The sequence below is a fragment of the Nostoc flagelliforme FACHB-838 genome (genome assembly GCF_014698065.1).
Taxonomy (GTDB): domain Bacteria; phylum Cyanobacteriota; class Cyanobacteriia; order Cyanobacteriales; family Nostocaceae; genus Nostoc; species Nostoc flagelliforme_B.
On record NZ_JACJSI010000010.1, the window covers coordinates 114736 to 156901 of the forward strand.

A 42166-nucleotide genomic window follows, 5' to 3' on the forward strand; every position below is an offset into this window, starting at 1 on the left:
AGCTAGAGTTGTATATCGCTCCGATTGCAAAATTGCAGTACGACTAAAAAATTGATAAACATGGGGAAGCTTGACGTTATATTCCTAAACTTCATTATTGTGTTTATTTCTGCCGACTTATTATTAGTTTCAAATCTTAGGTGAACTGACAATTTGGAAATGTAGCAGTAAATACGGCATTTTAATTTAAGAAAATTCTATTTTATTGTATGTTTAATTGTGTCTACCTACTTAAATTCTAAGTTACGATGCAATCTGAAGATTAAATAACTCTTAAATCGTGTAAAAGGGTACTCTTGCATCTTGCTTAAATCTGATATCTTCTTGGAACAGCTTTGTTATTTTCAGGTAGATTGATGAGTCGAGTTAATGGATTTTTAGGGCGACGTGATTTATTAAAATTTGCCAGTGTAGTAGGTATTGCAGCTACTGTTTTTGGTGATAGCTTTTGGAATACAGAGCAAACTGCTGTTGCTGATATTCATCCAGACAACCCGAATCCAGTTAGTTCTAATGAAGCTATCAGACGCTTGCTGGATGGTAATCAAAGATTTATCGATCAGAAACGTAAATATCCCGATCAATCACTAGAACGTTTACGATTAGTTGCTAAAGCTCAGTATCCTTTTGCCGCTATATTAGGTTGTGCAGATTCTAGAGTACCTGCGGAAATCGTCTTCGATCAAGGACTTGGAGATTTATTTGTCGTGCGAGTTGCTGGTAATGTTGTCAGTGACACGGTTATAGGTAGTCTGGAATATTCTACGGCAGTATTAGGTTCGCAGCTGATTATGGTTTTGGGTCATAGAAGATGCGGTGCAGTAGCAGAAGCAATCAAAAACGAACCACTTCCTGGCAGAATTGGTTTAATTGTTGAGGGTATTAAACCATCTGTCGAAAACGTAAAGTTTAGAACAGATGATAATATACAAGATGCAGTTATTGCGAACATTCAGTATCAGACTGAGAAATTGCAAGAAAGCTCAACTATTTTAGCTAAATTGTTGCGTGAAGGTAAACTAAAAATTGTTGGTGCTTGTTACGATATTGACACTGGTAAAATCAACATTATTGATTGAATATCTCACACATTTTAGACGTATAATTATTAGTTTAATGATGTTAAAAAAATAATTATTTATAAAAAAGATTAATTAAATTCATTGCTCTACTTAGAAAAATCTTCCTTATAGCGCTTTACAAAATATCAGTTGCATATATCTTAGACATCTGGTGAAATTAAATATGTGTTATCCAGAACCCTTCTAGAGATGTAGCAGTGCTAGGTCTATACATTGTGGGGTCGTACAGATGTTACTCCTACAGCCGATTCATTTATTGCAAAGATTTTTAAAAATGGTATTGGCGATGCTTAGGTTGGGCTACGCCAATTTAATCTCACGAAAATTCAGCAAAACCTAAAAACAAAGCACAGTTAAAGCTTGTAACAAATAAACCCAGCAGGGGCCATATAACAAGGCTGCCTGCCAGGAAGGTATAGTTTATTCTGGCCATGTTTGATTAGGTTAGCGCTTATTCGTAAAAATAATTGCGTATCCCTAGATACAATAACTAAATACTTTGGAAAACACAGTTAAGAAAAGTTACTAAATAGGTTAATTTCCAATTAAAACCAACAATTTCCTGAATTGAGGGATAAAGGACAAGCAGAATAACCATGTCCAATGACCAATGCCCCATACCCAATGCCCCATAATATAAGAAAGCGCTTCACACTTCTTAAATAATCAGCTTTATTAGAACAATGGCGAGAGACTTGCGGGGATTCATTAAAATTTTGGAAGAAAGAGGACAATTACGGCGAATTTCAGCTTTAGTTGACCCAGATTTAGAAATTGCTGAGATTTCCAACCGGATGCTGCAAAAAGGTGGGCCAGGGTTGTTGTTTGAAAACGTCAAAGGTGCTTCCTTCCCGGTGGCGGTGAATTTGATGGGAACCGTGGAAAGGATTTGTTGGGCGATGAATATGCAGCATCCAGAGGAGTTGGAAACTCTGGGGAAAAAACTGAGTATGCTGCAACAGCCAAAACCGCCGAAGAAGATTTCCCAGGCGATAGATTTTGGGAAAGTGCTGTTTGATGTGGTGAAGGCGAAACCAGGACGGGACTTTTTCCCCGCTTGCCAGCAAGTTGTACTTAAAGGTAATGATTTAGATTTACATAAGTTGCCGTTGATACGTCCTTATATTGGTGATGCTGGCAAGATTATTACGCTGGGACTGGTAATTACCAAAGATTGTGAGACGGGTACAGCAAATGTAGGTGTGTATCGCTTGCAACTACAATCTAAAAATACGATGACAGTTCACTGGTTATCAGTGCGGGGTGGGGCGAGGCATTTGCGAAAAGCGGCCGAACGTGGGAAAAAATTAGAAGTTGCGATCGCACTTGGTGTAGATCCTCTAATTATTATGGCAGCTGCCACACCCATCCCTGTAGATTTATCAGAATGGCTGTTTGCTGGACTCTATGGCGGTTCAGGTGTGCAGTTAGCGAAGTGTAAAACTGTCGATTTGGAAGTTCCCGCAGATTCAGAATTTGTTTTGGAAGGCACGATTACACCAGGGGAAGTTTTACCAGATGGGCCTTTTGGCGACCACATGGGTTATTACGGCGGTGTAGAAGATTCGCCCTTGGTACGCTTTGAGTGTATGACGCACCGGAAAAATCCGATTTACTTAACAACATTTAGCGGACGTCCACCGAAAGAAGAAGCGATGATGGCGATCGCACTAAATCGCATTTATACTCCCATACTGCGGCAACAAGTATCAGAAATTGTCGATTTCTTCCTACCAATGGAAGCTTTGAGTTACAAAGCGGCGATTATTTCCATTGATAAAGCATATCCGGGACAAGCGCGACGGGCAGCTTTAGCATTTTGGAGTGCCTTACCACAATTTACATACACAAAATTTGTAATTGTGGTAGACAAAGACATAAATATTCGCGATCCGCGTCAAGTTGTGTGGGCGATTAGTTCCAAAGTTGACCCCGTGCGGGATGTCTTTATTTTGCCAAATACACCTTTTGATACGTTGGATTTTGCCAGTGAAAAGATTGGCTTAGGTGGACGCATGGGAATTGATGCAACTACAAAGATTCCGCCGGAAACAGACCATGAATGGGGTTCGCCTTTAGAGTCTGACCCAGATGTGGCGGCAATGGTAGAAAGGCGATGGGCGGAGTATGGTTTAGCAGAGTTGCAGTTAGGAGAAGTAGACCCGAATTTGTTTGGCTATGATATGAGGTAACGCGTTAAAGAATATTTGGGCGACTAGAAGTCAATACGTTTAGGTTAAGCATTTCTTTCTTCTCTTTGCGTCCTTCTCTAACGAACCGCAAAGGACGCAAAGGACGCAAAGAATGCGTTCACGCAGCGTATCGCAGAGAAGTTAAGAGTTAGAGAATAGAAATTTAAAGGTGATTTACCCATCATAATTTAATGCGATAGACCACTAGCTCAATGAAGAGACAGGGAAATGGGTCATTTTCCCCTGCTCCCTGCCCCTTTTCCTATTTTTCAATTCTATTTTTCTGAAAAACTCTGCGTCTGCGCCCATTTTCAATCATAGGTTTTCGCAACGGTACTACCTCAGCTTCGCTACTCTCGCGTGCTACTCGAATCAGCAACCCAGCAGCGATTAAGCTAGCAATCATGGAATTACCACCATAACTAAACATAGGCAAAGGTAAGCCTGTAGTTGGTAAAGAACCCGTAGCAACACCGATGTGGAGCAACGATTGTCCTACCATCAAAGTCGTCACGCCGATCGCTACTAATCGCTGTACTATATTTTTAGCCTTCAGCGCCACAATTAATCCGAGAGTAGCAAATGTACCTAAAAGTACTAACAACACCATACTGCCAACAAAGCCAAACTCTTCAGCGAACACCGCAAAAATAAAATCGGTGTCCTGAATTGGTAAATAAAATAGCTTTTGCTGAGAAAGCCCAAATCCAGCTCCCCAAGTTTTGCCAGAACCCACAGCTAGTAGGCTTTGCACCAACTGGTAGCCATCTCCTGTCGGATCCGCCCAGGGATTGAAGAATGACATCACCCGCTTACGCTGATACTCTTTGATGCTAATACTGAGTACTGCCAACATCACTCCACCAATTGCTGTTCCTCCCAGATACTTGTAAGGTAAACCAGCTGCGAGAGCAATTAGCCAAATAGTCATGCCGCAAAGTCCTGTTGTACTCAAGTTAGGTTGGGCAAGAATTCCTAAAAGTACCAAACCGAAAATACCCAACCAAGACAAGCGAATCCGCCAACTGATTCGTTCCCACTGACCAAAAAGCCGCGCACTTTGCAGCACTAAAAAGGGTTTAATTAATTCTGAAGGTTGAATCGGAATTGGCCCGATCGCAATCCAACGCGCTGCATCAAAAGCCTTTTTTCCCAATCCTGGGATCAGTGTGACAAAAATTAACGCCAAAAATAGCAACAAAAACCAATGGGCTAGTCCCAAAATTTTCTGCAATGGTAAATTAACAATAATATTGAATCCGATTAAGGAAACTAAGACCCAAAGCAGTTGACGCTTAAAGTAGTACAACCCATCATTATGACGGCCATCAGCGACGGGATAGGATGCTGAAAATAGCATGATCAAGCCGACGAACAGCCAAATCAACGTTAACCAGCGCAACAACCGCGCTTCTAAGGCCCAGTTGGAGACTGAACTATCAAAAATTGGAATCAGGCGGCGTAGATTCACGATCAGTACAGGTAAAAAGTTAGAAATTAGGAGTTAGAAATAAAGCTCATAAATCATAACTTATAACTGATAAGCAGGCTTTACAACCATAAATTTTAAAGTTGTCAACTTCAATACACTGCTCGATCAATATTTGCGATCGCTGCATGGAAAGTTACAAGCATAATTTGATACATTAATAAGTAATTTAAAGAATAATTTAGAGTTCTCCTGAATCTAAGGCTTTTTTAGTTCAGAAGTTCGGAGAGTCAAAATCATCAAGTGGTGAGTCTTACTCCCCCATTGCAAGCATTGCTGAGTTGTGACAATTCATAAAACTCAAGGATTTAATGCCATTAACTGTTTGTCTGTCTATAGACAGGGGAATTTTAATCCAGAACTCAGTTCCTTGTCCAGGTTGTGATACACATCTCAGTGTTCCCCCATGTTTTTCAACTATAATTTGATAGCTAATTGATAAACCTAATCTTGTACCCTTACCTACAGGCTTAGTTGTAAAAAATGGATTAAACAGTCGTTCCTTAACTGCTTCTGTCATTCCTGAACCATTATCAGCAATTCGTACTCAACTTATCTGTCAGAGTTGCGCTGAGAGTAATTACGGTGTTATTTATTGAATACTCAATTACCAGATTTTTTCTAGTATCAATTCTTAAATAAAAAAGAGGTCTTTCTTGACCTCTTAGCAATTCTCTAAAATAATGTTTTATCTACAGCAATTACGACAACCCAGTATTAGCACCTTGCTTACCAGTTGCTAGTTCCACCTTGATGATTGTGCCGCCTGCTTTTTGAATGCGTTGCTGTTCACGGAACCAGTTCTCATAGGGAACTAACTTAGTAAAGTAAGTATTTTGGAGTTCGCGTTGGGTACGAATTCGGGTTTGGCTAGGAACTAGAGCAGTAATTTTAAACAAACGGGACATAATTTTGAAAATCTCCTGTATACCTTGTGAAAACTTTTTTATCTCAAAATCTTGAGTGCATATCTTTTAATCATTCAAAGGCTGGAAATCAAACATCAATACTAGACCACCAAACACTCATCACTGATAATTAACCAAAGATAAGCAATATAACGTTCTAGCACTCACGGCTGATTTCCAGACCTTAATAAAGCCGCACTTAAATTCTTAAGCGCAAACTAGTTCTTAGCTTAAGCCAGAGGAGATATAGTCTAAGTAAACGCCCATTTCCTTACCAGCATCAGAACCTACCAAACTGGCGGTTACTTCCTTGATGGCTTGGATAGCTTGCACGGTAGCACCAACGGGAACTCCTAAAGAGTTGTAGGTTTCCTTCAAGCCATTTAGTACACGCTCATCCAGAATGGAAGGATCGCCAGCCAACATTGCATAGGTGGCATAGCGGAGGTAGTAGTCCAAATCACGGATGCAAGCAGCATAGCGGCGGGTGGTGTACATATTACCACCGGGACGGGTGATGTCAGAGTACAGCAAAGATTTTGCTACAGCTTCTTTGACGATCGCAGCAGCGTTAGCGCTGATGGTGCTAGCAGCACGTACCCGCAGTTCGCCAGTAGCAAAGTAGCCTTTTAGCTTTTCTAAAGCAGAAGAGTCTAGGTATTTACCTTGAACATCTGCGGAGTTAATGACAGCGGTAATTGCGTCTTGAGCCATGTTGTTAATTCCTTATTTCCAACCGTATTGCAATACTTCTGTTTCAGTAGGTAAACAGCTTTACCCTATCCTAGAAGAGCGCCAACTAGGTAGTCGAAGTAGCCACCAGCTTCACTAGCGTCATCACCAGAGAGCAATGTTGCAGCTCCATTCTTCATTCCACGGATACCTTCAGCAACACCATCGATAGGAGTTCCTAAGGACTTGTACATTTCACGGACACCGATAACACCAATTTCTTCGATGGGGGTTACATCACCAGCAACGATACCGTAGGTAACGAGGCGGAGGTAGTAATCTAGGTCACGCAGACAAGTAGCAGTCAATTCTTGACCGTAAGCGTTTCCACCAGGAGACACAACATCAGGACGCTTTTGGAACAGTTGATCGCCAGCTTGCTTAACAAGCCGTTCGCGATTTTCTGTCAAAACTTGAGCAATCCGCAGACGGCGCTCACCACTTCCAACAAAGGATTTGATCCGATCTAACTCACCAGGGCTGAGATAGCGGGCTTCTGCATCAGCATTCACGATAGCTTTCGTGACAATACTCATTAATGGATTCCTCCAATACGAATGAAACCAGGATTTGATTAAACTGGTGCGACTTTAAATTTGGTTTACTGAGTTTGTTTTCTCGTTCTTTTAGACACAACAGTTTAATAACTGCTACGGCTAATAAATTACGAGTTTGCTTGAGCCAATATTAAGTACGCAAGCTTTGAAACTCAGTTACCTTCCGCAAAACATTTTCCGGCATTCTGTTGAGCATTTATGACTGCTCTTAATACTTTGTAATATTGCTTTTCAGAATTTACTGTTTTGGCAGCAATCTGAGAGCGTATTACGAAGGGTTGCGAAGGGCATGGGGACTGGGGATTAAGGACTAGGGAGTAGAAATAATCTATTCCCTATTCCCTATTCCCTACTGCTTACTTCCTAATCAACCGCTACACTGCCGAGCTAGTTACCTGCTGGCAGAGACGGGAAGCGGTTGTAAGGCACAACATCTTCACCGAAGTAACGGCTATATTCTGGGCTATCGACTATTGCTTCTACAGCAGCCGACAAACCACTATCAGCTAGCAGCTTGTTATACTGGCGAATTTCTTCTTGATCTGCGGGTGTACGCCCCAATAGGTGACGGAAGAGGAACTCAACGACCTTGGCATCAGGATAACGTGACAAGAAGCGTTGGCGATAGATTTGGGAACTGGCTAGTTCACGCACAAACTCCCGCACGGAAATTTCACCGTTCTGGAGCTTGCCCTCTAGGTCAGTACGGCGGAAATTATCAGGCACTTCACCGCTAAATACATCCAACACTTGACAGTAAATGGCGTTGATTGCTTGTTCTTTTTCGGCTTGGCTGATGCTTTCCGTTAGACGGTAAATGCGTGCATATTTACGCACACCCTGTTCCACGGTTTGTCCGCTACCATCGTTGTAGGAACGACCCAGTTCAGCAAATGAGAGCTTACCGTTTGTTTGTGCTGCAATATCTGCGATCGCTTGGGTCAAAAGCGGAGTATCGTTGCTAACTCCTACACGCGGTTGCACTGGCTTAAAGCTCGGTACAACTACGTCATCGTTTTGCTTGGTAAGCTGGTTGTACAACTTCTCTGTATTCGGGAAGTTTGCCGCAGGTAGGGTTGGGAAACGACGGTAAGGCACCGTATCTTCACCAAATACCTTGTTATATTCCACACTATTTACCAAAGCAGCAATAAAGGCACGAATACCTTGAGTAGCCAAAATCTGGTTATACTTGCGGATTTCTGACTGGTCTAGTGGCGCACGTCCCAAGAAGTGTTTGGTTCCCAACTCAATCACCTTGGTGTTGGGGTAAGGTGTGTAGAACTCTTTCAGGTAGAGGTTAGAGTAACCCAAACCTTCAATAAATTCCTTCACACTAATTTCGCCATTCCCCAGCTTGCTTTCCCATTTTGTAAATTCGTTTTTGGCGATGTAGGGTGCAATATCCCGCTCAAAAATTTGACGATATGCAGCACTAATCAACGTTTGCACTGCAACTTTGTCGCTGGTATTCGCTACCAACTTAAAGATTTTGGTTTGTTCGCGTTGCTTGCTGACACCTTGGTTAACGCGGAACTGAACATCTGGTTCTGACCGTTTTTCTGTGACTGTACCCAGTGTCACAAAGCTTGGCGTTACTTCCTTCTGAACTTTCGCCGCAACATCTTCACGAATGCTACCAACGCGCAATTGCCGCCCTGAGACACCACCAGGAGTCAGATACCGTTCGTAAGGAATTGTATCTTCACCAAATGCTTCAGTGTATTCTACGCTGTCAATAATGGCATCAACCACCGCGTAAAAGCCTTTTTTGGCAGCGATGTCAAAGTACTTGTTGAGTTCTTGACGACCATAAGTCGGACGACCCAACAAGCGGCGGTGAATATACTCGATCGCTTTACAAACATAGAGCGATGTCCAGTACAGATTGCGGAATATATCCGACTTAGCCAAAGCACGGATAAACTCCCGTACAGAGATGTCGCCGTTTTCCAGCTTTATTTCCAATACCTTTGGGCGCTGACCTTCGTAAAGATCGCGACCGAAAACTTGCAGGTAAGCTGCTTTAATCAGTGCTTGCGTGGAGCTTTCAGAAAATCTGACGCTAGAATTTTTGGCAGCCTTTTTACCTCTAGTACCAGGCAGTTGATCTAACTTGAACACCTTAGGCCCAAGAGTACCAGGAGCTTCACCCCGCGCCTTGGGATTGCTATTTTGGTTATTAATCCCTGCCCCTTGGTGAATTAGGATGCGCTTGGTATCCTTGCCAAAAGGAGCCGGACTGGTGCTGGGGTTGCGAGTTTCTTTCGGGAAAATCGCTCCAAACTGAATTTCCAAGGGGTCATTACCAGAACCATAAGGATGTTGGTCTGGTAGCGGTTGCTCGTAAGCCGCAAATGTCGTGATGAACTGAGGTATCTTGCGGAAAGGCGCACTGTAGTTCAACAGGTCTTGCTGCGGCCCCCAGTTGCGACATTCTTGGGCTTCTTGACCCAGACCCCGCAGGTAGGGTACTGTTTCTTCACCAAAATAATCGCTGTATTCAGCAGAATCTACTAAGGCATCTACTATCGCTGGTAAACCACCGTCAGAAATAATTGAGAAGTATTTTTGTACTTCTTCACGGCTACTTGGGCCCCGTCCCAAAATGTGACGGAAAGCTAGTTCAATGACTCGGCTGTTAATAAAAGGCTGGTAAAACTGTTTTTGGTAAAGGGGAGATTTAGCAAGACGACGAACAAACTCCTTCACGGAGATGTCGCCATTTTTCACCTTGGATTCTAGGTCAGATATTGACAAGCTATAAGCACGGGTAATATCGCGCTCAAAAATTTGCCGATATGCAGCCTTGATTACCTCATTTTTTTCGGTAGCTGACAACCCAGTTTTCATCACAAACTTGGGACGCCGTTCTGCCGCATTAAAGTAAATTTGCGGCAGTTGCAACCCTTGCTGGTCGCTAGAGGGACGTTGGCGAACTTTATTTGAAGGTGTGGCTGCTTTGAATTCTGCTAGCAAAACATCCATGTACTGAGACACAATTTCTGTAGCCTCAGCATCTTTGCGGAAAAAGGAAAGTGACGCAGCTTTGATTTCTTGCAAAGCTACTAGCGTTGCTTCACCAGAGCAGGCATTTTCAATTATTTCCCGCAAACCCCGTGTATTCACCGCTATGATGTTGGGGTCGCCAGCAACGATCGCATAAGTAGCGTAGCGCAAGAACCAGGATAAATCCCGCAAGCTCTTGGCCATGTTGCTTGGGCCATATCGAGCAATGTTAATTGGTCTGAAACCCGGAGGTGTCGGGCCACTGGGGGATGAGTTAAATATTGATCGTAAATTTTCTAAGAACCCACCACGACTTTCAACGTAGGTTACAGTTCCCAGTTGCATCCCTTGCTGAACATTAGCACCAGCACTAACAGGTACTACTTCTACTTCTCTAGGCTTTTCTAAAAAAGCCATTGGTGAACCACCGACAAAAATCCGGTTGGCAGCGCGAGATACAATAATCTCGGCATTATCCGTCAGCGTCTGAGAAATTTCTAGACGCTTTGCACCAGACGCAAAATAGCTTGCCAGTTCATTTAATTCACCACTTCCCAAAAAGCGGTCTTGCTGCTCGGCTTGGGTAATTGTCGCTACAGCTAGGGTTTGATATAGTTGCGGATGCGCAACTGAGCTTCCACCACTTGCCTTAACACTCATCGGATTTGTAAAACTCCCATCATAATCATTTATGTGTTAAGTCTGGGTCGCTTTGAGGCTTGACACATCGGTGCGTCTGTGCTTTATAAGCTTGAGAGTAGTGCCTGCAAAACTACCAGTAAATTAACCCGGTTAGCTTTTAGATTAGAACGTTTTGCGTTCTCAAAGCTGGTTTATTAAGAACTGTGTAGAACCGTAGCTTAGATACATCCAGTCTTAAGAGTACATACTCTTGTTTGGCTGAGACAAAATCTAAGTTTTGTAACCAGGTAATAGGTTAGGTATGGTCTACTGATACCGCAAACCTCTATTTTGAAGTTTGTAGCTGTGTCCACCCTATGATTATTACAACTTATACAAAATTTTAGTTGAAATCAAATTGCCTACGGTAATGTCGGTGGACAGTAACCATCAGTCGATGTTAAGTTGTTTTTGCTACTAGCAGCTAAATATTCCTAAATAACGTCGACGGAAAATAATTCTTAAATTCCGTTGAATTAAGCTTTAGCTATCAACATTTTATCTAGGGAAAATACCATGACCAAAAGTTATAAATTTAACTATTTATTCAATGCTACACTGTCTGCGATCGCAGTTATTTTGGCTGTCACTCCTGCAAATGCGCTTCCAGAGCAAAATATCAACACTGTTGTTAAGTGGGCAAAGACTAGACCTTTACTACCAACCTTGAGATACAACAGCGAAGCCCACGGCTACGAGGGTACAAAGGGAAATTTATACTTTTATACTGATGTCACTTCTCAAAATGGGACAGTGACTAAAGAAGGCATAACCGTTAGTGGTGATAAACGCCTCAAATTCACCACAAAAAATGCCAATGCAGTGAAATTGTTACAAAATATTTATAATTCTAATATTGCCAATGACTTCCAGAAGTCCCGATATATCAGCAAAGTTGGACGCGACCAGTTTTATCGCGGACAAAAGTTTGCTTACATCACTGCTGAGGTGCAGGGTGGGTCATCATTGCAGATAATTCCCTTGAGTAAATTGCAAGAATTTATAGATAATGCCAAATATTGCCAAACCAATCAGTGCGACGTTTAACTAATTCGTAATTCGTAATACTCGCCAAAGGCGAGAAGCAAGCTACGTAATTGGTAATTTTTGAGTTTGATTAAGCCTGTGGCGTATAATTTACATAAGCATTATCAGTAAATAAAGGTACGCAATCACTTACATTATAAGCGGCGGACAGTTCAACATCTGATTCAAAACCTTTTTCTATCAACTCTTTACCCGAACTGCATTTTTTTAAGTACACCAATAAGTCTTGCTGGAAAGCCTGAAATGTTGTTACAGCAACTTCGGCTTCTGGTGATAGACTGCCATCTAAATAACTGAGAATTGCCCCAGCACCAATTAAATCTTCAAATGCAGGGCGGAGGCTACCATCTTCTTTCCACCTTTCACCGGCAGGAATCACAGCGATTTTATCACCATACTTTTGAGCAAATTGGGCTACAGCTTGGCAATTTCGCAAGCAACCAGCCAAAGTTGGGGTATTTCCTGTATGTAAAGTCAGAAAAGAACCATTAGGTGAAGGTAAAACTAGTCTAGTTCCAGCAGAAATCTGAGTCACCGATTTTGGTGAGAGAGAATATCCAGTTGTAGTCCAACGTTGTCTATGACTTGCTAACTCTGCTTGTACTGATTTGGCATAATCTATGGCTGATTCATCTTTATATGCGTAGGGAAAAATTATCGCGCCGTTGTTGGTGGCAATTTCCACGCAAGTAGAAAAAGAGAGAATGTCAACTATTACAATTACATCACTGATGGGAACGAGTTGAGCAACTCCTTGTGTCCCCCATTCACAGCGTAAATTAAACTCTGATTGGTTGTAAATCATTGGAGCGATCGCTTCCAGCTTGGAAATATTATGAATTTAACTGTAAAAACTTATCCTAACAATACTGTACCCAAGTTAAATTATGATGTGCTGATTCAAAATCAACCAGATGGCGGAGTTAGTGCTACAGTACTAGGCTTGCCAGATTTTAAAGGCTCTGGTGTAACTAAACAAGAAGCACTAGAGAAACTAATTCAACTTTTACAAGAGCGAAAACCAGAAATAGTAACTCTGGCAATTGAACCTCCCTAAACCGAACATTTACTCCAGATTCTTTAAAATAATATTAAATTAAACTTTTGATATTTAATTCTTTAAGTCAGGACATTGTTTTATGGAAGGAATAAATTACTCTCAAATAATTCAAACGATTTTAAGTAACCATTCCGCTAATGACGTGGCTAATGGCACAGAGTTCAACTGTTGTTTGATGCAGAACGCCATCATTATCAAGTCTTAAATATTGGCTGGAAAGAACAACGGAGAATTTATGGAGTCATTATTCATGTTGATATCAAAGACAAAAGAATTTGGATACAAAGAGATGGTACGGAAATCGGTATTGCTAATGAATTAATAGCTGTTGGAGTACCTAAAGAAGATATTGTATTAGGATTTCATGCTCCTTATAAACGCGAATTTACTGATTTTGCTGTTGGATAATTAGTAGGAAATAAGTAATAGTAATCTTTGCCCTAATGATCCACTATCCGCTAAACTCAGAAATGCTGCGTTATTCCTCATCATGTCCGATTCCCAAACTGTTAGTGCTGCTGTTGCCAAACTCTACAATACTTACCCCTTTCCGCCGGAAGCCCTGTTGGATGAACCACCCCCAGGCTACAACTGGCGCTGGAATTGGCTAGCTGCTCATAACTTCTGCACAGGTCAAAAACCCCAAAGGCAAGATATTCGGATTTTAGATGCAGGTTGTGGCACTGGTGTGGGTACAGAGTACTTGGTTCACCTCAATCCTCAAGCTTCGGTTATAGGAATTGACCTCAGTACTGGTGCTTTAGCTGTAGCAAAAGAACGTTGTCAGCGTTCTGGGGCTACCCGCGTTGAATTTCATCACCTCAGCTTGTTTGATGTGGAACAGTTATCGGGTGAGTTTGATTTAATCAACTGTGTTGGTGTTTTGCATCATACCTCCGATCCCATTCGTGGTATTCAAGCTTTGGCGAAAAAGTTAGCTCCAGGTGGTTTGATGCACATTTTTGTGTATGGGGAATTGGGACGCTGGGAAATTCAACTTATGCAAAAAGCGATCGCACTTCTTCAAGGTGGCAAAAAAGGCGACTACCGCGATGGTGTCCAAGTCGGACGACAAATATTTGCTTCGTTACCAGAAAATAACCGAATTGTCAAATACGATAAGCAGCGTTGGTCATTAGAAAACCACAAAGATGAAAACTTTGCGGATATGTACGTACATCCCCAGGAAATTGACTACAACATTGAGACGCTGTTTGAATTAATAGATGCTTCGGGATTGGAGTTTATTGGTTTCTCGAATCCGAGTTTCTGGAATTTGGAGAGACTTTTAGGCAAAGCACCAGAGTTAGTAGAACGGGCAAAAGATTTGAGCGATCGCCAGGTTTACCGCCTGATAGAATTACTAGATCCAGAAGTAACTCATTACGAATTTTTCCTCGGTCGTCCTCCCTTAATTAAGTCCGACTGGTCAGACGATAACGCCCTACTGGCAGCGATTCCCGAACTTAATCCTTGTATTGAAGGATTTCCCAGCCAATGTTTCTTTAATTACGATTACCAGATTGTTAATTTATCTGTAGCAGAGTTTGAATTTATGCAAAAGTGTGATGCTAATTCAACAGTGGCAGAGATTTTAGCAGGTAGGCAACTGGGATTGGATGGGGTAAGAACGCTTCTTCAGCAGCAGTTGATTTTATTGACACCTGTTTAATTTTAGACTGCTCTTGATACTGAAATTACAAAAGACAATTTATACTCGTTATGAGGAGCGATCGCTCTTCACCACTTTTGGCAAATTAATGTAAATTAGGAAAGTGCCTAAGAAACTAGGGTATTGTACATCCCAAAAGTTGGAGCTTTCTGGAATTCAGCAGTGGTGCGATCTTTAATGACTTGCCGCTACCCTACAATTTCTCATTTGCGGTACGTTCATACGCTCCTCAAGCACCAGTTGATTTTATTGACACCAACTTACTTCAAACCTTGGAGGATAATTATTCACTCAAAAAACTGAAATTGGAAGAATTTTTGAATTTTCAGGCAACATTTATTGATTATTCACCCACACGCTCCCTCACACGATCAGCCCCTCTCTCGCTTCTGTGAGCGCAATTTTACTGACTGCCTGATGTTGACAAGAAGTTAATTGTTTTTTCCTAAAGTATTGTTACCGGATCGTGATATGATTCAGCTGACTGAATGTGCAGTCATCATATTTAACTGTACTGGTTTCAAGTCCCGTGAGCTTGTCAGACGAATCAATTGCGCCCACTCCGACAACGCAACAAGATGCTAAAACTGGTTCTGGAGACACAGAATCAGGTAACTCCATGCAAGAGTTCCATCAACTCTTCCAGCGATTATTGGTAATCACGCTTGTCTTGACGGGGGTTATTTTTATCTCTGTGTGGATTTTTTATTCCTTAAACATTGCCCTAAATTATTTAATTGGGGCGTGTACAGGTGTGGTTTACTTAAAAATGTTGGCTAGAGACGTTGAGCAGCTTGGTAGTGAAAAAACCAGTCTGAGCAAAACTCGTTTTGCTCTGTTTATTGGAGTGATGATCGTGGCAAGTCAATGGCGTGAGCTACAGATTCTGCCCATTTTTTTGGGATTTCTAACTTACAAAGCCACGCTCCTCGTCTATATGGTGCAAATTGCGTTCATTCCTGATTCTTAAAAAGTCAGGCTCACTAAAGATAGTAATCCCATCCTCGCTCGTTGGGGAAAAAGCTTGAAGAATGCAAATGCTTAGTGTCTTAAACGCCTTTAATTCTTTTCCCCTCGCCGCATTAGAAGTAGGTCATCATTTCTATTGGCAGTTGGGCAATCTTAAAATTCATGGGCAAGTTTTTCTTACCTCATGGTTTGTGATTAGTATTCTAGTAGTGGCTTCAATAGCTGCTACTCGGAACGCACAAAGAATTCCCAAAGGCATCCAGAACTTGATGGAATATGCCTTAGAATTTATTCGTGATTTGGCAAAAAACCAACTTGGTGAGAAAGAGTACCGCCCTTGGGTGCCATTTATTGGCACATTGTTCTTGTTTATTTTCGTATCGAACTGGTCAGGCGCACTAATTCCCTGGAAGCTCATCAGGCTACCTTCGGGCGAATTGGCAGCTCCTACCAATGACATCAATACGACTGTTGCATTGGCATTGCTGACCTCTTTAGCGTACTTTTACGCAGGTTTTAGCAAACGGGGTTTAGGCTACTTTAAGAAATATATAGAGCCAACACCTGTTTTGTTGCCGATCGCAATTCTAGAAGATTTCACCAAGCCACTCTCCCTAAGCTTCCGTCTATTTGGTAATATTTTGGCGGATGAATTGGTAGTAGCGGTTTTGGTGCTGCTAGTTCCTCTATTTGTACCTCTGCCTGTAATGGCCTTGGGTTTATTTACCAGTGCCATTCAAGCCCTGGTTTTTGCCACCCTAGCCGGAGCATACATTCATGAGGCAATGGAGGGGCATGGCGGAGATGAACATGAGGAGCATTAAACTTCTCAGTTGATAGCACAGTTCCAAGAGCATATTCGCTCAAAACATCGCAAAGCGCGATCAAAGAACTCATGTGCAGCGTGAAAACCACGTTTCTAATCGTTAACGTACTTTTGTTAGTTTTGTAATCAAAGCAAGGAAAATCAACATGGATCCATTAGTTCAGGCTGCTTCAGTTCTCGCTGCTGCTTTAGCGATTGGTTTAGCTGCAATTGGCCCTGGTATTGGTCAAGGAAACGCTGCTGGACAAGCAGTAGAAGGTATTGCTCGTCAACCTGAAGCAGAAGGAAAAATTCGCGGTACTCTGCTATTAACCTTGGCATTCATGGAATCCTTGACTATCTATGGTCTAGTAATTGCCCTGGTATTGCTATTTGCTAATCCTTTCGGCTAATACCTGAAAATTTTTGCGAGTGTGGAGACGTGAATCATCACGCCTCTACAATCGAAATGTTTTGGGTATCTCAATAGTTATAATGTTCAGTTGACCCTTGTTGGCTATGGGTCTCTAAAATACGAAAGGTTGGATGATGTTGCTAGCCATGAAAACTGCTACTCCAGCCAAAGAGGAGACAAATGTTTGATTTCGATGCTACCTTGCCCTTCATGGCATTGCAATTCCTGCTATTGGCAGCTTTGTTGAATGCAATTTTCTATAAGCCACTGACCAAGGTACTAGACGATCGCGATAGTTATATCCGAACGAATACCCTTGAAGCGCGGGAGAGCTTGGCTAAAGCCGAGCGCTTGGCTACCGAATATGAGCAACAACTCGCAGACGCTCGCAGACAATCGCAGGCTACCGTAGAAGCAGCTCAACTTGAAGCTAAGAAAATTACTGCCGAGAAAATCGCCGAAGCCCAAAAGGAAGCTCAGTCTCAACGAGAACAAGCTTCTGTTGAAATAGAACAACAAAAGCAAGAAGCTTTTCGCACCTTAGAGCAACAAGTTGATGCTCTAAGCAGGCAGATTCTAGAAAAACTATTGGGGCCAACTCCAGTTAGATAAACTAACTAGACTGGTTCTGTGAAAGCATACGCGCAACTGGGCCCTAGTCCAGAGCGCAAAATTTAAGTGTCAAAAAAGGCACTTTTCCCCTTCTAAGGAAAGATACTTAATCTCCTTACAGGGAAAAGATACTTAATTCCCCTACGGGAAAATACAACGTATTAGCAAGCGAGCAGCGCACTTGTAAATGGGTATCATGGGGACATTCTTATTACTTGCCGCAGAAGCGAACGCTGTTCACTCTGAATTGGCAGAAGGCGCAGGAGAAGGTGGTTTCGGTCTAAATCTAGACATTTTTGAAACCAATCTGATCAATCTAGCGATTCTGGTTGGCATACTATTCTACTTCGGACGTAAAGTTTTAAGCAATATCCTGAACGAGCGACAATCCAATATTGCCACTGCAATTCAGGAAGCAGAAGGGCGCTTAAAAGAGGCAAAGACTGCCCTTTCCCAAGCGCAAGAGCAGTTGAAGCAATCTCAGGCAGAGGCAGAACGCATCCGCCAATCTGCCCAAGAAAACGCCCAAAAGACGAAAGAAGCCTTGTTAGCGAAGGCAGCGCAAGACGTAGAACGCTTGAAACAAACAGCAGCAGCAGATTTAAACAGCGAAACTGATCGAGCGATCGCTCAACTACGGCAACGAGTTGCTGCACTAGCATTGCAAAAAGTCGAATCGCAACTCAAAGGTGGGATTGCCGACGATGCTCAACAAAGTTTAATTGACCGCAGCATCGCACAACTGGGAGGCAATGTATGACAAGTCAGGTAGCGGCAGCCGAAGTAGCCCAACCTTACGCACAGGCACTTTTGTCAATAGCGCAATCGAAAAATTTGACAGAAGAGTTCGGGGAAGATGCGCGGACTTTCCTAGGACTGCTCAGAGCAGACAAACAGCTACACAACTTCTTCAGCAACCCGTTTATTCAGGCTGAGAACAAAAAAGCTCTCATCAAACAAATACTCGGTGAAAGCTCTAACCCCTACTTACGCAACTTTTTGTTGGTACTAGTAGACAAACGCCGCATCGCATTCTTGGAATCTATTTTTCAACAATATCTGGCGCTGTTGCGGCAGCTGAATCAAACCGTATTAGCGGAAGTAATTTCAGCCGTTCCCCTCACAGAAGCTCAACAGCAGGCAATCACAGAAAAGGTTATTGCCATCAGTAATGCTCGCCAGGTAGAACTAGAAACCAAGGTAGACAGTGAGTTAATTGGTGGTGTAATCATTAAAGTAGGTTCGCAGGTAATTGATGCCAGTATCCGGGGTCAATTGCGTCGCCTTTCATTGCGCTTAACTAATAGCTAGAAAGTTAGGAGTTAGAAGTTAGGAGTTAAGAGTTAGAAGTTAGGAGTTAAGAGTTAAGTAAACAATAATTTATTTTGACTTTTAACTTTTAACCTTTGCTTTTTTAACTCATCGCTCTTAACTCATCACTCTTAACTCATCACTCCTAACTATTGAATTTTCCCCTCTCGAAAGCAAATAAGATAGACACATGAGCATATCAATTAGACCTGACGAAATTAGCAGCATTATCCAACAACAAATCGAGCAATACGACCAAGAGGTCAAAGTTGCTAACGTTGGTACCGTCCTACAAGTAGGTGACGGTATTGCCCGGATTTATGGTCTGGAAAAGGCTATGTCTGGGGAACTTTTGGAATTTGAAGATGGTACAATTGGCATCGCCCAAAACTTAGAAGAAGACAACGTGGGCGCGGTGCTGATGGGTGAAGGGCTGGAAATTCAAGAAGGTAGTTCTGTAACTGCTACTGGTAAAATTGCCCAAGTACCTGTAGGAGAAGCTTTAATTGGACGAGTTGTAGACGCATTGGGTCGTCCCATTGATGGTAAGGGAGACATTAAGACTTCAGACAGTCGTTTGATTGAATCTCCAGCACCCGGTATCATTGCTCGTCGGTCAGTACACGAACCTATGCAAACGGGTATCACAGCTATTGACTCAATGATTCCCATCGGTCGTGGTCAACGGGAATTGATCATTGGCGATCGCCAAACCGGTAAAACTGCGATCGCGATCGACACAATCATCAACCAAAAAGAAGAAGATGTAATTTGTGTCTACGTCGCGATCGGTCAAAAAGCTTCCACAGTTGCTAACGTGGTGCAGACATTGCAAGAAAAAGGCGCGATGGATTACACCGTCGTCGTCGCAGCTAGTGCCAGTGAACCAGCAACCCTGCAATACCTAGCTCCCTACACAGGCGCAACTATTGCTGAGTACTTTATGTACAAAGGCAAAGCCACCCTGGTAATTTACGACGATCTTTCCAAGCAAGCCCAAGCTTATCGCCAAATGTCACTACTGCTGCGTCGTCCACCCGGACGCGAAGCGTACCCTGGAGATGTATTCTACATCCACTCTCGCTTGCTAGAAAGAGCAGCAAAGCTGAGTGACGAATTAGGTAAAGGCAGTATGACCGCCCTACCAATTATCGAAACCCAAGCCGGTGACGTATCAGCATACATCCCCACCAACGTAATTTCTATTACCGATGGTCAGATATTCCTATCTTCTGACTTGTTCAACGCTGGTATCCGTCCCGCTGTGAACCCCGGTATTTCAGTATCCCGCGTGGGTTCTGCGGCTCAAACCAAGGCAATGAAAAAAGTTGCCGGTAAGATTAAATTGGAACTAGCCCAATTTGACGACCTGCAAGCCTTCGCTCAATTTGCTTCCGACTTAGATAAAGCCACCCAAGATCAGTTGGCACGGGGTCAACGGTTGCGTGAACTTCTGAAGCAGCCACAAAATTCCCCACTGTCAGTATACGAGCAAGTAGCAATTTTGTATGCTGGTATCAATGGGTATTTAGATGATGTGCCTGTAAATCAAGTAACCACCTTCACCAAAGGTCTGCGGGACTACTTAAAGACTGGTAAAACCCAGTATGCCGAAGGAGTAAAAAGCTCCAAAGCACTAGGTGACGCAGAAGAAGCTGCCTTGAAAGAAGCACTCACCGAATATAAGAAGACCTTCAAAGCAGCAGCGTAATTAGTCATCAGTCATTGATCATTAGTCATTGGTAAAAAACTAATGACTAGTGACAAAGCGCAAGGTCTGAGCGGAGGTTTCCTCCGTTCTCCGAAGGGGTTGCCGCAGGCATCAGAACTTTGTAAGAGAGGACAAATGACAAATGACTAAGGACTAAGGACAAAAATATGGCCAATCTAAAAGCAATACGCGATCGCATTCAGTCGGTCAAAAACACCAAAAAAATCACAGAAGCCATGCGTCTCGTAGCTGCGGCTAGAGTGCGCCGGGCGCAAGAACAAGTGCTAGCAACTCGCCCCTTTGCTGATCGCTTGGCACAAGTATTGTATGGTTTGCAAAGCCGTCTACGGTTTGAAGAAGCAAACCTACCACTGCTGAGAAAAAGAGAAGTTAAGTCAGTCGGGTTATTGGTAATTTCAGGCGATCGCGGTCTATGCGGCGGCTACAATAATAACGTTATCCGTCGCGCAGAAAACCGCGCCAAAGAAATCAAGGCAGAAGGTTTAAACTATCAATTTGTACTCGTCGGACGCAAAGCTACTCAGTACTTTCAACGCCGCGATCAGCCAATTGATGCCACTTACAGCGGCTTAGAGCAAATTCCCACCGCAGCGGAAGCCAATCAGATTGCCGATCAACTACTTTCCTTGTTCCTTTCGGAAGAAGTTGACCGCATCGAATTAATCTATACTAGATTCCTTTCCTTAGTTAGCTCCCGTCCTGTGATTCAAACCCTACTGCCCCTCGATCCGCAAGGTCTAGAAGTAGGCGATGATGAAATCTTCCGCTTGACAACCCGTGGCGGTAAATTTGAAGTCGAACGGGAAAAAGTGGCTAGCCAAGTTCGCCCGTTGGCTCCTGACATGATTTTTGAGCAAGATCCAGTGCAGATTCTTGATTCTTTGTTGCCCCTCTATCTAAGTAACCAGTTATTGCGGGCATTGCAAGAATCGGCAGCTAGTGAACTAGCAGCGCGAATGACAGCCATGAGTAATGCCAGTGAAAATGCCGGTGAATTGATTAACACCCTTACACTGTCTTACAACAAAGCCCGACAAGCTGCAATTACCCAAGAACTCCTTGAGGTTGTTGGTGGTGCTGAAGCACTAACTTAGAAAAATACTTGTTGTATGATGATGGCAATAGCCAATTGCTAATGGTTTTAAAATTAGCGATTGGCTATTTTGAGTAATTAGAGCTATACATCCTAACTTGATTATTAATTACGAATTACGAATTACGAATTCAAGAATTGCGTACTATAATTGAAATATGAAGCGCATGGGTCCGTCACGGTTTCGACAGGTTGGCGAACGCTGCTCTGTGATTCAGGTCGAGAGTGAGTCTCCTCTCGGAAATCAAAGGCTCAAACAAAAAGTAAATGCGAATAACATCGTTAGCTTTGCTCGTAAGCCTGCCTTAGCAGTTGCCTAAAAACCTCTTATAGGTTCGAGCGTCTTTAGTTTGACTCCGTTAAGGACTGAAGACCAACCCCCAACGGATGCTCTAGTAAGCGTTCTCTGGTTGGCTTACTAGCTAAGATTAAATCAGAGCATCCTACGTTCGGGATAATGAACGATCCCCGCCTTGAGGGTCAGAAAGGCTAAACCTGTGAATGAGCGGGGGGTCAATACCCAATTTGGACAGCAGTTCGACTCTGCTCGGATCCACTAAAAATAAGTAACAAATCCACCAAACAGTAAAATGTTTGGTGGATTTTGTTTTATCTAAGAGACTTCCAGTAAAAAAAATATCCCATCCCTGCGGCAATACGCATGGGTTAGCGTCAACAATCTTAACCTGTGTAGGTTGGGGAGCCACTGCGCCATTGCAGTTTCCCGACTTGTTCGCGTAGCGTCTCCCCTTGGGAGAAGCAAGTGGCGTTTGAGGAACGAAACCCAAGATTTCCTGTGCTTTGTTGGGTTGCGCTTTGCTTAACCCAACCTACAATAATTTTTCTTAACTGAACTGTATTGCTCCCCACGGGTTTTGCATTTTTAACTCGGAATCGGTTTTGGGGTAAGGGTTAAAGGGTAAGGGTTAAAGGTTTTTTCCCCTTTCCCTTTCCCCAAAACCCGAGAAGTATTGCTTGCGCCCCTACAAATCTAGAATCTTCTTTAATACTTTTCAATCAGCTAATTATCTGTTCTTGGGGTTGCTTACGTGCGCTTCCAAACCTCCTTCCCCTTTTTTTTAGTACCCGTCTTAATCGATCTGCACTCAAGTTAACTTGACGCTCAGATGCCAGTTTTTTTGCTAATTGTTTAGAGTTATAAGTCTGTGGCTCTTGAGCTAAACAATTTTCTAGATAAACTAAATCTGATTCCGAATATCGGGGTTTTCCTCCTCGACCAGGAGCATCCCACAAACCTACTAAACCCACCTTTTCCCAGCGATGAAGGGTTTGACGTACTGTTGAAATTGCCCAGTTCAAACCTTGAGCAATTTGCTCATTTTTTAAGCCGCGATTATTCAGCAGTAAAACTTGAGCGCGATCCTTAGTACGTTGAGGAACATCCTTGGCTTTTCTTAACTCTTCTAGAGTCAGCTTTTCTTCTTCTGTGAGAAAGACTTTTAATCGGCATCCCATAAATAATAACCTTTTATACAGTCAGTCCCTTCTCTGCGAGACGCTACGCAAACGGGGAACTCAAAACTACACCATTAGCTTGTTGGACAAATTCATTAGATAGCCAGCAAGTTTTGCTTATAGCTATGACAACGATAATTTGTTGGCGTTGTCCTGATTAATATCTGAAGTCGATAATAAAGGACTGTATCATTAAAATTCTTAGATTATTCGTAGGCTTACGGAGATTTATCGAAACTTTAAAAACGATTTTTACTCTATCTTGCACTTGTATGAGCAGAAAAAGATATACAAGCCTAGTTCTTTTTATCAAAACCATCTCAGAAAATCTGATTTGATTATCTCCAAAAAAGTATCTATTTTTTCAACTTTACATAAACTTTATATTTAACCTAACAATATCCTTGGTTGAGACAAAAATATATTTAATACCCATTAGAAAAATAATATCGACAGCATACTTGATGACTCTTAAAAAGTAAGGAAAACTTTTCCTACCTTTCCTACTTTTCCTACCTTTCCTACTTATTTGTAATAGTACACCTAGATAAAACTAATTTTTTCTACTTGATATCTAGATACATTGGTTGCTGTTAAAATTTATTCTATGACTAGAGAGATTAACACAAATAATTTATGATTACTATATTAAATAACAATAAATTATTGATTAAATCATGTTTATTTGATAAAAATTATGATGGTAATGATATTTTTGAATTAAGATAAAATAAGATATATAGCCAAATTAAATACTCAGTAAAGTTTTCAGAATAAATTAATATTGAGTAGATTTTATGAGACATATTTTTTGCTAAAAAACAGCAATAATTGATACAAGTTAAATTTTGCAAAAACTGATATTCATTACAACTTCAACAATAAATAATAGAGACAATGGGGGCAGAAGAAAAACCTGTTAATTTGCGCTCGGAGACGAATAATGGTAGCGATGTCTACGACCGGCAATGCCCACACAGAGAACGTTCAGCATCGGTTAACTATACAAACTGTAGAAATTGCCCCTAATACAACAGCGATTCGCTCTCTTGATTGGGATCGCGATCGCTTCGATATCGAATTCGGACTGCAAAACGGCACAACCTACAATTCCTATCTAATTAGGGGTGAACAAACAGTTTTGATTGATACTTCTCACCAGAAGTTTCGCGATCTGTATTTAGAGACTCTAAAAGGTCTTGTTAACCCCAAAACAATTGATTACATAATTGTCAGCCACACAGAGCCAGACCATAGCGGCTTGGTGGAAGATGTTCTTCAGTTAGCTCCTAGAGCTACCGTTTTAGCATCAAAAGTTGCGCTTCAGTTTTTAGAAGGTTTGGTACACGATCCATTTTCTAAGCGAGTTGTCAAAACCGGCGATCGCATAGATATCGGCAAAGGACACGAAATGGAATTCGTGAGTGCGCCTAACCTGCACTGGCCAGATACAATCTTTAGCTTTGACCGCAAAACCCAAATTCTCTACACCTGTGATGCTTTTGGGATGCATTTTTGTGACGATCGCACCTTCGACGAAGATTTAGAAGCGATCGAAGCTGACTTTAGATTTTACTACGACTGCTTGATGGGCCCTAACGCTCGTTCGCTGCTGAATGCGATGAAGCGGATGGGTGATCTTGGGAAGATTAATATTATCGCCAACGGTCACGGCCCTTTATTATACCACCATTTAGATGTTTTAACCGGGTGCTACGAAAATTGGAGCCAAAAACAAGCTAAAGCAGAAACAACAGTTGGCTTGTTTTTTGTCTCAGATTATGGGTATGGCGAACGCCTTGGTCACGCCATTGCCGAAGGTATACTGAAAACTGGCATTGGGGTAGAAGTACTGGATCTGAGTACTGCTGAGAGCCAAGAAATTCAAGAACTAGCCGGGAGAGCAGCTGGCATTATTATTGGTATGCCCCCGACTACTTCTGCCGCCGCCCAAGCTAGTATCAGTTCAGTGTTAGCTGTCGCCAAGAACAAGCAATTGATTGGGCTGTTTGAATGTTACGGTGGGGATGATGAACCCATTGATACACTCCGCAGACAATTTCTCAACTCTGGCATCAAAGAAGCTTTCCCACCTATTCGGATTAAAGAGGTTCCAACCGCATCAACATTCCAGTTGTGTGAAGAAGCGGGTAAAGACATCGGACAATTGCTGGTGCGCGATCGCAACATCAAGCAAATCAAGTCCCTTGATGTCAACATGGAAAAGGCATTGGGTCGGATTAGCAGTGGGCTGTATATAGTCACTACTAAAAAAGATAATGCCTCAAGTGCAATGCTGGCATCCTGGGTAACGCAAGCGAGTTTGCAACCATTAGGATTAACAATTGCCGTTGCTAAAGACCGCGCCATTGATTCCTTAATGCAAATAGGCGATCGCTTCGTCCTCAACGTTTTGGAAGAAGGCAATTATCAAGAACTCAAAAAACACTTTCTCAAGCGCTTGCATCCTGGTGCTGATCGCTTTGCTGGGGTAAAAACTCAAACCGCGAAAAACGGTTCCCCAATTCTAACTGATGCTCTGGCATACATGGAATGTGAAATCCAGAGCAGCATGGAATGCAGCGACCACTGGATTTTATATTGCACCGTCCAAGAAGGTCGTGTTTCCAAAAACGATGGATTGACAGCCGTTCGCCATCGCAAAGTAGGTAATTACTACTAAGAAAGAGTGAAAAGGTAACAGGTGACAGGGGACAGAAAAGAAAACTATCCCCTGTTTCCTATGATCCATACCTATAACCTAATTCCCTATTCCCTATTCCCCAACTTTACCCAACAGCTATGACCAATTCCAAGCCACGCGACGTACAAGTTTTACCAATTGCTACAAATACTAAGGCGATCAAAGCACGTAGTTGGTCACGTCTGCGGTTTGAAATTGAATACGCACTTGAAAGAGGTACTACCTCCAATTGCTATTTAATTGAAGCTGATAAAACCGCACTTCTTGATCCACCGCCAGAAAGCTTTACCGAAATTTATTTAGAGGCGTTGCGGCAGACTTTAGATTTGCAAAGTTTGGATTATATAATCCTGGGTCATTTTAGTCCCAACCGAGTTGCCACCCTCAAAGCAATTTTAGAACTAGCACCACAGGTAACTTTTGTCTGTTCTCTTCCCGGTGCGAACAATTTGCGTGCTGCTTTCTTAGAGCAAGATTTAAATGTCTTGGTGATGCGGGGGAAAGAAACTCTGGATTTAGGCAAGGGTCATGTTTTAAAATTCTTACCCACTCCCAGCCCGCGTTGGCCGGAAGGGCTTTGTACCTACGATCAGCAAACCCAAATTCTCTACACAGATAAGTTATTTGCAACTCATCTCTGTGGTGATGAACTGTTTGATGATAACTGGGAAGCGCTTAAAGAAGACCAGCGTTATTACTTTAACTGCCTGATGGCTCCCCAAATTCCTCATGTGCAAGCAGCTTTGGAGAAAATATCAGATTTGCAGGTGAGAATGTATGCTGTGGGTCACGGCCCATTGGTACGCACCAGCTTAATCGAACTCACCAAAGCTTATGGAGAGTGGAGCCGTTCTCACAACGATCGCGAGATTTCCGTTGCCCTACTTTACGCTTCAGCTTACGGCAATACGGCGACTTTAGCACAAGCGATCGCTCTGGGATTAACTAAAGGTGGAGTTGCAGTCAAATCAATTAACTGCGAATTTGCTACCCCTGATGAAATTCGCATCAACCTAGCACAGTCAGAGGGTTTTATCATTGGTTCTCCTACCATCGGTGGTCATGCGCCAACTCCTATTCATACTGCTTTAGGGATTGTGCTATCAAGCGGTGACAACAGCAAACTCGCTGGAGTCTTTGGTTCTTATGGCTGGAGTGGCGAAGCCTTTGACTTAATTGAAGGTAAACTCCGGGATGCTGGATATCGCTTTGGTTTTGACACCCTGAAGGTGAAGTTTAAACCTGATGATGTCACTCTCAAGTTCTGTGAAGAACTAGGTACAGATTTTGCCCAAGCACTGAAAAAGGCTAAAAAGGTACGCGTACCACAACAAGCGGCTACTCCAGTAGAACAGGCTGTTGGCCGGATCGTTGGTTCCGTCTGCGTGGTGACAGCTAAACAAGGTGAAGTTTCTACCGCAATGTTAGGCGCTTGGGTTTCTCAAGCCACCTTCAACCCACCCGGATTAACTGTTGCGATCGCCAAAGACCGAGCGATCGAATCTTTGATGTATCCAGGCGGTAAGTTTGCCTTAAATATTCTACCTGAAGGCAATCACCAAGATTACATGAAGCATTTCCGTAAATCTTTCGCACCTGGAGAAGATCGGTTTGCCAACTTTAGTACAGCAGTTGCAGATAACGGTTGTACCGTCCTCACCGACGCACTAGCATATTTAGAATGTTCAGTCAACCAACGTCTAGAATGTGGCGACCATTGGGTTGTGTATGCAACTGTGGATGAAGGTAAATTACTCAAGCCTGATGCTGTGACTGCCATTAATCATCGCAAAACCGGCACACACTATTAAGTAGTGAGAAATTGAACTTAACGAAACCGCTTTAGCTTAAATATAGCCAAAGCGTTTTATGACAAAAATTTTCTTTTTTATTGTGGGATGGACAAGATGTCCGTCCCACTTTTTTGTGGTTATACCAATTCTGTATGAAGATGCACAGAATATTAAACGAACCGCCCTTCGGGTTCACTAGTCGCTTACGGTGGGAAACCCGCCTACAGCGCTGGTTCACCAAGTACGCCAAGAGCGCCAAGAATAGAGAGTTACTCATTTAGTGCAGCTTCACATTAAATTGGTATTAATCGACAAAAATTAAGGGATTTTAGGCTGAAGTTTAAGAGGATGTTTTAAAAGTTCCGAAAGGTATAATTTTGCAGTTCTGCACTGGGTTAAGTGTAATGCAAAATAGTGGTTTAGTTAGTTTATCTATCTTTAGACAGATGTTTGAGCATTTTAAGTTTTAGATTACATACACTATACTTTTATGTTACAAAAACATCTATTGTTTTAAAAGGACTCCGAGAATACTCTGGTAGATTTCTGAAATGAGCAAGCACTGGCTAGGAAATGTATCGCGTGCGATCGCTCAAAGCAGATGACGGAACCTCTATTGCTGGTATATTGCGTAGCTTAGTCCAAGAGTAGGAGCATCGTGTCCTGCGGCAAAATTATCATCGACCGAACACCAGAGTTATTAAGGAGTCAAAACCAAGTGAATCCCAATGAAAGCACCATTAACAAACCATCTTTAGAAATCAATGCTTCTCGTCAGTTTACTTCTTGGCTGTATGAGCAAAACCTGAGTTTGTCCTTCACTACCTATCAAGCGGGGAAGTTATTTTTCATAGGCTTGCAACCAAACGGTGAATTATCTGTATTTGAACGTAGCTTTGAGCGATGCATGGGGTTGTATGCCAATGGCAGCAGCCTCTACATGAGTTCCCTATACCAACTGTGGCGATTTGAAAACATCATCCAACCCGGACAAAACCACCAAGGCTACGATGCTCTTTATTTGCCCCAGATGAGTTATGTGACGGGAGATTTGGATATTCACGACATCGCTTTGAGTAGAGCAGAAGAAAAAGATTTAGGATCACAAAAATTAGTATTTGTCAATACCTTATTTAGCTGTTTGGGAACAGTCAGCGAAACCCACAGTTTCGTTCCCTTATGGCAACCAACCTTTATCAGCAAGCTAGCGGCGGAAGATCGATGTCACCTGAATGGGTTGGCAATGCAACAAGGAAAACCTAAATATATCACCGCCGTTAGCCAGTCAGATGTAGCAGAAGGCTGGCGGGAGCATCGGGCAAATGGTGGCTGTGTCATTGACGTAGAAAGCAATGAAATCGTGTTGCAGGGGTTGTCTATGCCCCACTCCCCACGCTGGCATCAAGAAAAACTCTGGCTGCTCAACTCAGGTGCGGGAGAGTTTGGCTTTGTCGATTTAAAGCGGGGAGTATTTGAGCCAGTCGCCTTCTGTCCGGGATATCTGCGCGGTTGTACATTTCATGGCGACTTTGCGGTAGTGGGAATTTCTCAACCCAGGCATAACAAGACCTTTAGCGGTTTGCCCCTAGACGAGAAATTGCAACAGAAAAACGTTGAGCCTCGCTGTGGGTTACTAGTGATTGACCTGAGAAGCGGCGATATTGTCCATTCCCTGCGAATAGAGGGGGTGGTACTGGAATTGTACGACGTGGTAGCACTTTTGGGGGTACGTCGTCCAATGGCGATCGGATTTCGCAGCGACGAAATTCGGCGGGTAGTGACGGTGGGATCGGATCAAAATTTATAATTTAGAGGAATCAATAATAATGGCACCTAATCCAGCAGTTTCAACCTTTCTGATCTTGATGGCAACAATGGTTTTGCGATCGCTGGCTCTTCCCTAGGCAGCTCTGTTAGTAGTGCTGGAGACATTAACGGCGACGGCTTCGACGACCTAATTATTGGGGCAATAGGTGCCGACCCTAACGGTCAGACGTATGCTGGAGAAAGCTACGTAGTGTTTGGCAGCAGTAGTGGGTTTGGAGCTAGCCTCAATCTCTCGTCCCTTAATGGCAGTAATGGCTTTGTAATGGACAGAGCTACGTAGTGTTTGGCAAGAGCAGTGGCTTTGGAGCTAGTCTCAACCTCTCGGACAGTAACAACGGCTTTGTGATCAACGGCATTGCCGCTTATGACCAATCAGGCGGCTCCGTTAGCAGTGCCGGAGACATTAATGGCGACGGCTTCGACGACCTAATTATCGGGGCACGTTTTGCTGATGCCAACGGCAATAGTGGTGCTGGTGGGCAGAGCTATGTCATTTTTGGCTTTAGGACTACGACTATAACTGAGGAAGATACTGCCGTTAACATACTTGCCAGCACCATTTTGAGCAGATATACAGACGTTGATGGCGATACCTTAAGCATTAGTGACTTCAGCAACCCTGCTAACGGCACACTGACACTTAATGACAACGGCACTGTTGGAAATCCAAGCGATAACTACTTTACCTACACCCCTAACGCCAATTACAACGGTACTGACAGCTTTCCTTACACTGTTAATGATGGCAATGGTGGCATTATTACTGGTACTTTTAACTTGAAAGTCAATCCGGTCAATGATGCACCTGTAGCCATTGATGATACTGTTACTGCTGTCAAATATATCCCTGTGAGTATCCAAGCAACTACCCTGCTGCCAAACGATCGCGACATCGATAGCACTAACCTCACCATTACTGGTGTCAGTGCGGCAGCTCACGGTACGGCGATGCTGAAAAATAACGGCACTCCCAGTAACTCAGCAGATGACTTGATCGTGTTTACCCCAACTTGCGGGTTTAGTGGTGCGGCTAGCTTTAACTACACTATCACCGATGGTCAACTCACTAGCACTGCTAAAGTTAATGTCCAAGTTGGCGATCGCGTTTTAGGTGGCAACGGCAATGATGTCCTCCACGGCACTCTTGGTAATGACTACCTCAATGGCGGCAATGGCAAAGACAACCCTTACGGTGGTAATGGCAAAGACACCCTCAATGGCGGCAATGGTAACGACCTCTTGTGCGGTGGTCTTGGTAGCGATATCCTCACAGGTGGTAATGGCAAGGATAAATTTATCTTCGCTGATGGAGAAGGTATTGATATTATTACCGACTTCTGCAAGGGCAACGATTTGATTGGCTTGTCTGGTGGTCTGACCTTCAATCAACTAAGTTTCACTGGTAACAACATCATAGTGGCTGCTACTGATGAAATCTTGGCAACGCTGACTAGCATTAGTACCACAACACTCACTGCCGCTAATTTTACTATTATCTAAATATTAAAGGGAGCAAGACATTGCTCCTTTTAAAAACTAATAATTACTATAGAACCAGCTTTATGATCAAATTGACTATAAATTCACAGTTAGTAACAGAAATTACAAGTGTTTTGTAAGCTATAATTCGACACCTCAACGCCACACTACTCGATTTTCTAAAAGGCTACCTAGTTAAAATTCTGGATAGCAATGCGATCGCTTCTAAAAATCTTTGTAACAGATGAATTGACTGTAGGGACGTAGATTTGTACGCTTTTACCAAGGCTGTATCAGAAATGTTGTGAAAAGGTATGACTTGTCAAAGAAAAGGAAAGGAAGCAGGGGGGGGAGAAGCCTATAAATAAATTTATTTGCTCTGAAACCCTCTATTGCTGGAAAATTTTAAAATCCTTCCCCTAAGAAAGCGCTCCCTGCTTCCCTGCCTCTTTTGATACAGGATGAGAAATCAGAAAAATGATGTGTGCAATTTCAGTATTAAAGCGGAAACAACATAAATTCACTCACTGAAATTCCGCAATTGCCACCAGGACAACTGCAAAAACGCAGTGTAGCCTTTAACTAGAAAAACAGCATCAGGCAATTGTTAGACAAAATGCCAACTATCACCACTAAACTTTTATAATATTTGTTGCTCTTATGACTCCGAAACACACCAAAATTAAATTTCCCCTTTGGCAATATCTGAACCAGCCTTTATTTAGTAACGAGACTAAATTAGTATTGAATCCCCAACGCTTTGCATTTATCTGGCATCTTCGGCTTCTAGAACGTTGTTGGGCTAAAGAATGTGATGCCAAAGGGCATCAACAGCATTAGCTATTTGAAAACCCGTCAAATTAAGCCTCGTCTACAGAACGAGGCTTTTTGTCGTCAAGTAAAGCACTGACAGTCATATCTCCTATAACATTAATCGCAGTGCGGCAGCGATCCAGAAACCAGTCTACAGTAACTAGCAAAACAATGTACTGGGTAGGTAAGCCTACAGAAGTGAAAACTAATGTCATCGTTACCAGCCCCGCATTGGGAATATTTGCCGCACCTACAGATGCAAAAATCGAGGTAAGGATGACAATTAATTGCTGTCCTAGACTCAGATGTTGCCCAATTAGTTGGGAAATATACAATGCAGACATTGCTTCATAGAGGGAGGGCAGTGCCAAAACTCAGGGCAATCACAATCAGTTGGATAACATTATTATCAACTAATGGCTTAAAATAGCTTCTGGTACAGCATCTTTGAGTATTCTCTAAGCGTCAAGACTCTGAGGAGTTATTTCTCTACTTGTTAGGGTTGTTACATTGCTCCAAGTCCCCGGACGCAGTACATTTGCTATGAGAAGTCCCACCAAAATAGCTACGGTAGTATTGGTTAAAAGTAACGCTGCCAACCGCCACCCGGCTGTACCAGGGATATTAGTAATCATCAAAGTGTGCAGCACCGCTACCAAAATCAGCGGCGTAGCCAAGGCGCAAAGAGCCTTTAGCACCAATTCAACCGGAATTGCTAAATTATTGATTAAGGTGGCGTTGTTGAGATTGGGGTTCCCCGCACCAAGGGCAATTCCAATGCTGACTGCGGCTACTAGGGCGATGAGAATTTGTAATGTGAGAGGGATACGTTACCACCAAGGGTTAGCTTTGGTTGCAGACGAAGTAGTTCTCTCTGTTTCACTCATTGGCTACATACGGCTAACTACTGTAACTATTAAAACAATACTACTGATAGTGATAATTCCAGAAAAAGAACAGCTTTAATTTTGGGTAAAAACTGTTAATCTAAGATTCCGTTGCTTTGCAAAATCTAGCTCAAAAGGGTATACCACAAGGTAGGCCCCTAGAGGTATCTTGGCTTGTGGTTGGAGATGCTTATGTCTTTTGTTCCTTTACATATTCACAGTGACTACAGTCTGCTTGATGGGGCAAGTCAGCTACCAGAGTTGGTAAATCAAGCGATCGCACTGGGGATGAAAGCGATCGCCCTTACCGATCATGGTGTCATGTATGGAGCCGTTGAACTGATAAAAATCTGCCGTAGTCAGAATATTAAGCCGATTATCGGCAATGAAATGTATATAATTAACGGCGATATTGAAAAACAAGAACGCCGTCCCAAATATCATCAAGTTGTTTTAGCTAAAAATACTAAAGGTTACAAAAATTTAGTTAAATTAACCACAATTTCTCACCTTAAAGGTGTTCAAGGCAAAGGAATTTTTTCTCGTCCTTGTATTAATAAAGATTTATTAAAACAATATCATGAAGGCTTGATTGTCACCAGTGCTTGTTTGGGTGGAGAAATTCCCCAAGCGATTCTCAGTAATAGACCAGATGCAGCCCGGAAAGTTGCTCAGTGGTATAAAGATGTATTTGGTGATGATTATTATCTAGAAATTCAAGACCACGGCTCCCAAGAAGACCGAATTGTGAATGTTGAAATAGTTAAAATTGCTAGGGAGCTAGGCATTAAAATTATTGCGACTAATGATTCACATTTTATTTCTTGTTTTGATGTTGAAGCCCACGATGCTTTGTTATGTATTCAAACTGGCAAGCTAATTATTGAAGATAAGCGGATGCGTTATAGCGGCACAGAGTATCTCAAATCTGGTGAGGAGATGCGGCAGCTATTTCGTGACCATTTGCCGGATGATGTGATCAGCGAAGCGATCGCTACTACTGAAGAAGTCGCCGATAAGGTCGAGCCTTACCATATTATGGGTGAGCCTCAAATTCCTACACCTCCCATTCCCTCCGGTCATACTGCTGACACTTACGCCGAAGATGTTGCATGGAGTGGACTTTTAGAACGCTTAAATCGTAAATCTCGCCAAGAAGTAGATTCCGTCTATAAAGAAAGATTGGAATACGAACTGAAAATGATTCAGCAGATGGGTTTTTCCAAATACTTTTTAGTTGTTTGGGACTACATTAAATTTGCTAGAGATAATAACATTCCTGTGGGGCCAGGTCGGGGTTCTGCCGCTGGTTCATTAGTCGCTTATGCAATGCGAATTACTAATATTGACCCCGTACATCATGGGCTACTCTTCGAGCGTTTTTTGAACCCAGAACGGAAATCCATGCCTGATATTGACACGGATTTTTGTATTGAACAACGAGATAAAGTGATTGAATATGTCACTGAGAAATATGGTGCAGATAGAGTTGCCCAAATTATTACTTTTAACCGCCTAACTTCTAAAGCAGTTTTGAAAGATGTCGCCAGAGTATTAAATATTCCCTACGGGGAAGCTGACAAAATGGCGAAATTAATTCCTGTGGTGCGGGGTAAACCAACTAAACTCAAGGTGATGATTTCCGCTCAAACTCCAGAACCAGAGTTTAAAGAGAAATATGATAAAGAACCCCATGTTCGACATTGGCTTGATATGGCTATGCGAATTGAAGGAACTAACAAAACTTTTGGTGTTCATGCCGCAGGTGTGGTAATTTCTGCCGATCCACTTGATGAAATTGTCCCCTTACAGAAGAATAATGACGGTTCTGTAATTACCCAGTATTTCATGGAAGACCTGGAATCAATGGGTTTATTGAAAATGGATTTTCTGGGTTTGCGGAACCTGACGCTGATTCAAAAGACCGTTGATTTGATTCAAGAAACAAGAGGATATCGGGTTGATCCTGATGAAATTCCGCGCCAGGAAAGAAAAGCCCAAAGGATATTAGCTAAAGGTGAACATAGCAGTCTACCAAAAGATGTTCAAAAAACTTATGAATTATTAGAAGCAGGTGAGTTAGAAGGAATATTCCAATTAGAATCTTCTGGGATGCGTCAGATCGTGCGAGATTTGAAACCTTCTAATATAGAAGATATTTCTTCAATTTTGGCACTTTATCGACCAGGGCCATTAGATGCAGGGCTAATTCCTAAATTTATTAACCGCAAACATGGTCGAGAAAAGATTGATTATCAACACACCGTTCTGGAACCAATATTAGACGAAACTTATGGAATTATGGTCTATCAAGAGCAAATCATGAAAATTGCTCAAGATATGGCGGGATATTCTTTAGGACAAGCTGACTTGCTGCGTCGGGCGATGGGTAAAAAGAAAGTTTCTGAGATGCAAAAGCAGCGAGAAAAATTTGTAGATGGCGCAGCTAAAAATGGTGTTCAGAAAAAGGTTGCAGATGAATTATTTGAGCAAATGTTGAAGTTTGCGGAATATTGTTTAAGCTATGACACAGAAATATTGACTGTAGAATATGGATTAATGCCGATTGGAGAAATTGTCGAAAAAGGCATTGAATGCAGTATATACAGTGTTGATAAAAATGGAAATATTTACACGCAACCTGTGGCACAGTGGCACGATTGCGGACAACAAGAGGTATTTGAATATTGCTTAGAAGATGGTTCAATAATTCGGGCAACAAAAGATCATAAATTTATGACTCTTGATGGTCAAATGTTGCCAATTGATGAAATATTTGAACGTGAATTAGATTTGATGCGGGTTGAGGGTTTGCCAAATTGAGAGGAGAAGCAATGAGAATTAGGCATTCTCTACTTGCTATACAAATGAGAGTTAACGAGAATTTCTTAAGTTGATAGTAAGGTTAAATTGCCATGTATAGACCAGCTGCTTTTCAAGAAGATAATGTTGATAAATTGATTGCCTTTATGAAAGCGAATAGTTTCGCTACGTTGGTATCGATCCTAGACGGTGTACCTTATGCTTCACACGTTCCTCTTGTGATTGCAATGGCAGGGGATACTGTTAAATTAATTGGTCATCTGGCAAAGCAAAATCCTCAATCGCAAGCCCTTGACACTGAGTTACTTGCTATCTTCACCGGGGCACACGCTTACATTTCCCCTACCTTGTATGAAAAGCATGAGAGTGTACCGACGTGGAACTATATTGCTGTTCACGCCTATGGTATTCCCAAAGTCATCATACTCAATGAGTCCCCAGAATCAATGAACCAAATGATAAACGAGATGATAGATACCTACGAAGTTGACTACAAATCGCATTGGCACAGTTTATCTGACGAATTTCGTGAAGGTATGATGAATGGGATTGTGGGATTTGAAATAACTGTTACACGTTTGGAAGGTAAGTACAAGCTTAGTCAAAACCGAAGCCAAGTTGAGCAGTACAATGTGTCAAGTACACTCCTACAAAGTTCAGATCCGGCTGCTCATGCTGTCGGTGTCCAGATAAAACAAAACCTTGAAGCGAATGAGTATTAGGGACTTCCAAAAAATAAAACATCCCATTCAAGATAATGATTGTCATTATTTATTAACTGCCCAAAGATTAATTCTTTGGGACAATTTATTCTTTGGAAGTCCCTTATTCGTAATGCCATCAGCCCTGGATAAACGTTTGCCGAATTCGCCAACAGTGTCTTCGTTATATCTACGCCATTTACTATAAATGGGAAGTCAAAAGGGATTTTATACCAAAAAGATGGAATCGCTTTTAACTTAATGTCTTCAGGTAATAAAATTTATATTTTGGCTTAATTTGTTAACTAGTAATTTTTGCTGTCTTTAAGATTATAGAATTTTGGCAGGTAAAAACTTCAAATTAAATTCGGTTGTTTTTCGGATTCTTCATGAGTTAGCCCAATGTTAGGTTTGAGTTCTAACGGTTAGAAAACAAAAATTTTGGAAGTTACACTCATGAATAGCAAGTTTGCTAAACTCTTATTTCCTACAGTAGCAGGTACTGTTATTGGATTTTCAACAATCCTAGCTTCATTTGGTACAGCATTTGCTTTACAGTCTACAGTTATTACTAGCCCTGTTAAACAGGCAATATCAAACGTTGTTCTTTATCTTCAAGATAGTTCAGGAAGTTTTATTAAGGTAAAAATAGATAATTTTTCTGCTCTTCCAGAGACTAAAACCTACAATCCCACAAGCGTTTTGCAAAAGTATCCCAGTTATACACTGGTAGCTTATACGGTTAAAGCCGGAAACAATAAGGGGTCTGGTATGGGATCTGGTGAAGGAGAATTAGTCATAATTGGTTCAGGAATAAAACAGAGTCAACTGCCAACATATAACACTAGTGATGCAAATACGTATCAATATAAGGCAGTTTATAGCAGTAGCACCGTTTCTAGTAGTACCACAAACACTAATACTACCAGCACTAGCCCTGCTTTTAGCAGTGACACTACTACTAGTAATAGCAGTACCGACAAAGTTTCTACTAGCACTAATACTGTTAGCCCCGAAACTAGTGCTAGCATTCAAACATCAACAGTAAGTGAATCTACAGTTGTTAGTTCTGAAACTGGCGGTAACACTCAATCACCACCAGCAAATGAATCTCCTTTTATTAGCTCTAACAATGCTCAAACAACTAAACCAGTATCAGTTCCTGAACCTGGTACTATCACTGCCATAGCCCTATTCGGTTTAGGCGGTTTATTTACCAAGAAAAAATTAACATCTTCTTCCAAATAGAACATTTCATTGCATCTAGAAAAATACTAATTTTTCAGTTGGTAATTTAAATGGTTTTAAATTCAGGGTTTGCTCTCCAAAATACTTTACTAATCACAAATATAATTTTAGGTCTCTTGCATTGCGATCTCAGGGGGCTTTTACTTTTAATTAATGATTATCATTATTTATTAACTGTCCAAAGATTAATTCTTTGGGACAATTTATTCTTTGGAAGTCCCTTGGGCATTTGCGAAAAAGAATATCAAAAGCGATCGCTCGCTTTGAACGCAAATTGGATTTGATCCGGGTCGAGGGGATTGGGGAGACAAGGGGGATAAGGAGAATACCCATGCTTCATCCTCCATGACAAATGACTAATGACTAATGACTAATGACTATTTGCGGTTTTCCCCAAAGGATAGTTTCTTGCTTGTAAATGGCAATTCCTGGTTTTGCTCCTTTGGGTTTGTAAACGTGTTTTGGCTGAGTGTAAACCACTGGCACTTGCTCACTCTGACGGGCGCGACTGTAGTATGCCGCAAGATTAGCTACAAATTGCAAATCAGCTTCTTCTGCAACAGCACCCGGTTCTAGACGTAGTAACACATGGCTACCTGGAATTTCTTGAGCGTGGAACCATAAGTCATAATCACCTGCTACCCGAAAGGTCAATTGGTCATTTTGGCGATTGTTACGACCGATTAATACTTCAAAACCATTAGGGGTAAGGTAACGATGAAAGTTGGTACTAGGGGGTTCATTGGCACTGCGGCTGCGGTATTCTGGATCTTCTAAATACTTTTGCCCAATCAACTCTTCGCGGATTTCTTCTAAAGCTCGCAAATCTTCTGCTGTTTGGTAGGTGTCTATCTGAGCGATCGCAGCTTCTACTTGTTCTAAATACTCAATTTCTGTCTGCACTTCCAATAGTAGGGGTTCCACGGCAGCACGAGCGCGTTTGAGCTTTTGGTGCTGTTTGTAAAGACTTTGGGCATTTTGGACAGCATTTTTATCTGGCTGGAGTGCGATCGCTACTGGCAAATTTGTACCAAAATCTGAAAGGATAATTTCTTTCATCCCCGGTTCCCAGTTTTGCAAATGAGCCATCAATAAATCAGCTTTCTGTCGATACTCATCAGCTTGATCTGATTGCTGCAAGCGTGTCTTAAAGGTTTGAGCTTTATTCCGTAATTTTGTCAGAATATTATTCAATTTCTGACTCAACTGATGGCGCAATTGGGAAAATAACTGTTGGTCAATTTGGTTACTGTAGTATTGGTTAAGTAACTGCTGAATATTTTTGACCTTTTCAACCGCACCCCAACCCATTACGGTGTAACCATCTTTTGTACAAGCGGGTTGAAATTTGCTGGAATCTAAGGCTTGCAGCCATTCTTGCCAACGCTCAAACAGCCGTCGCCAATCGTCGGGGTTGAGAGTATCGGTGGATGTTTCTGGTGCGATATTTGCTTCTAGTAGCATTAACTCCAGTAGTGCGGCACTCAAGCCTCTATAACTTTTGAGTAATTGCCGCTTGATTGCCCCTGGCACTAGACTTACCCGTTCTTGCCAACGTTCTTGAGATTCGTTCAAACTGGGGACAGGCCCAGTCAGTTTTGGTGGTGTTTCATAAGGCTGTCCGGTTTGGATGGGACGGACGCTAGATTGTTGCTGACTGACTTGATGGGCGGCGGTGATAATTATATTGTTAGCGTCGGTGAGAATGACGTTGCTATACTTGCCCATGATTTCTGCATAGACATGATACAGGGCGCTTTCTCCAGGACGACGGGCAAATTGCAAATCAATAACCCGCTCCCAAGGTGCGATCGCTTCAATCGCCACTAGTGCCAAACCACCCAATTGGTGTATTAATTGTTGGCTAAAGGTAAAGGTATCTGGCGATCGCGGTGGTGGATCGCCGATACAAATATGTGTAGCTTGGGGATGCCAGGAAATCTGTAACCAATCTCGCTGTTCCAGGGTGCGTAATGCCATAGCAATTGTGTAGCGATCGCGCTGGTAGACCTGTTCTAAGCGTGATGGTAGCCAGTTAGCGCGGATTTCGCTACAAGCAGCTGTGAGAGTGGTAAAGTCAACTGGTTGCAAAGCGATTAGTTATTAATATTCAAATGGTAGCGATCGCTATACTTTTATTTTTGTTTAGTCAAAGCATAGCAGACCTCAACTATCATAGCGGTTACTTGGTTTGGTGATAGCTGCGAATGAAAAAACGCAGAAAGCTATCATAAGATAAGCTTCTACGCTTAGATGAAAAGTTACTTTTTTATACAGCTTTTACTTGGTGTCGAATTTTCTAACCTCAAGCAATGCCTAGGTTGGGCTTCTCTACGAGAGGCTACGCCAACGCCTACGCTGCCAAATTTAAACCCAAAATATTATCCGAGTTACTCACTCACGATTATCTGTTACGCAGAAGAATCATTTAGCAACCAAAACTGGGTTTTTTGCTGTTGCCTGGACTAATTCGACTGTTGACTCCACTAGTTCTTTTGCTGTTGACTGGACTAATTCGACTGTTGACTCCACTAGTTCTTTTGCTGTTGACGCTACTGGTTGTGGCTGCAACAGTTGGGTGTAAAGTTCACTCAGTTGATTTGCTACACCATCCCAGCTAAACTTAGTTTCCACCCGCTTTCTACCGGCTTTACCCAATTCATCTCGCCACTGTGGATTTAAGAGAATTCGGTCAATAGCAGAGGCAAAAGCATCTACATCTTGTGGTGGTGCTAATAAACCAGTTTCTTCATTAACCACAGTAAACTGAAGTCCGCCGACATCACTAGCTACAACTGGTGTACTGCTTGCCATCGCTTCGATCGCCACGAGTCCAAAGGGTTCGTAATGGCTGGGAACAACGCAAACATCGGCAGCAGCATAATAAGTTGGTAAAACATCTTGGCTCAGACGACCAGCAAAGATGGTAAAGTCGCTCATCCCCAATTCGTTGACGATTTGCTCAATGCGATCGCGCTCAATCCCGTCGCTGTTACCTGGAGTACTACCACCACCAATAATTAGCTGGAGATTCTTAGAATCGCGTAGCCTAGACTCGTTTACTGCCCGTACCAAGGTTTCTATACCTTTGCGTTGGTCAAAACGCCCCACGTATAGTACAACTTTGGTTTCTTTGTCAATCCCCAATTTAGCCCTTGCTGCTTCTTGTGCAATCGAACCAAACCGCTGAATATCTGTACCGCAGGGAATGATGTCGATATTGCCTTCAGTGGAAACTAGCGATCGCATGTGTTGCTGTTCTTGCGGACTTGTCGCTACAATTCGCTCTGCTATTTCCAACACCTCTTTTTCCACTGCTAATCGCACACTAGCAATCTGAGGAATATCTTCTATAGTGTTGTACTTGACCGCTCCTAAAGAGTGGTAGGTGTGAACCTGTTTACTATCTTGGATTTTCTTTAACTCCATCCCCACCCAACTAGAGAGCCAATAGTTAGTGTGAACTAAGTGGTATGTAATCTCATTTTTGGCTTGAAATTCGAGGAAATTATCAACAAATTCTGGCAGATATTCAAAAATTTCATCTCGCGGCACAAACTCAGTAGGGCCAGCTTTTAAACGAATAGTTCGACAATTTTCGGTGTGTTGAATAATCAAGTCTTGCTCCAGACTCACCTGGCGGGTAAACATATCAACTTGCCACCCTAGCTGCCCTAGTGCTTCACCCACCTGACGCACATAAACATTTTGTCCCCCAGCTTCTTCTTTCCCTATTTCAACCGCCGGATCTCCGTGGACAGAAATCAAGGCGATACGTTTTTCGGTGGTAGAGTTCATAGTTTGTGTGTTGCTGATTTTAACAAAGTTTTGGCTTGTTCCAAGCTCGTGTATAGCACACTTGCTTGAATTGTTTAGGAACTTTGATTAATATTTATTTTAATTTAATATGTCTAATATATTTTTACAACTTCTGCTAGAAGTATAATTTTTAGGTACAAACTTGTATTTAATTTCTTTAGATATAGAAAACTTCTATACTTGTACCTGATTCTTTTGATAGATGAAAACTAATGCTTGTTCATATATGGTCTTTCGTTTGCAGATATGATGTTGGTGGCATTAACATTAGCTGTGTATAGATAAACCCCGATTAATTCCCACTTGCCATTTGAAAACCAAGTATAATTTAAAAAAATTTAAATGGTCACGGCGTTTGCGAGTTTTCTCCCAACAGACATCTGGTGAACATGGGGATTGGGGATTGGGATAATTTTGATGGATGGATATTCAAATCCCAACCAAATTGGACAAAAGATTTTTTTCCAGTACTCAGTCCCGGAGCTTACATTCCTCCCCAACAAGCTAAAGCTTGTTTGAGTAAGGTCTCAAAGAGAAGTTGAGGAATCCTGGGTGCAATCCGGTGAGAATGAATAGACGTAGCACTGCTACCTCTATATAAGGGTTTCAGCCAACGAATAATTATTGTCTGGAGATGTCTAATAGCAGACACCAAGGGCGAACGAGCCTCGCGGTACTTCGCTATAATTATTAATGAATTAAAATCATATTGTATTAAGTAATAAGAATAACTGTTAAATATTGATGCAAAATCGGGTATTTCCTTGAAATTACTTCAGAAAGTTGCAGATTATATTTTCAATCATTAATAAATTTCAGGAGCAAATCAGGTGTTTACTTCAACCTTACTCGCTGCTGCAACTACACCTCTGCAATGGAGTCCGACAGTTGGACTGATTATCATTATCGTTAATATCGTTGCCATTGCTTTTGGTAAATCTACCATCAAATTTCCCAACGCAGAACCGAAACTACCCTCAGCCAATTTATTTGGTGGTTTCGGTTTACCAGCCCTTTTAGCAACTACCGCCTTTGGTCATATCTTAGGAGTGGGTGTTGTTTTAGGGCTGCATAACTTGGGAAGAATTTAGGTTATATTATGTTCGGCAAATCACTTAGAGGCTATTTATAAAGTAAATCTAAAGAGGAAATAATCAAGTAGAAAACTAGCTGTAAGATACAAGCAAATAGTATATATACTGAAGAAGAATGTCTTGTAAACGGTATCCT

Annotated in this window: 32 protein-coding genes, 1 other RNA gene and 4 pseudogenes; 25 read left to right on the forward strand and 12 right to left on the reverse strand. The window is 42.1% G+C overall.

What is annotated here, in order from left to right; translation table 11 throughout:
- Positions 1-356 precede the first annotated feature (356 nt).
- Positions 357-1079 (forward strand): carbonic anhydrase, encoded by a 723-nt coding sequence (locus H6G97_RS08010; RefSeq protein WP_190940126.1) that lies wholly within the window; start codon positions 357-359, stop codon positions 1077-1079.
- Between the two features lie 686 nt (positions 1080-1765).
- Entirely contained in the window at positions 1766-3274 is a 1509-nt protein-coding gene (locus H6G97_RS08015; protein WP_190940127.1) for a UbiD family decarboxylase, read from the forward strand.
- 262 nt (positions 3275-3536) lie between these two features.
- Here H6G97_RS08015 and H6G97_RS08020 read toward each other — a convergent pair whose 3' ends face one another.
- The 6 genes and pseudogenes from H6G97_RS08020 to H6G97_RS08045 form a co-directional block, all read right to left on the reverse strand.
- Positions 3537-4745 (reverse strand): FtsW/RodA/SpoVE family cell cycle protein, encoded by a 1209-nt coding sequence (locus H6G97_RS08020; RefSeq protein WP_190940128.1) that lies wholly within the window; start codon positions 4743-4745, stop codon positions 3537-3539.
- Between the two features lie 271 nt (positions 4746-5016).
- Complete coding sequence (locus H6G97_RS08025; RefSeq protein WP_422394170.1) at positions 5017-5304, reverse strand: sensor histidine kinase; 288 nt, start codon at positions 5302-5304, stop codon at positions 5017-5019.
- 160 nt (positions 5305-5464) lie between these two features.
- On the reverse strand, positions 5465-5671 hold the full coding sequence (locus H6G97_RS08030; RefSeq protein ID WP_094349821.1) for a phycobilisome linker polypeptide: 207 nt from the start codon (positions 5669-5671) through the stop codon (positions 5465-5467).
- A 225-nt stretch (positions 5672-5896) separates the two neighbouring features.
- Positions 5897-6385 (reverse strand): allophycocyanin subunit beta, encoded by a 489-nt coding sequence (apcB, locus tag H6G97_RS08035; RefSeq protein WP_069068902.1) that lies wholly within the window; start codon positions 6383-6385, stop codon positions 5897-5899.
- A 65-nt stretch (positions 6386-6450) separates the two neighbouring features.
- A complete protein-coding gene (apcA, locus tag H6G97_RS08040; protein WP_190940129.1) occupies positions 6451-6939 on the reverse strand; it encodes an allophycocyanin subunit alpha in 489 nt (162 codons plus the stop codon).
- A gap of 411 nt (positions 6940-7350) precedes the next feature.
- Positions 7351-10629: pseudogene (locus H6G97_RS08045) on the reverse strand (phycobilisome rod-core linker polypeptide); the annotation flags it as partial.
- Between the two features lie 537 nt (positions 10630-11166).
- On the opposite strand from H6G97_RS08045, the gene H6G97_RS08050 reads away from it, so the two are divergent.
- Positions 11167-11697, forward strand: coding sequence for a hypothetical protein (locus H6G97_RS08050; protein ID WP_190940131.1), 531 nt, complete (start codon positions 11167-11169; stop codon positions 11695-11697).
- 70 nt (positions 11698-11767) lie between these two features.
- Here H6G97_RS08050 and H6G97_RS08055 read toward each other — a convergent pair whose 3' ends face one another.
- Entirely contained in the window at positions 11768-12502 is a 735-nt protein-coding gene (locus H6G97_RS08055) for a 2-phosphosulfolactate phosphatase (protein WP_190940132.1), read from the reverse strand.
- 30 nt (positions 12503-12532) lie between these two features.
- Here H6G97_RS08055 and H6G97_RS08060 point away from each other — a divergent pair, with 30 nt between their 5' ends.
- From H6G97_RS08060 to ssrA, 12 genes and pseudogenes are all read left to right on the forward strand, one after another.
- Positions 12533-12754, forward strand: a complete 222-nt coding sequence (locus tag H6G97_RS08060) for a hypothetical protein (RefSeq protein WP_190940133.1) — start codon at positions 12533-12535, stop codon at positions 12752-12754.
- A gap of 82 nt (positions 12755-12836) precedes the next feature.
- Positions 12837-13165: pseudogene (locus tag H6G97_RS08065) on the forward strand (element excision factor XisI family protein).
- Between the two features lie 82 nt (positions 13166-13247).
- A complete protein-coding gene (locus H6G97_RS08070) occupies positions 13248-14429 on the forward strand; it encodes a class I SAM-dependent methyltransferase (protein ID WP_190940134.1) in 1182 nt (393 codons plus the stop codon).
- A 529-nt stretch (positions 14430-14958) separates the two neighbouring features.
- Positions 14959-15399 carry an ATP synthase subunit I gene (locus tag H6G97_RS08075; RefSeq protein WP_190911839.1) on the forward strand — a complete coding sequence of 147 codons (441 nt, stop codon included), beginning with the start codon at positions 14959-14961 and terminating at the stop codon, positions 15397-15399.
- A 61-nt stretch (positions 15400-15460) separates the two neighbouring features.
- The gene (gene atpB, locus H6G97_RS08080) at positions 15461-16222 is read left to right on the forward strand and encodes a F0F1 ATP synthase subunit A (protein WP_181984851.1); all 762 of its coding nucleotides are present in this window, start codon (positions 15461-15463) and stop codon (positions 16220-16222) included.
- Positions 16223-16370: 148 nt separating this feature from the next.
- On the forward strand, positions 16371-16616 hold the full coding sequence (atpE, locus tag H6G97_RS08085) for an ATP synthase F0 subunit C (protein WP_012411162.1): 246 nt from the start codon (positions 16371-16373) through the stop codon (positions 16614-16616).
- A gap of 182 nt (positions 16617-16798) precedes the next feature.
- Positions 16799-17230, forward strand: a complete 432-nt coding sequence (locus H6G97_RS08090) for a F0F1 ATP synthase subunit B' (protein WP_190894666.1) — start codon at positions 16799-16801, stop codon at positions 17228-17230.
- Between the two features lie 187 nt (positions 17231-17417).
- Positions 17418-17990 carry a F0F1 ATP synthase subunit B gene (locus tag H6G97_RS08095; protein ID WP_190940135.1) on the forward strand — a complete coding sequence of 191 codons (573 nt, stop codon included), beginning with the start codon at positions 17418-17420 and terminating at the stop codon, positions 17988-17990.
- Positions 17987-18541 carry an ATP synthase F1 subunit delta gene (gene atpH, locus H6G97_RS08100; protein WP_190940136.1) on the forward strand — a complete coding sequence of 185 codons (555 nt, stop codon included), beginning with the start codon at positions 17987-17989 and terminating at the stop codon, positions 18539-18541. Before H6G97_RS08095 ends, atpH begins: the two co-directional genes overlap by 4 nt.
- Before the next feature lie 190 nt (positions 18542-18731).
- Positions 18732-20252: a F0F1 ATP synthase subunit alpha gene (atpA, locus tag H6G97_RS08105; RefSeq protein WP_190940137.1), complete on the forward strand. Its 1521-nt coding sequence runs from the start codon at positions 18732-18734 to the stop codon at positions 20250-20252.
- A 167-nt stretch (positions 20253-20419) separates the two neighbouring features.
- Positions 20420-21367, forward strand: coding sequence for a F0F1 ATP synthase subunit gamma (locus tag H6G97_RS08110; protein ID WP_190940138.1), 948 nt, complete (start codon positions 20420-20422; stop codon positions 21365-21367).
- A gap of 168 nt (positions 21368-21535) precedes the next feature.
- Positions 21536-21925: a transfer-messenger RNA gene (gene ssrA / locus H6G97_RS08115) on the forward strand.
- A gap of 122 nt (positions 21926-22047) precedes the next feature.
- Here the strand turns inward: ssrA and H6G97_RS08120 are convergent.
- On the reverse strand, positions 22048-22236 hold the full coding sequence (locus tag H6G97_RS08120) for a hypothetical protein (RefSeq protein WP_190940139.1): 189 nt from the start codon (positions 22234-22236) through the stop codon (positions 22048-22050).
- Positions 22237-22383: 147 nt separating this feature from the next.
- A complete protein-coding gene (locus tag H6G97_RS08125) occupies positions 22384-22842 on the reverse strand; it encodes a helix-turn-helix domain-containing protein (RefSeq protein WP_190940140.1) in 459 nt (152 codons plus the stop codon).
- 943 nt (positions 22843-23785) lie between these two features.
- On the opposite strand from H6G97_RS08125, the gene H6G97_RS08130 reads away from it, so the two are divergent.
- From H6G97_RS08130 to H6G97_RS08150, 6 genes are all read left to right on the forward strand, one after another.
- A complete protein-coding gene (locus tag H6G97_RS08130; protein WP_190940141.1) occupies positions 23786-25525 on the forward strand; it encodes a diflavin flavoprotein in 1740 nt (579 codons plus the stop codon).
- Positions 25526-25644: 119 nt separating this feature from the next.
- The gene (locus H6G97_RS08135; RefSeq protein WP_190940142.1) at positions 25645-27357 is read left to right on the forward strand and encodes a diflavin flavoprotein; all 1713 of its coding nucleotides are present in this window, start codon (positions 25645-25647) and stop codon (positions 27355-27357) included.
- A gap of 640 nt (positions 27358-27997) precedes the next feature.
- Positions 27998-29146, forward strand: a complete 1149-nt coding sequence (locus tag H6G97_RS08140; protein WP_338421622.1) for a TIGR03032 family protein — start codon at positions 27998-28000, stop codon at positions 29144-29146.
- Positions 29147-29269: 123 nt separating this feature from the next.
- The gene (locus H6G97_RS52260; RefSeq protein ID WP_338421626.1) at positions 29270-29446 is read left to right on the forward strand and encodes a hypothetical protein; all 177 of its coding nucleotides are present in this window, start codon (positions 29270-29272) and stop codon (positions 29444-29446) included.
- The gene (locus H6G97_RS55340) at positions 29446-30666 is read left to right on the forward strand and encodes a tandem-95 repeat protein (protein WP_338421623.1); all 1221 of its coding nucleotides are present in this window, start codon (positions 29446-29448) and stop codon (positions 30664-30666) included. The genes H6G97_RS52260 and H6G97_RS55340 overlap by 1 nt, the downstream gene beginning before the upstream one ends.
- A 639-nt stretch (positions 30667-31305) precedes the next feature.
- Entirely contained in the window at positions 31306-31485 is a 180-nt protein-coding gene (locus H6G97_RS08150) for a hypothetical protein (RefSeq protein ID WP_190940143.1), read from the forward strand.
- A gap of 20 nt (positions 31486-31505) precedes the next feature.
- Here the strand turns inward: H6G97_RS08150 and H6G97_RS08155 are convergent.
- Positions 31506-32285 (reverse strand): annotated as a pseudogene (locus tag H6G97_RS08155) (dicarboxylate/amino acid:cation symporter).
- A 252-nt stretch (positions 32286-32537) separates the two neighbouring features.
- Here H6G97_RS08155 and H6G97_RS08160 point away from each other — a divergent pair.
- The 3 genes from H6G97_RS08160 to H6G97_RS08170 all read left to right on the forward strand — a co-directional run bounded on the left by H6G97_RS08160 (position 32538) and on the right by H6G97_RS08170 (position 37117).
- Positions 32538-35168, forward strand: a complete 2631-nt coding sequence (locus H6G97_RS08160) for a DNA polymerase III subunit alpha (RefSeq protein WP_190940144.1) — start codon at positions 32538-32540, stop codon at positions 35166-35168.
- A 92-nt stretch (positions 35169-35260) separates the two neighbouring features.
- On the forward strand, positions 35261-35890 hold the full coding sequence (locus H6G97_RS08165; RefSeq protein WP_190940145.1) for an FMN-binding negative transcriptional regulator: 630 nt from the start codon (positions 35261-35263) through the stop codon (positions 35888-35890).
- A 435-nt stretch (positions 35891-36325) separates the two neighbouring features.
- Positions 36326-37117: a hypothetical protein gene (locus tag H6G97_RS08170; protein WP_190940146.1), complete on the forward strand. Its 792-nt coding sequence runs from the start codon at positions 36326-36328 to the stop codon at positions 37115-37117.
- A gap of 363 nt (positions 37118-37480) precedes the next feature.
- On the opposite strand, the gene H6G97_RS08175 is transcribed toward H6G97_RS08170, so the two are convergent.
- The gene (locus H6G97_RS08175) at positions 37481-39208 is read right to left on the reverse strand and encodes an Rqc2 family fibronectin-binding protein (RefSeq protein WP_190940147.1); all 1728 of its coding nucleotides are present in this window, start codon (positions 39206-39208) and stop codon (positions 37481-37483) included.
- Between the two features lie 471 nt (positions 39209-39679).
- Positions 39680-40915 (reverse strand): annotated as a pseudogene (locus tag H6G97_RS08180) (glycosyltransferase family 4 protein); the annotation flags it as partial.
- Between the two features lie 851 nt (positions 40916-41766).
- Here H6G97_RS08180 and psaK point away from each other — a divergent pair.
- Positions 41767-42027 carry a photosystem I reaction center subunit PsaK gene (psaK, locus tag H6G97_RS08185; protein WP_190940149.1) on the forward strand — a complete coding sequence of 87 codons (261 nt, stop codon included), beginning with the start codon at positions 41767-41769 and terminating at the stop codon, positions 42025-42027.
- The last annotated feature ends 139 nt before the right edge of the window (positions 42028-42166 follow it).

Excerpts from the sequence above, each read along its gene's own strand:
- H6G97_RS08010 (WP_190940126.1), top strand. The coding sequence starts at position 357 with ATGAGTCGAGTTAATGGATTTTTAGGGCGACGTGATTTATTAAAATTT.
- H6G97_RS08015 (WP_190940127.1), top strand. The coding sequence starts at position 1,766 with ATGGCGAGAGACTTGCGGGGATTCATTAAAATTTTGGAAGAAAGAGGA.
- H6G97_RS08030 (WP_094349821.1), bottom strand. The coding sequence starts at position 5,671 with ATGTCCCGTTTGTTTAAAATTACTGCTCTAGTTCCTAGCCAAACCCGA.
- apcB (WP_069068902.1), bottom strand. The coding sequence starts at position 6,385 with ATGGCTCAAGACGCAATTACCGCTGTCATTAACTCCGCAGATGTTCAA.
- apcA (WP_190940129.1), bottom strand. The coding sequence starts at position 6,939 with ATGAGTATTGTCACGAAAGCTATCGTGAATGCTGATGCAGAAGCCCGC.
- H6G97_RS08050 (WP_190940131.1), top strand. The coding sequence starts at position 11,167 with ATGACCAAAAGTTATAAATTTAACTATTTATTCAATGCTACACTGTCT.
- H6G97_RS08055 (WP_190940132.1), bottom strand. The coding sequence starts at position 12,502 with ATGATTTACAACCAATCAGAGTTTAATTTACGCTGTGAATGGGGGACA.
- H6G97_RS08060 (WP_190940133.1), top strand. The coding sequence starts at position 12,533 with ATGAATTTAACTGTAAAAACTTATCCTAACAATACTGTACCCAAGTTA.
- H6G97_RS08070 (WP_190940134.1), top strand. The coding sequence starts at position 13,248 with ATGTCCGATTCCCAAACTGTTAGTGCTGCTGTTGCCAAACTCTACAAT.
- atpB (WP_181984851.1), top strand. The coding sequence starts at position 15,461 with ATGCAAATGCTTAGTGTCTTAAACGCCTTTAATTCTTTTCCCCTCGCC.
- atpE (WP_012411162.1), top strand. The coding sequence starts at position 16,371 with ATGGATCCATTAGTTCAGGCTGCTTCAGTTCTCGCTGCTGCTTTAGCG.
- H6G97_RS08090 (WP_190894666.1), top strand. The coding sequence starts at position 16,799 with ATGTTTGATTTCGATGCTACCTTGCCCTTCATGGCATTGCAATTCCTG.
- H6G97_RS08095 (WP_190940135.1), top strand. The coding sequence starts at position 17,418 with ATGGGTATCATGGGGACATTCTTATTACTTGCCGCAGAAGCGAACGCT.
- atpH (WP_190940136.1), top strand. The coding sequence starts at position 17,987 with ATGACAAGTCAGGTAGCGGCAGCCGAAGTAGCCCAACCTTACGCACAG.
- atpA (WP_190940137.1), top strand. The coding sequence starts at position 18,732 with ATGAGCATATCAATTAGACCTGACGAAATTAGCAGCATTATCCAACAA.
- H6G97_RS08110 (WP_190940138.1), top strand. The coding sequence starts at position 20,420 with ATGGCCAATCTAAAAGCAATACGCGATCGCATTCAGTCGGTCAAAAAC.
- H6G97_RS08125 (WP_190940140.1), bottom strand. The coding sequence starts at position 22,842 with ATGGGATGCCGATTAAAAGTCTTTCTCACAGAAGAAGAAAAGCTGACT.
- H6G97_RS08130 (WP_190940141.1), top strand. The coding sequence starts at position 23,786 with ATGGTAGCGATGTCTACGACCGGCAATGCCCACACAGAGAACGTTCAG.
- H6G97_RS08135 (WP_190940142.1), top strand. The coding sequence starts at position 25,645 with ATGACCAATTCCAAGCCACGCGACGTACAAGTTTTACCAATTGCTACA.
- H6G97_RS08150 (WP_190940143.1), top strand. The coding sequence starts at position 31,306 with ATGACTCCGAAACACACCAAAATTAAATTTCCCCTTTGGCAATATCTG.
- H6G97_RS08160 (WP_190940144.1), top strand. The coding sequence starts at position 32,538 with ATGTCTTTTGTTCCTTTACATATTCACAGTGACTACAGTCTGCTTGAT.
- H6G97_RS08165 (WP_190940145.1), top strand. The coding sequence starts at position 35,261 with ATGTATAGACCAGCTGCTTTTCAAGAAGATAATGTTGATAAATTGATT.
- H6G97_RS08170 (WP_190940146.1), top strand. The coding sequence starts at position 36,326 with ATGAATAGCAAGTTTGCTAAACTCTTATTTCCTACAGTAGCAGGTACT.